This window comes from Nitrosomonas sp. (assembly GCF_021731985.1).
Taxonomy (GTDB): Bacteria; Pseudomonadota; Gammaproteobacteria; order Burkholderiales; family Nitrosomonadaceae; genus Nitrosomonas.
On record NZ_JAKFWH010000060.1, the window covers coordinates 57,672 to 115,342 of the forward strand.

Consider the following 57,671-nt stretch of genomic DNA (forward strand, 5'->3'; position numbering starts at 1 on the left):
GATTTCTTGCCATACAGTTCGCGCCAATACGGTCGCGCGTAAGCATCGATTAACCGGTTGCGGGTAATGATTCCGATTGGAATACCCTGTTCGACCACAGGCAGAGACTCCAGAGCCAGGCGCTCATTAAAACGGCTATACACCTCATCGTTATCCATTTCAGGTGTAACAGGCAGCACTGAAATCAACAATTTCATGGTAGACAAAGTTTTCTGGATAACGATATTCTTCCGGGGAAAAACTAGAATTTCATTTTGATGCACGCTGTTGGCTGCATCCGTCGATATGATGGTCGCTGGGATCGCATTGGGGCGGGCGATGAAATAACCTTGCCCGAGTAAGATGCCTAAATCCTTAACAATCATAAACTCAGCATGGGTTTCGATACCTTCCGCAATAATCTGAGTACTCGAATTTTCCGCGATTTGCTGGATAGATCGCACGAACTGTAGCTTAATCGGGTCTTGATTGATATTCTGGATGAAGTGCTGATCGATTTTGACATATTCAGGTCTGAGTTCGAACCACAGGCGCAGGCTGGAAAATCCCTCACCCAGATCATCGATGGCAATTTCCAATCCCATCGCGCGATAATGCCGCACAGCTTCGAGCAGCAGAGAATAATCATAGGTTGGCTGGTTTTCGGTTAATTCGATGACGACACGATGCGGCTCTAAACCCAGTGAGCGCATGTAATCCAGCGTTTCTCCATTCTTAAAATTTTCATCAAGCAAGCATTCAGGACTCACGTTCAAGAAAAGCTTTCCTATCAATTTTTGTTGAACAAAAGCTTCCAGCGTAACCTGGCGGCACAGCCGTTCCACTTCCAGCAGCAACCCAAATTGCCCAGCCGCTCTGAACAAACTGAGCGGTGAATGCAACGGACTGTTGGATGGTCCGCGAATTAATCCTTCATAGGCGTAGATCTCACCCGTAGCCATGGAAATGATGGGTTGGAAGTTCGGAGTTAGCTGACGCTGCTCGATAATCTGGATAAGCCGCAAGAATATCTCGCTACGGCTGGATTCATGGTTTGCAGAAAAATCAATTGCCCTATCAGGTAAAATTCTTTTTACATTTACATCCATACAATAACCCTGCAAACAAGTTGTCATGATCAACTTTAGCAAAGCAATATGTAATTTTTATTACAAACATGTTATGCAATCAATGAATAGTAGTAGATTGATGAGAAATTGGATTTAAATGATGATTTACGCATAACAACAATAATTGATACATACTGTATAAATAGTTTATACTGTTATTTGTAATCTAAGATGCTCGATTTCCAATTCACTACTTTAAAGGGATTAATCATGACAAAGAAAACCACACCCAATGAAAAAACAAAACCCTCACCAACTGCTGAAAGTTCTGTCGCAAAAGCATCTGTTGCTGCGGTGAAAAAAACGGACATTCCTAGCAATACTGCAAGCGTAGAAGCTAAGACAATGCTTCCTGTAGCCAAGGACGAAGCAAAGAAACAATCAAAAAAAGATAAACCAAAGAAAATTAAAATGATCCGCGATAGCTTTACCCTACCGGAAGGCGATTACGCTAAGCTGGCTGAACTGAAAAAGAAATGCCTGGAAGCAGGAGTGCATGTGAAAAAAAGTGAACTGATGCGCGCAGGAATATTACGCTTATCTAAACTCAATCGGTCAGCATTACTCCAAGCGGTAGCCCAGGTGGAAATAATCAAAACAGGACGACCTGCAAAAGAATAATCTGGAATAGTCGCGTTCCGCCCTGACAGGCACTTCATCCAATCGGATCGCGATTATTCCAATTTAATAGCATATTGTTGCTGTGTCCCGTGTTCTGCAGTTTTTGTCAAAAAATGGACACAAGTTTTGTCATGTGTCCTACTTATAATCAATTTACCAGCGATATAGCTTGCGCTGGTAGTAGGTTAACCTGCCGCTCTGCTCATAGGTGCATAGGCGGCCACTTTTCCTAACAATCTAGAATTTATAAGGGACAACTAACAGTGGAAATGTCTTTTTTGACCTTAAAAAATTTCCTACCGGCCTCGTTCTTGTGCGCCGTCGGCTTAATTTATACAACTTCCGCCTATGCTATCGACAAAAATCATGAAGACGAACACTCTGATCTCCCCATCACCATCGCGGTGATCGGAGATTGGCCATACAATAAGAATCTACTAGATAATGCCCACCTACTGACAGATTCCGTCAATGCGGAGCCACTGTCAGCCACTTAATTCACATGAGTGATATCCATGGCGGGCAGCATGCCTTGTACCAGCGCCACTGGCGTGATCCATCACACCCAGGCTGCGCCAAATCTAACTCGTATTACCGTACAGGGATCAACTACAGCACCTTCCGAATGGTTGCGCCTGACCATTGATCCGAGCAAGTCCCAGCCGTTCAGCTGAACGAGTGTGGCGTACTGCATTGATCCTTTGAATAGTTGCCAATAATCTGAATAGGCGAGCTTTCAGTAGAAAGCTCGCTCCATCGTAGGATCGAATAATTATCAAAGTACTTACTGGCGTTATAGCAACTTGTACGTCCTCCCAAGTGGAAAGCTAAACTGCCAAAAAATCACCCGATAGTTTCTGTCGGTCCCGGTGCTTCCAACCAAAAAGAAACAGTTTGCTTCAGCCATGAAAACCAGTGGTAGCCAGTTGTTTAATGCAGAGCTGGGCCAAGAGGCTTTCAAATCTGCTCACAAGATCAATTCATCCTAAATTCACTTAAACTTCATAGAATAATCATATGCCTGAAATGTTTGCTCAATAACATACAGCATGGATACCGATGCTATATCCAATGCAGAGGGTCTATGAATATACGAATAACTCACAGGAGGCATGTATGAGTAAAATAATATTGATTAGTACAACCATGATTGGCTCAGCTGCAATTGCTTTTTCACTATCCACAGCAAGTTTTGCTGGCAATGGGGATGAATCCGGAATAAGTTACCATCAGGGTAAGAATCTCAGCATTCAGTTAGGTCCACGCCCCTTTTTTTTAATCAATGATATGGACGATGGTCCACTTAAGAAAAAATTGGGAAGTTGTGAAACAGGCCCATTCAAACGAACTGATTTTTCTATTGGACATCGCGGAGCGGCGCTACAATTTCCAGAACACACTCAAGAATCTTATCAAGCAGCAGCGAAAATGGGCGCGGGCATTATAGAGTGTGATGTCACCTTTACCCAGGATAAAGAATTAGTATGCCGCCATTCTCAATGCGATCTGCATACCACAACCAATATTCTTGAAACTGAATTAGCTTCACGTTGTTCCGTACCATTTCAACCTGCAGTTTTTGATAACAACGGCAATCTGGTCAGTGCCGCCACAGCACAGTGCTGTACCAGCGACATCACTTTAGCTGAATTTAAATCTTTGAAAGGCAAAATGGATGGTTCTGATCCATTAGCAACGACGGTGAGTGATTTTATGGAAGGCACACCAAATTGGCGAACCGATCTTTATGCCAGTCGCGGAACTTTGTTAACTCATAAGGAAAGCATTGCGCTATTTCGGAGACTGGGAGTAAAAATGACTCCGGAGCTTAAGTCTCCCAGTGTGCCTATGCCATTCAATGGATTTTCGCAAAAAGATTATGCGCAGAAAATGATTAATGAATATAAAGAAGCTGGCATTCCTGCTTCTAAAGTGTGGGCACAGTCATTTGATATCAATGATATTTTATACTGGATACAAAGCGAGCCTGAATTTGGGAAACAGGCTGTTTATCTGGATGGCCGTTATGAAGATCCTGCCTTCGACCACCGCAACCCTGCAACCTGGTCACCCTCTATGGAGCAGCTGGCGTCTGATGGTGTAAAGATTATCGCACCGCCGATGTGGATGTTACTGGAACTTGAAGAAGGTGAAATTGTTCCTTCACTGTATGCAAACCAAGCTAAAAAAGCAGGATTGAATATCATCGCTTGGACATTTGAACGATCTGGCCCGCTGGCAACAGGGGGGGGGGTTCTACTATCAAACACTTAACGGTGAAAACCCAAATCCAAGCCATATTGAGAACAGCGTGATCAATAATGATGGGGACATGTTTAATGCCTTACATGTATTGGCGAAAGATGTTCGTATATTAGGGATATTTTCTGACTGGCCAGCAACCGTCACTTACTATGCTAATTGTATGAATCTTAAATAATCACAATCTTTTCAAAAGAGCCGGTCAAATTAGCTCAGCTCGTATGAGCCGGCTCTTGCAACTTAAAGACTGTAACCTCTGAATATACCACTCCTCATCTGCAGCGCTTTGGTTTAATCTACACGGGTTATTAGCCGAATGAGATTCCAGCATAAACAAGCCCGCAATCTTAAAGCAATTGGTTAGCCAAGTTAGCCAGATTTGACCGCTCCCCCTTTTCTAATCGCACATGTGCATAGATTTCATGATGCTTGATTTTATCAATAAGATAAGACAATCCATTACTTTGGGAATCGAGATAAGGCGTGTCTATTTGGTAAATATCGCCGGTGAATATGATCTTGGTGTTTTCACCTGCGCGTGTAATGATAGTTTTTACTTCATGGGGGGTCAGATTCTGCGCCTCATCCACAATAAAAAAGACATTTGAAATGCTCCTGCCCCTGATATAGGCCAAAGGGGTAATTTTCAACTTTTCCTGATCGACCGCATCAGTAATCTTTTTATATTCTTTGTCTTTTTCATTAAATTGACTTTTAATGAATTTAAGGTTATCCCACAACGGCTCCATATACGGATTGAGCTTTGATATGATGTCACCCGGTAAAAAACCAATGTCTTTATTACTCAGTGGTACTACCGGTCGCGCCAAATATATCTGCTTGAAATGCCTTTTCTGGTCAAGCGCACCAGCCAGTGCCAGCAACGTTTTCCCCGTCCCTGCTACGCCCTGCAAAGTGACTAGTTTTATATTCGGATTAATGATCGCATGCAAAGCAAAAACTTGTTCGGCATTTCTCGGCGCAATCCGGTAGGCAGATTTCTTCTCAATGCGCTCGATTCTCTGCGACACTGGATTATAAAATACTAAAACAGAAGTTTTGCTGTTCTTCAGAATAAAGTAGTGATTGGGAATAGGAGCTTTAATGCCAACATCCTCAGGCATACAAAAATCATTCGTGTAGATGCTGTCAATAATCCCTTTAGGCAACCCCTCTATAACAGTCTTACCGGTATACAAGGATTCCAAATCTTTGATTTTCCCGGTTTTAAAATCTTCTGCAGCAATATTAAGGGACTTTGCCTTAAGTCGTAAGTTAATATCCTTGGTTACCAAGATTATCTTGTTTTTTGGATATTCTGCATTCAAAGAAATGACCGTGTTCAGAATGCGGTGATCGGCATTGTTTTCTCCAAAGATTTTTGTAGCATCCAGTCCATTTGTCTGTTCCTGCATAATCACTTTAAATTGACCGTGATTCGGTTTGTCAATGGGAATCCAATTTTGCAATGAGTGACTTGCCGACAGTTTGTCCATAATGCGTATGAATTCCCTTGTCTCAAAGTTCTTTGTCTCATTACCCTTCTTAAAATGATCAAGTTCTTCAAGTACGGTGATTGGAATGGCTACATTATTTTCTTCAAAGCTATAGATTGCGTTGTGGTTGTATAAAATAACTGAGGTATCAAGAACATATATCTTCTTTTGCTTTCGCGGCATGAATAGCTAATTTGTTTTATAAAATGACAATACTAGTCATTAATTATTACAGTATCGTGTAAGTCATTTATTGAATACTGCATACTTATCCGATTGTCCCCTATCGACGTACTTAAGTAGGACGATTTGCCTTTCCACGTTTTCTGCCGGAATTTCAGCACTATTTTCTGAATGAGGCGGTTTGCGAATACCAGTCTTACTGCCGCACCGTCATGGGTTTACATAGCCGTCTATGAACTCCAAGACATTCTAATTGGGAGCAATATTGCAGCGTATCGTCAAATCGGCGAACATGAGATGTAGAACTTCGCCCCGGCTACTCAATACTTGTTTGATTAGTACTCAAATTAAACTGAAAGCGGGATAGAGGCATATTCTGTTATGTGTTCGTAAGATTCTGTCGCTACAGAGAATCCCCTGCTTTTTTATACTCTCTTAAATTAGGCAAAGAAACTCCTTGTTACGCTTAGAAAGCAATATACTTAAGTATTTAAACAATAACACTAAATTTAAAAATGAATTCATTGCCAGAAAATACCTGGGAATTAAATGAGGTGGCCAGGAACACCGACATTCTCTCGGAAATATCCTCTGAGTTTGATATTGAGGCTAATCCGGGCACAACCTCTAATCTACAATTTTACGATGACTTTGATTCTCATCTGTGGAAGGCGAATTATCTGCTTTGCCAAGTGAATAAACAGCAATTCCAACTCATTGATCCTTCTGGCTGTATTGGCGAAGTTGGCGCATCAAGTGGAGCCAGATTCTGGTGGGAATTTTCAGGGAATCAAGTTAAAGACAAATTGCAAAGTTTAGTTGGTTTGCGCGCGGTATTACCTATCGCATCCATAAACTTGCTTGAGACGGATTTTTCATTGCGCAATGACGATCAAAAAATAGTGGTGAGAGGTCGTTTAACACAAACGATGGTTGGCAACAAAATTGGCCTTTATCTCACACTACAAGCGCTGCGGGGCTATGCAAAATATTATACCAGGGCTGCACAGCTTCTCAGGCATTTCATTAAGGCGGAAATTAATCATTTCGGATTGAGATTCCTGTTAATGGTTCAAGGTATTCAGGCCCTCGAACCAAAACAAGGTGCTCTACTATCCCTGACGGAGGATATGCGGACAGAGCAAGCGGTACGAGCAATGGCCACTGCTATGCTTGTTCAGACAAAGCTTTATGTTGGTGGTGTAATTGCAGATACAGACACCGAGTTTTTGCATCAATTTCGAGTTAACGTTCGAAAACTAAGATCATTAATCAGTTTGTTAAAACAAGCATTGCCGACATCAATGCTTGACACGCTAAAACCTAGACTATCTTCAATTGCAGGCAAAACGAATAAGCTTCGGGATCTAGACGTATTTATACTGGCTCAAGACAGTTATCGTGCGATGTTGCCAGCAAATTTTGAGAGTGGCTTAAACGAGCTGTATCGCTTAATTGAAAAGCAGCGCAAGCAAGAAAAAAACAAAGTGGCTAAATATTTGTCCTCTACCGAGTATAGGAACGATGTCGCTACCTGCGCAGCAGAATTATCTCAGAGCTCTGCTTTTCAAACACCCATGGCATCAAAACCAGTATTGCAAGCTGTAAAAAAATTATTGTTAAAACGCTATCATAAAATGTTAGCAATGAGCGCGGCTATTAATAGCCAGTCAGCAGATGAAAAAATTCATGAATTACGCATTGAATTTAAAAAGCTACGCTACTTGATCGAATTTTTTGTTGATTTGTTGCCAAAGAAACGTACAGGCAAAATAGTCAGTGAAATTAAAAAGATACAAACAGTATTGGGTAACTACAATGATTATTGTATCCAGATAGAGTTTTTAAACAGTTATATTGATGATACCCGGATTGAAATGTCAAAAGCTTTGAGTGGTTTGATAGCAATTTTGTATCGAAAGAAAACAGAAGAACGTCCGAAAGTTGAAGGCGCATTAGCAGATTTTTTCACAGAAAATATGACCATTGAATTTGATTTGGTATTTGAGGCAGCAGAGACAGGAGATTCAGAATGAAAGTGATTGCTTGCTACAGCATGAAAGGGGGCGTCGGAAAAACGGCTACTGCGGTCAATCTTGCCTACTGGGCTGCCAAATCCGGGTTAAAAACATTACTAATTGACTTGGATCCTCAAGGTGCCTCGTCCTTTTATTTCAGAATCAAGCCATCCTCAAAGAAATGGGCAAAGCGCTTTTTTAATGCGTATGAAAACTTGGTAAAACACATTAAAGCAAGTGATTTTGAGAATCTGGATATTATTCCGGCACATTTGAGTTTTCGTAACTTTGATACACTGTTGGCAGGCTTCAAAAAACGCAAAAATCGGTTGAAGCGCGTATTAAAAGGCTTCAACAAAGAATATGACTTGGTGATACTAGACTGTCCGCCATCCATTAGCTATCTGTCGGAATCTATATTTATCGCATCTAATTTGGTTTTGGTGCCTGTTATTCCTACCCCGCTTTCAGAACGGACTTTTGAGCAGCTGATGGCATTTTTTGAGGAAAATGATTATCCGCAGAATAAGATCGTACCTTTTTTCTCAATGGTTCAAGGACAAAAGTCGCTGCACAAAGCCACGATGGAAGCCATGTCGGCAAGATACAAAATGTTTCTGAATACAATCATCCCTTATTCATCAGATATCGAGAAAATGGGCGTACACAAAGCACCTGTCGATGTTTTTGCTAAGTCTCAGCAGGCTAATTACGCTTATATCAAACTTTGGAAAGAAGTTTCAGAAACCGCGAGAAAGTGTGGATAAGTTAGAGCAATTGAGATGGGATGAAAATTCTATTTAATTGAGAAAAAATCGGACCTGCGCCGGAAAGAGCCTGGATTTTTTATGAGGAAGTATCTAATTTTCTATCATCCATGACCAGGGAAGTGCAGCTGGAAAAATCACGATATAGTTTTATCTGAATAGTCATCGACTTGAGTAGGGTATTTATAATGAATCACACAGACCTCTGATATTATCAGCAGTAGGGTTTTAATCTAAAGTGGAAGCCGTTAGCTTTACACCGCCGGAGTTTGCAGCTTTAGGTATGATTGAAAATAAACGCTATCAGAGTGCCCATCCAGTCAAGGAAGGTAAACGGGATTATGGCTAGCAAGCAACATCATAAGAAAAAGCGCATCGCAGTAGTTCCTGTCGTCATGAGCAAAACTAGGCTCAAGGTATATCTGATAACCAGTCGTGAGGAACGAAAGTGGATTATACCCACAGGAAAATTGGAGAAGAAGCTCAATAACAGACAGGTAGCAGCACTGGAAGCGTTTGAAGAGGCCGGCATTCTCGGTAAGCTTGATAAACACTTCAGAGAGCAAGTGTTACTGCAAAGTCCCAGTGGCAAACACAAGCGCAAAACAACGGTTTTTTTGCTCTACGTCAAGCGTATTTTAAAGTGCTGGCCAGAAATTCATGACCGCAAGCGTAAACTGGTAAGTTTGAAAAAATATTTAAAGTCGGTTTCCAATAGAAAGCTAAAACGAAAGTTAGCAAAAAATATATATGCCTAGAATTTAATACTGATCATCTTCAGTTTGATCCATTTTGAATGGATAGAGGCTTTAAAATTCTATTTTTCGTACAATTTTGATGAATTTTTGGCCTTTACACACCCTACTGAAAATTGTACAGCGGCATATCATAGCTTGTATCAAAGATTTTAAGCCGTCTTTAGATTTGATGGATTCTGCAAGTTAGGAATGATTAGTTTTTTGCTGAAAAACATAACTTCAGCGCCTTTGCAGTGATGTCGTGCGTTGTGATTGATATCACAGATCGTGGTCGGATAACCTTTGTACATCTCAATAATTTCCGGATTGTTGTCGCATAAAACTATCCAGTGCTGAGTGATATGTTCCTTGACCAGTTCTGCAATACTTACGTGATCATTATGCAAATTGTGATTTTCATAAAGCCCGCGCCCTTTGACATAGGATGGGGGGACAATATAAGTAAGTGTTTTGTCGGGAAGTGTCGGTAATACGGTTTTAATAAAATCTGCCGCATTTTGGTTATAGAGATGAATCCGTGAATGGTACAGTGCAATCAACTCAATCCTGCGAATCAAGTCAACCTTATCAAAGCGTGCATCAAGCTTCCAATGACAGTCCTGATTTTCTCCATTGATAGATCCTCCCCAGAGGATTCCTAAGCGATTAACTCGATTTAGAAAAAAAATTGAGAATCCCACTTCAAGTGGACTGTGATTCGCAAGGGAATTTAGAATAGCCTTCTGCCGTTGCCATTCTTTCATTGTTATTTCTACATCGTGAATGGCTCTGCAAAGTGCTTCCGGTTGATTGATAACACTGCACCAGAAAGCGTATATAGCAGGATTCGCATCGTTCAAATGGATGCAGGATACATAGCCGCGAGTTAGTAAATTTATTGCTATCTCCGCACCGCCTGCGTAGGGCTCAACATAATGTCCATCTAACAGATTGTTTTGCTCAAAAATCAACTTAATGAATCTTGATAATTTGTTTCTTCCGCCTGGGTAACGTAAAGGGGTATTGAGTTTCATCGGATACTCCATTGTGAATTTGATGCGATGCTAACAACCAGGTTCTTACGCAGAAATAAAGTCATTTTTTATTATACATTTGATATAAGGCGAATACACGGTTCAAAACCCGCTATCAAGGTTTGTTAAAATTTAACAGAAATTTACTTGATCTCCCTATTTGACATCACATTTCAATCGCACCAAATTCTGTGCCTAAGATTTCTTGTGCTGCAAGACCAAGACCATCGCGATAATAGCATAGTGATTTTTCCAAGCCATCGGCGCCCATCGTAGTCAGCGTAATTTGAGCTAACTTTCAAATAAGTATGTGCAACTGGTGATCTGTCATATTTATGTAATCAAATTTTTTTATAATTTATAAAATTACTTCTCGTATCCCTGAAAATTGTTGGGATTATGATTAAACAGAAACTAGGTTCGCGCAAATCTGAAAAGTTGCATCCTTATGCCAGCTTGCTGAATGAGCTGGAAGGGTTGCGGAGTGAACTGTTGGCGCTTGAATACTCATCCTCGACAACACTGCAGCATGTACATCCTTCCCATCTATTCAGTGCCGTTAATCTGATTCACTACCTGGTCTTGAGGCGACGAGATATACGGTCGCTGCAAGAAAGATTGGCGGCAGTGGGTCTCTCATCGTTAGGTCGCATGGAATCGCATGTCTTCGCCAATCTCAATGCGATCATTGCTCTTTTGAGCTGCGCATTAGGCAAGAAATCGGTTGACAAAATAGTGCCTCCCGCAGAGGCGGTAGGCGCGGCACAGCTTGAAAGCAACACCAATCAGTTATTTGGCAAGCCTCCCTCGCATCGCAGAGTCCGGGTCATGGTCACGATGCCAGGCGGAGTGGCGGACGATTATTCGTTGATCAAAGACATGCTCATCCATGGTATGGATTGCGCCCGCATCAATTGTGCGCATGATACACCTGAAATATGGAACCGCATGATTGCGCATATCAATTTGGCGCGTCGTGAAACCGGCAGGCCTTGCCGTATCCTAATGGATTTGGGTGGTCCTAAGTTGCGCACTGGCGAAATTGCCCCAGGTCCGGCTGTACTTAAATGGAAGCCACAACGAGATCTCTATGGCAACGTGATTGCACCCGCGCGAATATGGTTGCATCCCGAAAGCGATACTTCTCCCAGCCCGGCTCCTGCAGATGCTTGTCTGCCTATACAGGGAGATTGGCTGACAAAATTTACATCGCGCGATATCATTGAGTTTACTGACGCGCGGGGTTCCTCCCGTAGCGTGCAATTGGTTGGTCAAATTGGAACAGGCTTTTGGGGCGAATCCAGTCAAACCACCTATATCACGCCTGGTATAGCACTCAATCGCCTGCGGGTACCTGTGTCCGGACATCCCCGTCGTACGGGTTGTACCGGCATTGTCGGAACGCTATCGCCAGTACCTGAATTGATCCGCTTGCACATTGAAGACAATCTGAATATCACATCTGAACCTTTGCCGGGTACGCCAGCCCAGTTCGATGCGGGAGGACGATTGCTGCATGCGGCCAGTATTGCCTGCTCCTTGCCGGAAGTATTTCTAAACGTCCAGCCAGGTGAACGTATCCTGATTGATGATGGCAGAATCGGTGGCGTAATTCGCAGTGTCTGTAAAAATAAATTAGTCGTTGAAATCACGCAAGCCCGCGAAGGTGGAGAGAAACTGCTCGCGAATAAAGGCATCAACTTACCGGATAGCCGACTTGAGTTGAATGGTCTGACGGAACAAGACATAGAGCACCTGGAATTTGTCGTGAAACATGCAGACATGGTCGGACTTTCATTTGTCAGAAGGCCTGCTGACATTCTGTTATTACAAAAGCATTTGAAACGGTTGAAAGCTGAAAAATTGGGGATCGTGCTGAAAATCGAAACGCGCGCTGCGTTTGAGAATCTACCGGAACTGTTGTTGACTTTGCTGCGATCATCAAATGTCGGTGTAATGATTGCGCGTGGTGATCTGGCGGTGGAATGCGGCTATGAAAGATTGGCGGAATTACAGGAAGAAATTCTTTGGTTGGCTGAGGCGGCGCGTTTACCGGTGATATGGGCTACGCAGGTATTGGAGGGATTATCCAAGAGCGGCAAACCCAGTCGCGCTGAAATAACCGATGCGGCGATGGGTGTGCGTGCCGAATGCGTTATGTTGAATAAAGGATCGCATATTATCGAAGCAATCCAGTCATTGGATGACATCCTGCATCGCATGCAATCCCATCAGAATAAAAAGATATCGCTGTTGCGGCGCCTGCATTGGTAAGCTTTCGCTGGGAGCAAGTAAGTTTTTCTTCTGATTCACAAGGAATTTCTAAGAATTTTGAATTCACCAAAAAAATTTGATAGATCAATTTCCTCAGAGTTTTATGTCCATAATGGCCAAGATTGCGGAAAGTGCAGATTCAAAGCTATCAACACATGTTCTTGGCTCTCCTTTTACTGTTCATGACCATTCGATTAATATTCTTGTCATGATGCTGTCATTCCCCCATGCAAAAATTCAAGACTATCCGGTGTCAGTATTGACTGGCGGGATCTCGTTAAACCTCAAAGGAAATAAACATGATAACTTTTAAACAAAAATCAAAAATAATGCTACCAGTACTTTTGGCAATCTCATTGGCAGTGCCGGTTGCAAATGCAACACCAGTATTGCTTGGTATCGGGAGTCTTCCAGGTACCGGAAGCGATTTGTCAGGTTTGACAGGCACACTCGAAAGTGGAATCTCCGCTAATCTTCTGGGTGGAATGGGTTCTGGCTTTGCCTATGCCGGAAACAATACCTTCCTAGCACTGCCAGATAGAGGTCCGAACGCTCTCGCCTATACCGGAGGAAGTGCCGTGGATAACACCACTTCCTATATCTCCCGTTTTCATACAATCGGCTTAAGCTATTCGGCGGGCACCACACTACCTCTCACAGTTACAACTACCTTAGACGATACCACTTTGCTTTCAAGCGCCACATCTTTGACGTACGCAACCGGTGCCGCACCCGCTTTAAATACTGCGACGATTAACTATTTCAGTGGCCGCTCGGATAATTTTGGAGCCGGCAGCTCGCTCAATCCAAATAACGGACGTCTTGATCCTGAAGGCATTCGTGTTTCAAACGATGGTAAAAGCGTGTTTATCTCAGATGAATACGGTCCTTATGTTTACCAGTTTGATCGCCAGACTGGCGAGCGTATCAATTCATTCGTTTTGCCAGGTAATTTAGCCGCAGCGAACCTGAGTTCAAATGGTGCCGCAGAGATCAGCGGCAATACCGATGGCCGGGTTGCCAACAAAGGCATGGAAGGACTCGCTATTTCCCCGGATGGCACAACTCTCTTCGGTTTTATGCAAAGCCCATTGTTGCAGGATGGTGGCGATGGTGGACGGGCCAATCGCATAGTTTCAATAGACATTGCGACCGGTGCAACGCATGAATTTGCGTATGACAACCAGATTGGCACAAAAAATTACAACAGCAGTGAAATACTCGCCATTAATAATCATGAATTCCTGGTTCTCGAACGGGATGGTAAGGGGCTAGGTGATGGCTCAAATGCGGCGATCAAGCAGTTGTGGAAGGTTGATCTGGATGGTGCTACCGACATAACGAGTATGAGTGGCCAAGCAAATCTGTTAGCTAATCAAGGGCATCCGGATAAAAGTTTGTTCCTTGATATCAGAGCATTGCTTAATGCAAACGGCATTACTGATGCAAACATCCCGGCCAAGCTGGAAGGCGCGGCTTTTGGTGATGACGTAATTGTTGGTACCGAAACTTATCACACACTCATATTAACCAACGACAATGATTTTACAACCGCTGCCGGAGATAATCAGTTCTTTGTAATCGGTTTCAAGGATGCTGATCTTGGAGGCTCGGTTTATCTTCCTCAAGCCGTATCGGCAGTTCCAGAGCCCGAAACCTATGTTATGTTATTAGTCGGATTTAGCTTACTGGGATTCATGGCGCATCGCAGAAAAGAATCAATAGCTTAAATAAACTTGCTCCGCGCGCCCTGCACCTATCCCCGTGGCAAGACCACGGGGAATTGCAAGTTAAAGTCTTTAAATAGAGTCTCCTCAGAAAGTCAGCAGACATTGTGGCTGTAGCCTGATCTTTTCTTGATGCTTTGAAATATATTTAAGCAGCAACCAAACATCAATTGGCAATATTTATAGTTGCGCGCGCAAAGGCAAATAAAAACCTTCAACAACACCATCAGATTCATGACCAGAAAGATGCTATTGATCCATGCTTCGCTGGTACGTGCTGTTTTGGCACGGATGTAATTCAGGTTATAGCCGTTTTTGCCTTGTCCGAACTTACCTTCAATTGGTATACGCTGCCGCTAGTCTTCACGCCGTTGCTTTTGTAGTTGCTTAAATTGTGCTCGATTATCTTCTGTTATCTTGGGAGGACGCTCCAATGGTTTGCCAGCAAAATGAATGCCTTTTTCCTTCAGGTAATGCCTGTTGTCTCGAGTACCGTAAATAGTGTCACCCAACACACTTTGTGGATAATATCCGTAACACTGTTTGTAGGCTTCAACTTGTGTGGGCAAATCGCTTCCTTCATGGAAGGCATCCCAGCGGATGTGGTCAACACTAGCAATACCCGATACTGTCAGGCTAACAAGCTCTCTTTAAGAGCCGTGTTGTTAGTTCGGGTTCGACGGATAAACATTCCCTGCTTTTACAGAAAAAGCAAGAGGAAAAACTATGCGGTCAAAAATATTATGGCACAACAAAACAGTTTCCGGCAGGTTTAAAAGCAATACACAATAATAATCAATTCGTTAAAAAATCAACCAAGCAAAAATTTGCTGTGTGATGTTAAAGATGGGTTAAGAATCTTTAAGCGAGATAAATCTGGGGATACTATAACAGGATCTTTCTTCATTTCTGCAAATTGATCCAAAGCATCTGGAGACCGATATTGAAGGTGCTACTCTCATAAAGAATCGTATCTATTGGATTACAATCATTCTGAAAAGAACTCACGCGCCTTATCCATCCAAGACTTAGCACGAGGGCTGTGACGTGGGCCATCATTCAGACTTATTGTCTCCAGCTCCTCCAGTAATTCTTTCTGACGCGCTGTCAGTTTAACCGGGGTTTCCACAACGACATGACAAAGCAAATCGCCTTTCTCACGACTGCGCACACCTTTGATTCCTTTACTGCGCAAACGAAAAATCTTTCCCGTTTGCGTTTCAGATGGCACTTTAATTTTGGCATGCCCTTCTAGGGTGGGCACTTCGATTTCTCCACCTAACGCGGACACAGTAAAACTAATCGGTATCTCACAGTGCAAATTATCACCATCACGACGAAAAACAGAATGTGCTGATAAGTGAACCACCACATACAAATCGCCGGGCGGTCCACCGTTCACTCCGGTCTCACCTTCACCTGATATACGAATACGATCACCATCATCAACTCCTTCCGGAACTTTTACATTCAGTGTCTTATGTTGCTTTACGCGCCCTATTCCATGACAAGTTAAGCAAGGATTCGCGATAATTTTGCCAGCGCCGTGACACTTGGGACATGCTTGCTGGATAGAAAAGAATCCCTGTTGCATTCTTACCTGCCCATGGCCATTACAAGTAGGACAGGTTTTCGGTGAACTCCCTGGTTTGGAACCACTACCATGACAAGGTTCACATTGCTCCATTGTCGGAATGCGAATCTTTGTTTCGGTTCCATGCGCCGCTTGCTCCAGGGAGATTTCCAGGTTGTAACGTAAATCAGAGCCACGATGCACATTTGATCGTGCACCACCGCGTCCCCCGCCAAAGATATCTCCAAAAATATCACTAAATGCATCGCTGAATCCCTGCGCACCGCCCCCGCCTGCTGCACTGGCATCAACGCCAGCATGGCCGAATTGATCATAAGCAGCGCGTTTATTAGCATCCGTCAATATTTCATAAGCTTCTTTGGCTTCTTTGAACATCTCTTCCGATTTAACATCACCGGCGTTCCGATCGGGATGATATTTCATTGCCAATTTACGATAGGCTTTTTTGATTGTACTTTCATCGGCATCACGGGTGACACCAAGCACTTGATAGTAATCGCGCTTACTCATATTGATTTCCTGCTACCGGGATAAAATTTATACTGCTTTGGTTTTTAAAAGAATTTAAATTCCACATCAAACACCAAAACGCAGAGCACGCAGAAGAATTCGAAAATTCTCTTCCTGCGTCTCTGCGCTTCAGTGGGCAGAATGAAAATTTATTTCTTGTTTTTGACTTCCTCAAACTCTGCATCAACCACTTCACCTTCCACTGGTTTTTCACCCTGATTGGATGAAGCCCCTGATTCAGGTTGAGCTTGCTGGCCTTGTTGATCTTTTTGCTGGTACATCTTTTCAGCCAGTTTGTGCGCCGCTTCGGTCAACGCTTGTGTTTTGGCATCGATGTCGTCTTTATTATCAGTTTTGAGCACTTCTTCTGCATCCTTCAATGCCATCTCAATTCTAGCTTTCTCATCACTACTCAGTTGATCGCCATATTCTTTCAACGATTTTGTAACCGAATGAATGATGGCATCGCACTGATTACGGCTGGAAATCAACTCCAGTGCCTTATGATCTTCCTCGGCATGCGCTTCGGCGTCTTTTACCATGCGTTCGACTTCGTCATCCGACAAACCGGAGCTTGCCTGGATTTTGATCTTGTTTTCCTTGCCAGTGGCCTTGTCTTTGGCCGATACGTGCAAAATCCCATTTGCATCAATATCAAATGTCACTTCGATTTGCGGCATACCGCGCGGTGAAGGCGGAATATCACTCAGATTAAATTGCCCCAAGCTCTTATTACCCGATGCCATCTCACGTTCGCCCTGTAACACATGGATAGTCACAGCTGTCTGATTCTCTTCCGCTGTAGAAAATACTTGCTGTGCCTTGGTTGGAATTGTAGTATTTTTCTGAATCAGTTTGGTCATTACACCACCCAGCGTTTCGATACCTAACGACAGCGGTGTCACGTCTAATAGCAAGACATCCTTCACGTCGCCCTGCAATACGCCACCCTGAATAGCTGCACCAACCGCAACGGCTTCGTCTGGATTAACATCCTTACGGGGTTCTTTGCCAAAAATTTCCTTAACCTTTTCTTGAACTTTCGGCATACGTGTTTGCCCACCGACCAGAATAACATCGTCAATGTCCGAAGCGGATAGACCCGCATCCTTAATTGCTGTGCGGCAAGGTCCGGCGGTGCGTTCTATCAGATCTTCCACCAGACTTTCCAATTTTGCACGGGTTATCTTGACGGCCAAATGTTTGGGTCCCGATGCATCGGCAGTAATATATGGCAAATTAACTTCCGTTTGCTGGCTGGATGATAATTCAATTTTTGTTTTCTCTGCGGCATCCTTCAAACGTTGCAATGCCAACATATCCTTCTTCAAATCAATGCCGGATTCTTTCTTGAATTCATCAACCAGGTATTCAATCACACGCAAATCAAAGTCCTCTCCACCGAGGAAAGTATCACCATTGGTAGCTAACACCTCAAACTGGTGCTCGCCTTCAATTTCAGCAATTTCAATAATGGAAATATCAAAAGTACCGCCGCCTAAGTCATAGACAGCAATTTTCCGATCGCCTTCTTTCTTATCCATACCAAAAGCCAATGCTGCGGCTGTTGGTTCATTGATAATACGCTTCACTTCTAGACCGGCAATCCGTCCGGCGTCTTTAGTTGCTTGGCGTTGTGAATCGTTGAAATAGGCTGGCACTGTGATGACAGCTTCAGTTACTGGCTCACCCAGATAATCTTCGGCTGTTTTCTTCATTTTTATCAATACTTGTGCGGAAACTTCCGGTGGCGCAATTTTTTTACCGCGCACTTCTACCCACGCATCATTGTTATCAGCTTTGATGATGCTGTAAGGCACCATCTTGATGTCTTTTTGCACCATGTCTTCGTCAAAACGGCGTCCAATCAGACGTTTCACCGCAAACAACGTATTTTTAGGATTGGTAATCGCCTGGCGTTTCGCCGAGGCGCCCACCAAAACTTCATTATCTTCCGTATAGGCAACGATAGAAGGCGTTGTCCGCGTACCCTCTAAGTTCTCAATAACTTTAGGTTTTCCGTTTTCCATAACGGATACACAAGAGTTGGTGGTACCCAGATCGATACCGATAATTTTTGCCATGTTAAGATCCTTTTAAAGATTAATTCTGCCTGTCAACTGACCTAAAAGTGGAGATACTTCGGGAAAATTCAAGTATCTTTTGCTTTCGAAACCGACACAAGTGCTGGACGGATAATGCGTTCATGTAACTTGTAGCCTTTTTGCATGACTTGAACCACTGTATTTGGAGCCAATTCAGAATCAACCGTACACATTGCCTGATGTTGATGCGGATCGAACTTCTCCCCTTTGGGATCAATCGCCTTAATGCTGAATTTATCAAACACGTTGGTCAATTGTTTTAGTGTTAATTCCATACCATTTTTATAACTCTCTACACTTGCATTCTCAATTGCCAATGCCGCATCAAGGCTATCCATTACCGTCAGCAACTCAGCAGAAAAATTCTCGATCGCATATTTATGCGCATTAGTCACATCACTTTGAGCACGTTTTCGAATATTCTCTGTTTCAGCTTTGGCACGTATCCAAGCATCATGATGTTCGGCTGCCCTGATCTCAGCTTCTTTCAATAACTGCTCAAGGCTGGGTTGCAGATCTTGGTTTTCTCCGGTTTGAATGGTTGAATCACTGGTTATTCCGGGTATTTTGGTTTCCTCTTTCGCATTGAGTAATTCAGCTAAGTTATCTTCTGGATTATTTGAATTTTCTGGGCTTTGCATCGTACCTCCTAATGACTGTGCAAGCGATATTGGGGCTGCATTTTTAAATTTCAAGCCGATAATTGAAAATTATTCACACGCTATCCAAATTGTATGGATTAGCGCGTCAGTTCCATGCATTACTCTGGCTGTAATTTTCGATCAATTTTTGATTTTTACGGCTAAAGTACATGCTTTGCCAATATAATTTCTGGGAGTTAATGCCAGCAGGCGATCTTTCTCTGCTTCAGGAATACTCAGATCAGCAATAAATTGACGCAGCGTATCTCTGGTAATACCACTCTTGCCGCGCGTTAACGCTTTCAGTTGCTCGTAAGGGTTAGCAATGCCATAGCGTCGCATCACTGTTTGTATCGGTTCAGCCAGAACTTCCCAAGTGTTATCCAAATCAGCCAGTAATTGTGCCGGATTGACATCCAGCTTATTGAGCCCTTTATTGCAGGAATCATAAGCCAGCAGGGTATGCCCTAACGCTACACCCATATTACGCAATACGGTAGAATCGGTTAAATCCCGCTGCCAGCGAGACACTGGTAATTTCTCACTTAAATGACGTAGCAATGCGTTGGCGATACCCAAATTACCTTCTGAGTTTTCAAAATCGATCGGATTGACTTTGTGCGGCATCGTTGAAGAACCCACTTCATCCGCTTTGGTCTTTTGCTTGAAATAACCCAGAGAAATGTATCCCCAGATATCGCGATTCAGATCCAATAAAATGGTATTAATCCTTGCATACGCATCGAACAATTCTGCGATCGTATCGTGGGGTTCAATTTGAGTCGTATAGGGATTAAATTCCAGACCCAGCTTTTCAACAAATAACTGTGCAAATTTTTCCCAATCCAGATCCGGATAGGCGGATAAATGCGCATTGTAATTACCAACCGCACCATTGATCTTGCCCAATATGGAAACTGCTTCGAGTTGTTTCTTCCCGCGTTGTAAACGATAAGCCACATTAGCCATTTCTTTACCTAAGGTCGACGGCGTGGCTGGCTGACCATGCGTACGAGCCAGCATCGGAACATCCGCTAATTGATGGGACAATTCAATCAGTCTATTGGTAATTTTATCGAGCGCAGGCAACATGACTTGTTCCCGGCTGGATTTGAGCATCAGGCCATGCGACAGATTATTGATATCCTCAGAGGTGCAAGCAAAATGAATGAATTCTGCCACCTTCACAACTTCAGCATTATCTGCCAGTTTCTGTTTTAGCCAATACTCAACGGCTTTTACATCATGATTGGTTGTGGCTTCAATGGTTTTAACTGCTTCTCCGTCGGCAACAGAAAAGTTTGCTACCAGATTATCCAGCTGTGTATTGGTTTCAGATGAGAAAGGCGGAATCTCAAAAATCCCTGGTTCGTAACTTAGCGCTTTAAACCATGCCACTTCAACCTGAACGCGATAACGAATCAAGGCAAATTCACTGAAATAAATTCGTAGCGGCTCAACTTTAGTTTGATAACGGCCATCCAGTGGAGATAAAGCGGTAATTGCAGAGAAATTCATAGTTTTTCAATTTTTTTCAATTCGGGATTTTAACATGCCTGCTTTATAGCGGAAGCAGCCAATTCTGAAACATCAATATTAAAACCTTAACCAATGTTTTCTCAAGAGAGATAATGCAGTCATATTTTCCACGATATCTAACTCAATGCGGCATAAAAAATTTATCGTGGATACGTCGCGTAGTGCGCCAAACCACCCAGAGTACGATAGGAATCATCAATCCGACAGCCACTTCCGGGTGAATGGGTAAGCCAGCAGCGTTGCCAGCTTTGGCTATATACAGCAACAAACTAATTACATAATACGTAATGGCTGCAATCGACAAGCCTTCCACTGTACTTTGTAACCGCAATTGTAATTCCTGACCACGAGTCAGTTTTTCCAGTAATTGCTGATTTTGTGTTTCGGTCAGAATATCGACTCGCGTACGTAGCAATGCGCTCGCTCGTGAGACACGCGCAGAGAGATAACTCATTCGCTGTGCAGTCGCTTCAACTGTCGCGATAGCCGGGGAAAGCCGCCGCTGCATAAACTCGCCAATGGTCTGAGTGCCTGGTATGGCTTTTTCTCTGAGTTCGCCGATACGTTGTGTTACCAGCTTATTGTAAGCTTGTGTTGCTGCAAAGCGATAGGCATGCGCAACAGTGGCATGCTCGATACGCGTCGCCAATGAAATGAGTGTATCAAGTAATTCTTGATCAGAAGCGGCTTTATTTTCGAGTTGTGCGGTAATATCAGCCAACTGCTGCTCCGCTCTGGTCAATTCAGGAATAAGCCGCTTAGCTACTGGCAGACCTTTTAACGCCATGAGCCGGTAAGTTTCAATTTCAAGCAAGCGTTGCGAAACACGCCCTGCCCGCGTTTCTGATGCATTAAGCGGCATAATCACCAGCATACGTTCAAAACCACTAGGACGCAGCATAAAATCCGTCACCGCAAGCGAGTGTTCATCTCGACCGATAAGAGATGCCACTATCGGATTCCCTCCAAACCACTTACGTGCCTGAATGAGCAATTCATCGGGTTCGTTCAGATCGCCATGCACCATGGCCAGTTTGACAGCAGCGAAAGTCCGGCCAGGAATTTCAGCCAACCACCCCTGCGGTAAGGTCAAGTAAGAAAGTAACTCAGGATCTGTCGCACCCAATTGAGCAATTTCTGGTAAATGTTGTACAAGCGAGTACCGCGTAAATTCGCTATGACGTTCCCATCTCAAGGTATAGCCCTGCAATCGCAAGCGTAGAAAGTTATTCTGCAATTGTTCAAGCGTCAGCGTCTTTTGGCCGGGAAGACAGCGCAAGTGCTCACACTCTTGCTCGCGTGTTATACCATCATTGATGACCACAACATAAATCACCAGTGCGGGTAATCGAATCCGCTGACTCGGGCGCGCATGCACTTCATTGTGCAATGAAATTCGTTGCGGATCATCGTCAGGCAGCAAGCCGGATGAATGAATGTCAATATTTGGATACATACGCATAGAAGAATAAGCAATTTTTTGGCAGATCTGAATGTACCAAGGATCCAGTGCCAGGTCAAAAACACTGAAAAACTACCACTCATAGTCTACAATGACTGATCGCTATTGTAGCTTACTGTGCTTGAAAGCTATCTTCCGAGATTTTCGTGATACGTTTAAAAAATTACATGTCGAATATCAATCACAACATACCTTTATCAGCATCGCAACTACAGCTTAGAAGCCTTGAATCTGTATGGCATCCTTGCACGCAAATGAAGCAGCACGAAACCTATCCGCTCGTTCCGATTGTGAGCGGCAAAGGGGTATGGCTTTATGATGCTGCTGGCAAGCGCTATCTTGATGCGATTAGTTCCTGGTGGGTCAATCTATTTGGTCACTCCAATCCTTACATCAACGCGGCAATCCACGATCAGCTTGAGAAAATAGAACATGTCATGCTGGCAGGTTTCACCCATGAACCGGTTGTATTACTATCGGAGCGACTCAAGAAAATAGCGCCCGGCACACTCGGGCATTGCTTCTACGCCAGCGACGGAGCCTCGGCGATTGAAATCGCGTTAAAAATGAGTTTTCATTATTGGCTTTTGTGTGGTCAACCACAGAAAAGCAATTTTGTCAGCTTGCAAAATGATTATCATGGCGAAACACTCGGTGCATTATCGGTTACTGATGTGGCAATCTTCCGGGAAACTTATGCGCCATTGCTGCGGCCGTGCACACATGTTCCCACACCCGACTGGCGTTATGCGGAAACCGGCGAATCCCCGAAAGATTATGCCATCCGCGCCGCCGCCGTGCTGGAACGCTATTTAGCAGAAAATCATGCCCAAACCGCCGCATTCATTCTTGAGCCACTGGTTCAAGGCGCTACCGGCATGGGCATGTATCACCCTGTTTATCTGCAACGTGCCAGAGAAATCTGCACTCGATACCAAGTACATTTGATTGCCGATGAGATTGCTGTTGGCTTCGGCCGGACTGGAACGCTATTTGCCTGTAATCAAGCAGACATCACGCCGGATTTTCTATGTCTATCGAAAGGTCTGAGCGGCGGATACTTGCCGCTGTCCGTTGTGATGACTTCTGATACGGTTTTTCAGGCTTTTTATGATGACAAAACAGCGCATGCATTTTTACACTCTCATTCGCATACCGGCAATGCATTAGCTTGCCGGGCAGCACTGGCCACGCTGGATATTTTTGAACACGATCATGTTATTGAGACTAACAAGAACAAAGCGGCCTATTTGAATAAAATAGCAGCACCGCTCGCAGATCATCCAAAAATCAGAAATTTCCGCAATTGTGGAATGATATGGGCTTTTGAAGTAGAAACGAATGATTGTGAGTTTGCAGCGAACTGTTTTCAGGCAGGTTTAAAGCAGCAAATACTACTGCGTCCCCTAGGGAAAACCATTTATTTCATGCCCCCCTATATTATCAACGAGCAGGAAATAGATTTGCTGGTAAATGCCACGCTGCATGTGTTGGACACGTTATAAATCACTGAAAGGAATTTATTGCGATGCAACTTACTTTCTTGGGTGCAGCCGGTGAAGTGACCGGATCCAGTTATCTCATCGAAACCGGAGCAATACGATTCCTGGTCGATTGCGGCATGTTCCAAGGCGGCCGAGAGGCGGACAGAAAAAACCGTACTGCTTTTAAATTCGACCCTAAAACGATCGATTTTGTATTACTAACCCATGCCCATATCGACCATTCCGGTCTACTGCCGCGGTTAAGCGCATGGGGGTTCAGAGGCCCGGTTTATTGCACAGAAGCAACTGCGGATTTACTTCAGGTCATGCTCAAGGACAGCGCATATATTCAAGAAAAAGAAATTGAGTGGCGCAATAAATCACGTCATCGCAGCCGATCAACACAGGAGCTTGCGCCGTTATATACCGTCACTCAAGCGGAAGTGCTTCTCAAGCAATTAATCCGTGTGAATTACGATACAGAAATTAATCCCCACCCATCCGTACGCTGTTGTTTCCGGGATGCCGGGCACATCCTCGGATCATCCATTATTGAGCTATGGATCAAAAAACACGCTGATTTCAAGAAAATTGTATTCTCGGGCGATTTGGGACAACCCGGTCACCCGATTGTACGTGACCCCACTTTCATCCAACAAGCAGATATTCTGCTGATCGAATCAACCTATGGCAATCGCTTGCATCGAAATATGCCCGATACCTTGGATGAATTGGTTCATGCGATCAACCATACACTTATCCATAAGGGCGGCAATGTGATCATACCCGCTTTCACCGTTGGCCGTACCCAGGATCTGCTGTTTCTGCTGATTGACCTCTACCGTCAAGGTAAGCTGGGAGAAATGGATATTTATGTTGATTCACCGATGGCGCGAGCGGCGACAGAAATCACGCTCAAACATATTGCATTGCTCGATAAAGAAACTTCCGACACGCTGCAGTGGATGAATAAGAATGTGAGAAAACCACAAATACATTTCGTGCAGGATATTGAGGAATCCATGCAGCTTAATCACATTAAACATGGGCTCATCATTATTTCAGCCAGTGGTATGTGTGATGCCGGGCGTATCAAACATCATCTCAAATACAATCTTGACAGATCCGAATGCAGTATACTGATTACCGGGTTCCAGGCGGAAGGAACTTTGGGAAGACGATTAGTAGACGGTGCCCGGAAAGTCAGGATCTTTGGTGAGGATGTTCGTGTCAAGGCAATCATATATACCATCGGCGGGCTCTCGGCGCATGCCGATCAGGCAGATTTAATTAACTGGTTGCGACACTTCCAGAAAATGCCCGAAAATATTTTTGTCGTACATGGTGAATTCAGCAATTCTTCTGCTTTGGTTACCGCGATTCAACAGAAACTCAATTGGACGGCACGCATTCCGGAACAATTGTCAGTTGTCACGCTTTAGCCCTGTAAACTGCCGGCTTCAGTGATTCACTGGCAATTGCTTGTATTCATTACTCAGAATCTGACTTCATAAAAAACGTAGCCGCCGGTGCGGGCTTGCCGATGTAATACCCTTGTGCATAATCAATATCCATTTTTTCTATCAAAGCAAGTATTTCCGCGCTCTCGACAAATTCTGCTGTAATTTTCTTACCAAACCCTCTGGCTACGCTACAAAGAGCATTGACCAAAATCAGATCATCACTGCTTTCAGATAAATTGCGTATAAACGAACCATCAATTTTAACCACATCAACCGGCAATTCCCTTAAATAATAAAAAGAAGAAAAGCCAACACCAAAATCATCCAGTACAAAACCACAACCCAGTTCTCTAATTTCAATCATCAGCGCACGTGCACCGGGTAAATCTTCTAACGCTGCAGTTTCCGTAATTTCAAACATGACACATGACGGGTCCATGTCTTGCGTTAACAATTCTTGTTTCAGGATTGGCAATAGTTCGGGGTCATTAAATGCATGAGCGGATAAATTGATTGAAAAGCTAACCTTGAACCCGGCTTGATATATTTTAGCGACCTGAGCAATGGCTTTCCGTAATACCATGTGATCAATCGCGTGAATTAACCCGGTATGTTCTGCAGCAGGAATAAAGTCCGCAGGCGATAGCACTGAGCCATCTTTTTCCTGCATACGCAACAATACCTCGTAGTGAGAAATTTGCTTCGATTTAACATGCATAATCGGTTGTAAATAAAGCACGAAATTATCATGTAAATGGGAATATTCGATCTTCTCTTTCCAGTAAACCAGCGTATGCATCCGCTCCCGGCTACGGTCTTTGTCTGAAAACAGGTACCAGGCATTCCGCCCCATCGCCTTCGCCTGATACATGGCAAGATCTGCAGCAGCCAACAAGTCATGAATATTAGCACCGTGCTCAGGAAATAATGCAATACCGATACTGGCTGAAATTTTATGGGTCCGATTGCTAATGGTTAATTGTGCCAGGCCCAGTTGGTCCAATACTTTTTTGGCAACTTCGATTGCGCCACTGGCATTGATTTCCGGCAGGATAATAGCAAATTCATCCCCTCCCAAACGGCCAGTTATATCATCTGTTCGAATGGTCTGAGCCAACATACCCGCAACCATTTTAAGCAACGAATCCCCAGCCTGATGCCCGCTGGTGTCATTAATATATTTAAAGCGATCCAGATCAAAAAATAGTAAAGCACCTGGGTGCTGATAGCGTTCTGCACGGCTTAATACTTGCTCCAGTTCTTCGCTAAAACGGCGCCGGTTAAACATGTTTGTCAAAGGATCATGATCGGCCAGCCAAGCCAGATGGCCCTCAACTCGCTTATATTCGGTAACATCCAGCCCCACCGATAAAATCGACGGATCATCCGCAGATTGCCAGGACAGATGTGAGTGTAGCCAAGCTACATGACGCGTTGTCCCATCTTTGCAGTGAGTAATGGCTTCATGACGTAATTGCATTCTTTGTCCGGCTTGTATCTCTTTAAAGCGCGAAACCAGATCTTGCGATTCATACTCCGGAATCAAGATATTTAGAAAAGATTTACCCAGCAACTCACCCTCCGTATAGCGAGTCAACATCTCTCCATACGCATTTAACGAAATGATCCCGCCTTCAGAATTCTGTGTCAGAACTATGGCTTGTGCCGTATCCAGCAAATTCTCCACAAAATCTCTTTCTTTACTGAGCGCATTTTTCTGCTCAATCAGCATCATTGTCCGGGTAGATACTTCTTGCTCTAGTTTTTCCAGTTGGAGTGATAAGGACACGGCGGCTTCAGACAATGTATCCACTTCATCCCTGAAACGCTGCGCGCGATCTGTCGAGGTCAGTGACAGACGAAATTTCTCAAATTGTCCGCTGGCAAGAAGCGGGAGCACAAAAGCGACATCTTTTAGTTTTGCAAGTAGCCGGGTGAAAATCAGGAATAATAAAATCTCAGAGAAGATAAGTCCAAGCAAGCCGATTAATGCAATTTTCCAGATGGAATCATGAATATTATTCACCGCAGCCGTCACATCGGTAATCACTACCAAATGGGCCTTTCCGGGTTCATACGAATTGAGGGGGAATAATTTTAATTGTTGATATTGATCATTCCAGCGAGTCTGAACACCCTCATTGAGTGACGACATATCCGGATAGATCTGCGCGGTTTTATTGAGAATTTCCCGATTTCTTTCTTTGTTGGTAAGCGCTGGGATATGCACATTCCAGCGCAAAAAATCGAAATCATTATTAAGCAACAGATTATTCTGTTCCTTAATGAACAAACCAATATCCGCGCCCGCTATCCGTTTAAAGGCCAGAAATACATCGGCTAAAGAAATTCCCATCACCACTACGCCCGCTTTCTTCCCTTCTACCAGTAGCGGCGCAACGATGTACTGTATACAGCTTTCCCTGCAAAGCAACGGATTGATCGGCCGTTCAGACTGATTGACCTGGCTTACCCAAGTCGGCAGCAGGCTATTGCCATCAATATTCGTGTCCAAACTATCCCAGCTTGCATTCAGTTGATTCCCCGGATTATAAAAATGGATAAACTCAACCCCATTATGAAATTGCAGCAATGCCCAGTGTTGATCGAAAGCTCTGCTAATACCCTCGCCATCACTTTTGAGTAAAGCATTTTTCATTCCGTCTAAAAACGGAATCATTTCAGCCAACTGATATAAATTCTGCGAAGTATTCTTGATCAGGCTATTGATTTCTCTGGAATATCGTCTGTATTCGACATCCCGCTGATTGTCAAAATTGGCCATTAAACCCAGATAACTAATAAAGCAAAACATCATCACAACGGCCAACAGTATTAAACTGCTGCCCAAAGAGATTTTCCATCTCAAGCTGCGGAACTTACGCCCCTTAATACTTGGAGTAAGATATGCTTTTTCTAATTGATTCCCGGAATTATTTTCCATCAGAATTTCTGCTTAAAAACGATAAGAACCCTGAATCGCGAAGAGATCCCAATGCTGATGTGTGCTGCCCCTGACATTATCCAATGTTGATAGCCATCCGGTTCCGTTTACATGATGATATTCAGCGCGCAGCATGAATTGTGGCGTAACATTCCAACGTAATCCCACCGTGATATCTTTGGCAAAACGACTATGAGCAACACCTACACCGTTAGTGCGCTTAACAAAATCACTGCCATCCCGATCTGCTCTATCGGTATAGAGAACATCATATCGCAAAATTCCTTCCCATTTCGGAGTAAACCGATACTCACCCTGAAAGTAGTAGCTCTCGCCATAGAAATCCAAACCGTTTACTGGACTTCGAACACCAAAATTCTGATCATATTTAAAGTGGCGTAACGCATATTCAGAGGTCAGGGTCCAGCGTTCTGCGTTATATTGAGCAGAAAGAAAGATGGGGGTGAATTGTAATCCGCCAGGACCTATTGAGTCATTTAATTTGCTATTGGGATCATAAGAGGTATTTAACCATATTCCGCTGATACCCAAGCGAAGGCGTTTGTCATTCGTTTCGAAAATTCCGCGGCCTATGTACGAAACTTCCCGATTTAATTGCCCTCTCTGTAAGCCTGCAAGCAACGAACTTTCCGTATCCTTGTCACTCACGATCGGCAACGTTACACCGAATTGAGTAGAGAACGTACCCAAACTAAATACTGCTGCATCGCTATAGAGCTGCACAGATTCACTCGAAAGCCCCAAATTACGTGTGCGATCAAAATAAATTGATTGCGGTAACATGATACTCGGGCGCGTAAACGCAACATCCCGGGTTTCATTATAGAAACCAAATGGATTCTTCAATCTGCCGACGCGTATACCAAATTGATTCACTTCATGCGAGTATATCCGATAGTCCAGGAATCCAAAATCGAGACGCGGCATACCCGTGTTCCCCTCGCCTGCCCTGCGTGACAACACTTGCGCGGATAGTAACAATCTCGGTAATGGCCGCACAGAGGCGTTAAGCCCGGCTTCTGTAAAACCAAAGCTGCCGCCTTTATCACTATTCCCAAAAACATCGTTATCTGAGGTTGTAATATAAGCCTGACTGGCGAATCCATGGACCTGCAGATCGGCGGGAAGATCTGTTCTTCGAAACCAATTTACCGCTGTCTTCACCAATCCGGGTTTTTTCTTCGCACTGTCCGATTCGGTAGCTTGTGCGGGCAATTCTGATGTTTGCAGCCAAACGGGCGGCTTGCCAGATTCAGATTGTTTCTGTGTCTGATTGGGTTCTTGCGCATGCGCTGAAAAGCACCCGGCAAGAAATAACAAGACCCACCGTCTGGTTATTCTCCGGGTCGCGCTCACAAAAAGGCTACTTAATCTCGAGCACGTTAACATTTTCATTAATATTTGCTCTCCATAAATAACCTATTGCGCCTGGTGTGCTGGCAACCTTGGCAAGCATCTCTTCACTGGAATTGACTTTAATAGGCGCCTGACCTGTGCCTGAGAATACTAATCGATCCCAGGTAGATCTTAATTGGTAAGGAAATACGTTTAACTTTTCCTTTGAAACGCTTTGATGCAATTGATCGTCATCGGATAATACAAAAACTCTAATCTTGGTTCCATCAGGCCAAGTTTTCAAATGCATACTGAAAATAGAGCGCAATGAGTTGACCGAGAGTGTTTTCTCGTGCACTCCTGGGTTTGTCACAATTTCATATTGATCATTTGCCCTGGCTTCAGCTTCTATACCGAAAAGACATACGGCCAGAGCAAAAAACAAATAGGCTCTAATCCTTAACAAACAATGCCTTGGTAATTGGATTTGTTTAGAGAAACGAAATAAATTCAAGAAACAGATTCCAGACTTAGTATTATTCCATGACCTAATGTGAATTGAGGTTATATGCGCCACACTCAGTTACGACTTCCCAGGCATCACGGTGCTCTTTGTACATTTTATCGAGAGCATCCTCGACTTTTACGTAATAAGGCCGACGAATGCCGTGATAATTTACCGGTGGCCCGATTGGATTAAAATTCAAACCATAAAAACCCATCAGTTTATTCAAAGCAGGGTCTGCAACTGACAGCCAATGCCGGATATTGTATTTTACTGACATGCGCATCACACCCGACATAAGCACCAATCCAATACTTAATGCAGAACGGCGATCTGTGGATCTACGATCTTGCACGCTTCTATTATCGCTGTCAATCTCTGTTACCTCTTTCCGACGCCCCTCTCGACGCCGTTCATCTTTACGCCGGTCAAACTGGCTGACAACCAAGAAACGTGAAATTTCAGCAGTTTGCAGACGAGGCAGTGCTTTGATGTCACACAGCATCGGGTCTGTCTGACCATACAATTCAACTGGCAATAGTTTTTCAGGTTTTGACGAATCAGGCAGAATTAGCCGCACTGTGCCGATAAAATCTCCGGTCGGTCGATAGCGCAGAAGCACATGGCATGAATGACTGTCATAACCGTCTTTTTCCTGTTGGTCAGGACAATGCTCAGGTTCAAACCCGGGCAAACGTTTTTCTACGCATAGTACTTGATACCGGATTCTATAAACATTTTCAAGCAACTCGGCTGTATCAGCTACAATAATTTCAAAGAATTTATGAAAATTTTCATACAATTCAGTCATCGAATCACCCAGTTGAGTTATAAGTAGTCGGCTATATTCACATTCAAAAATCATTCAGACTAATTTTTAGTCATTCAACTAAGAATTAGTAATAGCAAATTTGTCTAGTCAATAAAATGAGTAGAAATAGTAAACCGCATTCGCGCAACGTCATAATCGAATAAGCGTGGGAACTATAGTGCATTTTCTATTTCCAATTTCATAAAACAAATACTTTCTCATTCAATAAGTAATATATGTTAATTGCAGCAAGCATTTAAGTATATTTAAAGCGAATATTCAACAGATCTTTTTCATTTAATGGAAGAATTACAATAAAGAAGCGAGCCTGTGCACAATAAACAACAGACCGATGCAATGCGATGAATTTTGATGTGGTTAACGGTATGGATTAATCTTACGCTAAGGCAAATAAAACAATTTGTTTCGCGTTTGATTCGAAGTTAAACCAGCACTTCGATCGGTGCAGGATGACTAAGAAATGCTGTCGGGCTAGCAGTTAAACCATAAGCACCCGATTGTAATACAACGACCAGATCACCAACCGATGCTTTGGCCATTCGCATTTGATCGGCCAACAGATCCAGCGGTGTGCAAAGCGGCCCCACGACAGAAACAACTTCCCTTTCAGTTCCCTGAACTTTATTTCCGATGATGACAGGATAGTTTTTGCGGATTACCTGACCAAAATTACCGGAAGCAGCCAAATGATGATGTAAACCCCCATCCGTCACGAGAAAGATCTGCCCTCGCGACACCTTTCGTTCTAAAACCCGGCAAACGTAAGCCCCTGCTTCCGCCACCATATATCGACCTAATTCGATCGCAATCTGGGTATCGGGAGAATGCTGTTTAACTCGCGGAATCAGGCGCTGCAAATTTTCACCGATGGCAGCAATATTCAGCGCGCGATCCCCGGGGAAATATGGAACACCAAAGCCACCACCGATATTAAACAACTGCATGGGCGATGGTGCATGTTCTGCGAGCCGAATACCCAGATGGAAAGTTTTTGTGTGCATCTCCTGAATTGCTGTTGCATTCAGATTCTGTGAGCCGCTGAATATATGAAAACCAACAAAATTTAATCCGAGTAACCCCAGCCGGTTCAGCATATCAGGTACACGTTCAGCATCTACGCCAAATGGTTTGGAACCGCCGCTCATTTTCATTCCGGAAGATTTGAGTTCAAAATCCGGATTCACTCGAATGGCTACATTTGGAACAATGCCTAAATATTCGCCCAATTGCGCGACCAATTCCATTTCCTGCTCGGATTCCAGATTGAGAACGACACCGGCAGCGATAGCGCTGCGCAGTTCATGCTCTTTTTTTCCCGGTCCGGCAAAGCTGATTTTCTCAGGCGATAGCGTTGTATCCAATGCAGTTTTCATTTCCCCCGCTGAAGCGACATCCATTCCATCAACCAACCCCGCCAAATGTTGTACCACCGCAGGCATAGGATTTGCCTTCATCGCGTAATGCAGCAAAATTTCTTCCGGCAAATGCTGCCGCAACAAAGCAATCCGCTCTGTTATTTTTTGCCGGTCATACGCATAGAATGGAGTCGATCCTACGCGTTGCACCAACCGAGTTAGTGCAATGCCGCCTATTTGCAAGCAATTATCCTGCACGGAAAATTGCACGAGTGGTGCATGTTCTGGAGGTAAATTGTTCACTGATCGATTCTCGCAAATAGATGCTGCATTTCCTGAAAAAGTAATTTACGGTCTATTTTACCGTTTGGATTACGCGGCAAGCTCCCTTCATGCACTTCAATATGACCCGGCAGCATATAGGCAGGCAAACACTGTTTGCACGCTGCCAACAAATTATCGATGTTCAACTGAGTATCTTTTCGTGCCGTCACAATCACCACAATTGCCTGTCCCAGAACCGGATGCGGAACACCGATGGCGGCGGCTTCTGTCACACATTCTGTGGCATAAATGACCTCTTCCACTTCCGTCGGGCTGACCCGGTAACCCGAGGTTTTGATCATCTCATCGCGACGCTCAATGAAGTATAGAAACCCTTCCTCATCCATTTGCACGGTGTCGCCCGACCAAGCCGCAATTTCCGCAAGCGGCAAACCAGATTGACGCGGTTTAACCGGTTTAAAACACAGCGCCGTCTTTTCCACATCATTCCAGTAACCCATCGCGACCAAGACACCGCGATGCACCAATTCCCCGGGTTCACCCGGAACACAGTGCGATCCATCTTCACGCAACACCAGCACTTCAGCATTCGGTATCGCTTTGCCGATTGAATCTGGACGCCGATCTAATTCCTCTGGAGCTAGATAAGTTGAACGAAAGGCTTCGGTAAAGCCATACATCAAGAAAATTTTTGTTTCCGGCAAGGCATTGCGCAATTGGTCCAGTGCCGCGCGCGGTATGGTGCCACCTGAATTGGTGATATAGCGCAACGGGGACACCCGCCCCCAACTCAACTGAGCCAGTTGAATCCACAATGGTGGAACCGCCGCAAGGCCAGTTATCTGATGTTCCTTGATGATATGAATAATGTCACGCGGCAACAGATAATTCATTAAAACATTTGCCGCACCCGCATAAAAAGCAGTAGTGAGTTGACTCAACCCATAATCGAAACTCAGCGGCAATACGGTCAGAATCCGGTCATCGCGCCGATTTCCTATATACTGCGTTACACTTTTTGCGCCAGCCACCAGATTGCGGTGTGAAAGCACAACTCCCTTAGGTTTCCCGGTACTGCCTGAAGTATAGAGAATCGCCGCCATATCACTATCGATCGTGGGCAATATCGCGCGAGACTGGTTTGCGGCCTGTAACGCTCCCCAACTGACAACAAGAAGACCGGCAATAACCGGTAGCTGATCTTTAGCATCTACCACAACAACCGTATGCAGATCGTGACAAGATGGCAAAACGGCTCGTAGTAATTTCAAGCGCTCCAGTGAAGTAACCAGTATCCGTACATTACAATCAGTCAGAATGTAAGCCACCTGCTCAGGTTTTAATACTGGATTCACTGGAACAAATACACCACTCGCCGCAGAGGCAGCAAATAATGCTATCACTGCCTCTAAGCGCTTCTCAAGATAGACGGCGACACGTTCACCACGGCTTAAACCCAGCGCACGCAAACCACTGGATTTTGCCTCAATTTCTTCAGCCAGAATGGCATAACCCATTATTTGATCTTGGTACAACAATGCCTCAGCATCGGGTGCTCGATCAGCAGATTTAAGAATCAGATCATGAATTAAGTCAGTCATTTATCAAACGCATTATTACTATCCAGGTAGGAAAAATCAATTGGATTAGATTGTTAACATTATAATCGGCTTTAGCTTACAAGCTGTAATCAACATGCATCATACCGGCAAAAGTCCCGAGCAAAAGAAACACCGTCTTTGTGGAATCGCGTAAACTATCGATTTCTCATACTTAGCATAACAGTAGACACAACAATTATGATGGTACGCACACGTTTTGCACCCAGTCCGACCGGTTATCTCCACATCGGTGGCGCGCGCACCGCTCTTTTTTCCTGGGCCTATGCACGCAAACATGGCGGTAAATTTATTCTGCGAATTGAAGACACCGATCTGGAACGTTCAACCCAGCAATCGATGCAGGCAATTCTGGATGGCATGGCATGGCTAGGATTGGATTATGACGAAGGACCGTTCTATCAGATGCAGCGCTTAGCACGTTACCATGAAATTGCCGAGCAATTATTACAGAATAATCAAGCCTATCATTGCTACGCGAGCAAAGAAGAATTGGAAGAAATGCGTGAGCAGCAATTGGCCGCCGGCCTGAAACCACGCTACGACGGTCGCTGGCGTGACTCAAAGAAAACACCGCCCGCTGGTGTCAAACCGGTGCTTCGATTCAAAAATCCATTGGAAGGTCATGTTGCATTTAATGATCAAATAAAGGGGCGCATCACTGTCGCAAATAATGAATTGGATGATTTGGTGTTGTTACGCGGTGACGGCGTACCGACTTATAATTTCAGTGTGGTGATTGACGATCTGGATATGAATATCAGCCATGTCATCCGTGGCGATGATCACGTTAACAACACGCCGCGTCAAATTAACATTCTCAAAGCACTGAATGCACCGCTGCCGGAATATGCGCATGTCCCCATGATACTGGGCGCCAATGGCGAGCGATTATCCAAACGGCACGGCGCTGTCTCTGTTATTCAATACCGTGAAGACGGTTATTTGCCGGAAGCCCTGTTGAACTATCTGGCAAGACTCGGGTGGTCGCATGGCGATGAAGAAATATTCAGCCGCGAACAACTGGTTGAGTGGTTTGACTTATCAGCAATCAGCCGCTCCCCGGCCAAATTCAATCCGGAGAAACTGCATTGGATCAACCAGCAATATCTCAAAAAAACTGATAACGCGCGCTTGGCTGAATTGGTCGTTCCTTTTCTGGAAAAAGATGAATGCCATATTACCGATGGTCCAGATTTAGCGCTTATTGTGGATTTGTTGAAGGAAAGAGTAAATACCATCGAAGAACTGGCGGATGCGGCAGTTTATTTTTATCGTCCGCTGGAACCCACCGCTGAACTGAAAGCACAACATCTGACTGCAGAAGCAAAACCCATTTTAGTCGGTCTGATAGAAAAATTCAGCCATATAAATTGGACACGCGAATCAATTCACCATGAAATTAAAACAGCAGCCAAGAACCACGATGTCAAATTGCCTAAAATTGCAATGCCACTGCGGGTTATGGTGACCGGTGAAGTGCATACGCCTTCCATTGATGCGGTATTGGAATTGCTTGGTCGTGAAGAAACACTCACCCGCATGAATAGCCGTCTGAGCAGTTTTTCTGATTGATCTTTTCTTTACAATGAATCAAGGCATCAGTATAATCCCCCTTCCTTTGATCAGGGGGTATAGCTCAGCTGGGAGAGCGCTTGCATGGCATGCAAGAGGTCAGCGGTTCGATCCCGCTTATCTCCACCAGTTCATCATTGATAGAACGACGCTATAGCGACATAAAACTTTGTCCCCATCGTCTAGAGGCCTAGGACATCGCCCTTTCACGGCGGTAACACGAGTTCGAATCTCGTTGGGGACGCCAAATAAAACAGATACTTGTAGAAATTCAGAAAATTTTTTCTTATCTGTGCTTAGTACATGGGGTTGGAGTATTTCGGCATTTTAGAGAAGTTGTGTCTATCGAATTCCCGTCACAAGGATGGTCACATCAAATATTCAACAAGTCCTGATTAGAAAGATTCTTCAGCTTGCCGAAGCTAACGTGCCGGGCGAGGCCCGGCAGTGGCTGCAACGACGAGTAGACGCAGAGGAAGCGCTTCAACGGAAGCGCCGGTTGAAACGGTAAACAAACGCACCGAGGTAACGGGTTCCGTATTTGGCGAAATCGAATGCATGATAAGCGTCACCCAGGCTGGTTTTGAGGTTGCCAAAAACCGTATTGATCCAGTTGAATTCTGGCAAATCCTTAGGCTTGCGACCGTCCGCGATGATTGCCCGGTGCTGGCAGCCTGCATCAGTAACCCCGGCAAAACAGCTCAATCCATCGGAAGTGACTATACAATCTGGCGCGAGATTAGCGTTAGCCCAGTCGGAAACCGCTTTGCGCGCAAAACCAGGAACCGGTGCCATTTTAATATACAGGGGACGGCCTTCGGCACTGAGCGAGATGGCTGCCACAAAAGGCACCTTGTATCGGAACCCCGGCCTGCCTTGTGCCGCCACAGTCAATTCTCCGCCAAGGTAAGCATCATCCGCCTGGACATTACCACATAGCGTGTACTTGTCATCCCGTTCGACCATCGCCTGCATCAGCTTCTGCTGAATCAGCCAGGCCGTGGGGTAACTCACGCCCAGCTACCGCTTAAGGTCGAGTGCCGACAAGCCGGTCTTGGCTGATCAGATAAATTGCTAAAAACGCTGATTACGCTTTGCTTTGCTTTGCTTTGCTTACAACGCAAGAAATAAAAAATCAGAAGCGTAAAACGAGGAATAAGAAGTGGATCAAATCATATCCCCGCCACAAACAGCGGCGGGGATAACCTTTTTCTCTTCGGGACCAACTGTTTTTCTAGGCCCTTAGTTCCCTGAATAGACTCACACTGTACGAACAAGTTGAGAAACAATCTTAATGTAATGTCGCCGCTGTTTTTTGCTCATCACATATCAGATTTGCACAGTAGGTTTCATGGATGCCGTCCAAGAAACTCCACAGTGCGTCACAGGCTTCTTTGGTAGCAGCCAGTACTTCGGCTTGTTTTTCCGGGGTATCGGCAAAGCGCTCAATGATTGCCCATTCAGCTTGTGAATGATAAATATCGGCTTTTTGATGTACCGAGAAGAACTCATAATCTTCAGGATTTTTCATGCCATAGAATTTAGCCAATCCATCAATTTTCACTGCGGCAATATCAGGCACTTGCGATTCAAATGCATGGAGTGCAGCAAGTCCTGCATAAAATGGACGATTTAAACAAATATCGCGGAATGTGGAAACAAGATTTTCGGTATTAGGTAATGCGGCTGCATTAGCTAAGCTCTTATCATTTGCACCCAATGCAAAAGCAAAGTTTTTCCATAATGCTGGGTGATTCTTTTCGCCGTGTTCTTCGTCGATTAAATTTTTTAATACTTCCTGACGCACACTGATATCACCGCTGTTTGACTCGGAGTGAATATGCGGTGTATTAAAGTGCACAGCACTTAAATAGGTTGGCTCAGCTAAAACATTATAAAAATATTGTTCTGCATAATGCCGCAACTGTTCTTTCGTCAGTTTGCCTTCTGTCCAGGCGATATAGAAAGGATGTTTGAGCAGGTGCTTTTCACCGATAATGGCTGTAATTTTTTGTTTGAGCAGGGTATTGGTCGTCATGATTACTCCTTTTAAACCGAGGTGGATAAAGATGCTGCATATCATCGCTTAAATAACATCAGCAAGTCAAATTTAGCTAACCTGAGTTGCGCTAAGACGGCTGGATAAATACCGGCTCGCAGCAATCATATTGCGTAGTGCCGGTTTAACTTCTTCCCAATCGCGTGTTTTCAATCCACAATCAGGATTCACCCACAAACGCTCAGCCGGTATACGTTGCGCTGCTTTCTCCATCAAATGAATGATTGATTCGACAGAAGGTATATTGGGTGAATGGATATCATACACGCCCGGGCCAATCTCGTTGGGGTAATGAAATTGATCAAATGCATCGAGCAATTCCATATCGGATCGCGAAGTCTCAATCGTAATCACATCCGCATCCATTTGAGCAATGGCTTCCATAATGTCATTGAATTCCGAGTAGCACATATGCGTATGAATCTGCGTTTCATCTTTAACGCCATTCGCAGTAATACGGAATGCGCGGATGGCCCAGTCAAGATAAGTATTCCATTGTGATTTTCTCAACGGCAGCCCTTCTCTTAATGCGGCTTCGTCAATCTGAATTATCCGGATACCCGCTTTCTCCAAGGCAAGTACCTCATCACGTATCGCCAACGCCAATTGCACGCAGGTTTCTTCACGCGATTGATCATCACGCACAAACGACCAATTCAACATGGTTACCGGTCCGGTTAACATGCCTTTCATCGGCTTTTTGGTTAATGATTGGGCGTATTGAATCCATTCGGTAGTAATCGCCTGAGATTGTGAGATATCACCGAAAATAATCGGCGGTTTGACACAGCGTGAACCGTACGATTGCACCCAGCCAAACTGAGTAAAAGCATAGCCTGATAACTGTTCACCAAAATACTCCACCATATCATTACGTTCGGGTTCGCCATGCACCAGAACATCCAATCCTAGCGCTTCTTGCTCTTGTACGCAGTGCGCAATTTCATTTTGCATCGCCTGACGATATTCTGATTCTGTTAACTTGCTTTCGCGGTAATCATGGCGAGTTTGCCTAATCCCCTGTGTTTGCGGGAAAGATCCAATGGTTGTAGTGGGGAAAAGCGGCAGTTGAAATTTTTCCCGCTGCACAACTGTGCGTTGATGATAGGGTGATTGACGCGCACCCATTGCCTCATTGATTTCAAGCGCACGCGTTTTTACGGCTGCCTGATGTACGCGTTTGGATTGCTTGCGGCTCGTAATCGCCGCATAATTTTCCTGCAAGATCTCAGCAACACTTTCTCTGCCATGATTCAGTGCTTTTGCCAGCACTTCAACTTCATTTAACTTCTGCACAGCAAACGCCAGCCAAGACTGAATATCCACATCCAATCTCTGCTCATTATCCAGATCAACGGGCACATGCAACAACGAACAGGATGGCGCAAGCCAGAGCCTCTTCTGCAAGCGCGCAGAGATAGGTTCCAACCAATCCAGTATTGCCGATAAATCGGCTTTCCAGATATTACGCCCGTTGATAACACCTAAAGATAGGATTTTGTGGGCCGGCAACCAATCAATCACCTTGGCAATTTCATCTTTGGCCGTGATGGCATCCAGGTGCAATCCATCAACCGGCAATTCGCAGGCCAATTGCAAGTTATCTTGTAATTGCCCAAAGTACGTCGTTAATAACAGATTGATGGGCGTAGCCTGCAACTGATAATAAGTTTTTCTCAAGGCGTGTTTCCATTCCGCAGCCAGTTCCATTACCAATATGGGTTCATCAATCTGCACCCACTCGATGCCTGAATTCTCTAACTCTTGCAGTAATTGTGCGTAGGTATTTAACAGATCATCCAACAAATCAAGCTTATCGGTACCATCCTTGGATTTTCCCAACCATAAATAAGTAACCGGACCGAGAATGACTGGTTTGACTTGATGATGGGTTTGCCTGGCTTGCTGAATCTGTTCAAGCAAATGACTGGAATTCAGTGAGAAACGCGTATTTTTCTCAAATTCGGGTACGATGTAATGGTAGTTCGTGTCAAACCACTTTGTCATTTCACCGGCATTCACACAGGAACTGGCAGAATCGTCACTGACCGAACGTCCCCTGGCTATCCGAAAATAGTTGTCTATCGCACTACCCGGCAATCCACTGACGCGCGCTGGAATATTGCCCAGCATAAAACTAGTATCCAGAACATGATCGTATAACGAAAAATCACCAGCCGGAATCCAGTCAAGCGCAGCTTGATTTTGCCAGTGCTGCGTTCTAAGATCGGTTGCGATTTCTAATAAGGCTTGTTCAGAAATTGTACCTTTCCAATATTTTTCTAAAGCAAATTTTAACTCTCGCTTTCTACCGATACGCGGAAACCCCAGACTGTGCGTTGTTGCCATGATTCAATCACCACTCATAGAATAATAAAAGTTCGGCTATTGTATGAACAATGAATAATGAATAATAATGATAAGATTTAATATTCCAATAAGGTTTCCTCATAGATGATCGAACACAGCCACCTGAAAATCATTCAAGCACTACATGCAAACGGCACACTCACTGAAGCTGCCAATGCGCTATGCCTTAGCCAACCGGCCTTATCGCATCAAATCAGCTATCTGGAAAAGAAGTTAGGGGTAGCGCTATGGGAACGCGAAGGCCGCAGCTTGCGCCTGACCCAAGCGGGCACTCTGCTATTGGATGTAGCCAATCAAGTATTACCGGTATTATCACAGGCGGAAAAAACACTCGAAGCCTACAGCGAAGGCCGGCAAGGCATTTTGCGCATCGGCGTGGAATGCTATCCCTGTTTTGAATGGCTCACCGGCGTCATTGGCCAATACATGCAACAAATGCCCGGCATCGATATTGATATCGTGCAAAAATTCCAGTTTTCCGGATTGGAAGGATTACTGAACCATCACATTGATGTTTTGATCACACCCGATCTGGTCAAAAAAGAAAAGATCGGCTATGAAATCCTGGCGGAGTATCAACTGGTTTTGCTGGCTGCAGCCAGCCATCCTCTGGCAGAAAGTAAACAACTCACACCCGAGCTTTTGAGTAAAGAAACCTTATTAACTTTTCCAGTACCATTGGAAAGATTGGATATTCTGACGCATTTTATGACGCCCGTTCACCTGGAACCGGCAAAACTAAAACAGATAGAATCATTGGAAATCATGCTACAAATGACCGCACTTCAGCGCGGCGTTTGCGTACTGCCTGAATGGCTGGCCGATATTAAAAATAAAGATCTCAGGTTCAGTAAAATCCGTATAGGCAAGAAAGGGCTATATCAGAAACTCTATTTAGCAATGCGGGAACCGGATAAAACGATTCCTTATATCCGGCAGTTTATTGCCGTTGGCCAAGAAACTGCTGAAAATTCATAAGTATAAACTCATAATTTTCTCGACAATCAACCACCGTAACGTCTAGCATGCTCTATTAATCTCTGATATCGATGATCTCTCTTCAATTTAGGTAATGCCTGAGAAATCTCTTCCAAGCATTGCCGCAGATCTCGAGATACCCAGGGTTGATCATAAATTATCTTATCCAGTAATTGCAGTGCTTGATTGGGAAATCGGCTGCATAAGCCTGACTCGCGCAAAGAATGTAAAACATGATGTGGATGTTCAAACGGTTTTAACCAGTTCAGAATTAGTGATAAGGCTGCAGGAAATTCTTCGCGTGCAGCAATGCTAAGACGTACAAGGGATTTAGAAATTTCATTTGAACCAAGTTCATGCGATTTGGGCCACACTTGTATCAAAAATGGTTGAATCCGATTTTTCCAATAATCCTCTCGTTGTTCTCCAGCTCCTTCTAAAGCTTGTGAGAGCGCTTTCACTATCTCCTGCAGACCATCATTCGGCAGATTATCTACAGCTAACCGAAAATCCTGCAGCGTATATCCTTCCACCTGGTGCAATGCCGCATAAGTCAGGAATACTGCAAATTGGCGACTATGCTCACCCAACTCTGCGTAATAGTGTGCAGTTTTAAGAAGCTGGGATTTAAATGCTAGTAGTAAAGGTTGATATAGACGTGGAGACCAAAGAAATCCTTCCCATGCTGCTCTTGCTTCGACTGAATCAGTGATCCAATCGAACAGTGGCAACAAGTGTTGCTCCGTCCATAGGCGATCCACACGAAAAAATGTAATTAATTGTGAGGCAAGTAGTACCCGGCCATGACGAAACTGTCCAATAGTCGTATCGCAAAGTCGGGTGAAAAACGGTTTGAGATCCGCCGGTAGTGTGTCGTTGTCATTTGGCTTACGCTTTAACCACAGATTCAACAGTACTTGCGTAACGTGACCAACCGAGTGATTGATCGCTTCAAAAACAGGTCGATTGATCGATTTACCATCCATCATAATATTGGAATCAGATTCAAGCGGTAGTTCCATTACCCGACGACACATATCCAGTAAAATATCTTCATGACAGTCAACACATCTAGACGTTTTTTCCAACCACCAGGCAACGCTGGGCACGATTTCTAGCAGTACGTCGTCAGGCATGGTCTGTACCAACGGTGCAGCGTAGCGCCACGACCGGAGAATCACCTTATCCTCGCTCCAAGCATATAACGCTTCTCGCCATCGTCCAGGCAGCCATATCTTTTCTTGGGCAAGTTCGCAGAGCGCAACTAGGCTGAGGGATAATCTATCACGACAGGTTTCTTGCCAGGTATCTTCGTAAGATGGACGGTGCTCTGCCGGTGGTCGTTTGAGCCATTTAACAAGTTCTCGACGATTTTGGGGTGCAATGTCAATATCGCGACTCTCCTCGTAGTCCGGATCGCCGGTGCCACTCATCCAATGAAGAAAATCATCGCGCTCATGTGATTGCAATTTCCAACCAGGATAAGTTGACGATAAAGTATTTAAATGCTGTGCAGCTTGTTCGCCCAGAACAGATCCACCCTCGCGCAATTTAGCAAGACACAACCAAATCCACCAATCAATTCGCAACTGTAAAGTCGCTGGCTCGATATCTTCTGGAAACATTGAATGAGGTGGGCCTATGAGAATGACGGATTCCAGCTGAGAACGATGGTTTGAAGCAAGATTCACCCCCTGCATGACAAGCAAACGCCTGACCTCACGATGTGTATCCGCTGCCCACAACCATTTAGCTCTATCCGCTACCAGCCACTCAACCCACTGTTCGGAAGCAATACAGCCATCTTGGCTAGCTGCAAATAGGGCAAGACGTTTGAAGGTTGGGTACGGAAGATTAAACCAAGCTTGCGCAACCCAAGTCGCCTTACTTGGATCAATCTCTCTTGTAGCCCGCCAAGCATCCCGAAGCAATTCAATAAGTGCCACCCAATCATGATATCCTCGATTTTGCCAATGCGGTTTAATAGAGGGTAGTTGCCAATAAGAAGGATCATTGAAATCATCCGCCTCACCAAGTTCCCGCAACAGATCTAATGCATCGGACAGCAGTTGTTGAAAGTCTCCGAGTAACTTTGGTAATACCTCACCCCAGTGTTTTAATTGAGCCAGATCTTCTAACATCGAATGAACGTGATCTGTAGTGAGCACTAGTTTCCAATCTACGAGTTGTTTGAGTCGCTGAGGGGGCTCTGCATCATTGTCATTTTCCCCGTCTTCGCCCCAGCGGAAAGGTCTCTTTAGCACCACTTTAGGTGACAGTAATTCACGCAATTCCAAACGTAACATTGCAGTTAACCCGTCACGCTGTAATCGTCCTTTCCAGCTGAAAAACTCCCAATCGCGTCCCCATGATTTCACTCGACCTGTTAGTAATAAACGCCACAGAATTCGCATCGGTGGTTGAGGAATTGCATTTGGAGCATTTGTACGAATCTCATCAAGCTCAGCGGTTTTACCTTCACGCTCCAAACGCGCAAAGAAATCCAATTTGCCTTCGATCAATCTACGCCATTCGTTGTGTAACTGACTGCCTCTTTGTGCCAGCCAAATAATTAATTCCGGATCGTTAAGATGCCGAACCAGCCAGCCTGCAAGCTGTGACATCACGTCATCCCAACGGGTAACTGCTATCTCCGGTGCCAGCGACATATATGATGCGTGCGTGTAAGGTGCAGGTCGACGAATAAAACTGAAATGCAAGCTTTCATCTATCCTAGGGTGCGGCAATATACCGAAGCGATCAAGATCACTATGCCGATAGCGATCCTCGGAAAATACTTTCAGCCATTCTATAGGTGGAACGGGATTGAATTCCGCAAAGCATTTGGCAGGCAATCCTGATTTGTGAGACAAAGCCCAGAGCATCCGACCTACAAAATCATCTTGCTGAGTGCTAGCTGAGGGGTGTGCAATACCATATTCCATAACAATGCGTTCTTTTCCAAGAATGCCATCTCGGTAGGTATCAGACCATTTTTTCAATGTGCTATGCAGTATCGAATGATCATAATTATCTTTAGATACTTCATAAAGGATGGGGATAACGCCTTTGGCCTTCCACTCGATAGTTTTGTAATGTTCTTGCCCAGGCTCACAATCCCCCAATGCATATGCTTGAGGAGTAGATTCTCCCAGCATTCTGTCAGCAGCCAATGCATCCATCATGTAGCGTAATACCGGATCATTGATACTGTAGCCGACGAAACATACCACATAATTTCGAAACAACTCACTGACAAATCGCGCCGCCCAGCGCTCTGTAAGGTAGGCTAAACCGAAATCACCACTAGTCAATACCAGTCTCTGCAAAGCAGTTTCATCTTGTTCTTCGGGTAATTGTCCATGTAAATATACCAATCCATTCCAACGGCTATTTTTTGGGATTGGTAACATTGGCGCTACGAAAGAATTGATTGGTTGCTTTATACGCTTCGCCACTTTCTCGAAAATTCTATCGAAATTGGTAGTTACAAGCCGAAATATTCCTTCACGATTACGAGCTAAATGCAACAACGCAGCATGAGTGTCGATCGCTTTCTTGCGTTTTAAATTTGGTTGCAGGGCATCCGCCAACACTTTACGTACTTCGATTCTCTGCCCTGGTATACGCCGTTCTAGCAAATCCAATGTAGCATCGAACTGATTACGCTTATAGGCATCCTGTTCAATTTCAGTGGGCTCTGTACCAATACGATGATAGATCTCATCTACCAGCCCTTTAAAACCTGGAAGTCCTGCAGGGTATGAAATTCCCGCACCACAAAAAAATACCACACGACCATCTTCGTGTGCTTGCAATAATGCTTCGGGAATATCCGGACCGTTGGTTACGAATTGCATGATAATACCGGATTACTGAGAACTGTAGTTACATTCAAGAAGCTATATAGCAATGAATTTATGTGGATTATTCTTAGTTTGTTTAGTATAACACTCAATGATAATTTCATTTTCAATGGCAAATCCGAGTGAGTGAAATCTAAGTGGCAAGATAAGAGATTTTTCCTCATTTTCCCACGTTATTTGAACTACCTATTCGACGGTGCTACATGTTCCGGTGTACAACCCCTGATGCAAATGCGAAACAGTCAAGGCAGCATTGACTGAGTTGTACCATAATTCCCTGCACTATATCCTCATAACTTTACAAAATATCCAGTTAAACTATCGTCTTTTCTAAATTCAATTAGCTTTATGGACGAACAATCAAGCCTATTAGCTTTATTTACCAGCAGTTTTCTCGCAGCCACGCTGCTTCCTGGCGGATCTGAAGCTGTACTCGTGGGTGTTTTGCTAACATACCCCGAACTGCATTGGCAGGCGCTGATTCTAGCCACTGTGGGCAATACGTTGGGCGGCATGAGCTCTTATTTAATTGGTCGGTTTCTGCCGGATGAAAAAACATTATTGAAAAAATCGGGAGGTAGTACACGAGGATTGGAATGGGTGCGCCAGCATGGCACCCCTATTCTGCTGTTATCCTGGGCACCGCTGATTGGGGATCTATTGTGCGTGGCTGCCGGTTGGTTACGGGCTAACTGGCTATGGGCTTTAGTATTTATTGCTGCGGGGAAGTTTGCCCGCTATTGGGTGATTGCTACAGCGATCAATTAATTGGATGCACGATTCAGTTTATTCGTCAGTGTGAATAAACTGAATCGTTAAATTCTTTAACCGAGATTAGTTTTCAAACAACTTCTGTAGTTCTCCGGACTGATACATTTCAGTCACGATATCCGAACCGCCAATAAACTCGCCATTCACATACAACTGGGGAATCGTCGGCCAGTTTGAGTAATCTTTGATACCCTGCCTGATTTCCGGATCTGCCAGCACATCGACAGAAAAAATATTATCAACACCACAAGATTTCAGAATATTCACAGCGTTAGCCGAAAAACCACATTGCGGCTGATCAAGCGTACCTTTCATATAGAGCACAACCGGATGTGCGGTAATTTGTTGTTCGATTAAATCTTCAACATTCATAGTGTTAATTTCTCCAAAAGATCATTCCAAAAGTTTTTATACAGAAACAAAAACAGCGTCATTAATTACTACATTACTTCTTTATATAGCTTACGTAATAAAATTCAATTGACCGCCGCTTACGCGCATTATGCCAGCCAAATCCGGGTAGGAACAAATATTACTAAAATCCCTATCCCCAAACAATCGCCTGCACGCAGCCGCTTGATCATAGCCATGCTCTAATAGCAACCATCCATTATTAACAAGATAATCCGGTGCCGTAGCGATAATGTGGCGAATACATGCCAATCCGTTGTCACCCGTAGACAGCGCCATTTGCGGTTCAAAACGCAAATCACCTTGTTGCAGATGCGGATCATTTTCTGCCACATACGGCGGATTTGATACAATCAGATCAAATCTTTCCCCGGAAAGTTCATCAAACCAGTTCCCGGTTTTGAGATAAATATTATTTACTTCCAGATTCTCGGCATTCCATCGGGATACCGCGATAGCTTCCGATGACAAATCAATTGCAGTTACTTGTGATTGCGGGCGATGCTTTGCGAGGGTAATAGCGATCGCACCGCTACCCGTTCCCAAATCCAGTATCTTACAAAACTGACTGTCCGGTATTAGTTTCAATACCAACTCAACCAGCAATTCAGTCTCCGGACGGGGGATTAAAACCGCTTCAGTGACTTTAAAAGTCAGGTCGTAAAAGTCTCGTCGCCCAATCAGATAGGCAACCGGTATGCCATCAATACGCTGCCTGACCAAACGGGAAAATTCATCAGTCTGTTGCGAAGTTAGTACTTGATCTGGATGAGTCAGTAAAAAGGCATGCTCTACATCTAACACATGCTGTAACAGCAATCGCGCGTCCACTCTATCAATCTCTCGATAGGCCGATGTTAATGCCTGAGCAATGGTTTCCGGTTGCATAGCCTCACATTAAAGAATACTTAACTGCAAGGCAAACTACTCTTGAACCGAAGCTGCCAGTAATTCCGCCTGATGTTCAGCCATTAATGCTGAACAAAGTTCATCGATATCACCATCCATAATCTGATCCATTTTATAGAGTGTCAGATTAATTCGATGATCAGTCACACGTCCCTGAGGAAAATTATAAGTACGGATCCGTTCCGATCGCTCGCCAGTACCTACCAGCGACTTTCTCGTAGCGGCTTGTTCGGCATGTTGTGCTCGCATTTGTTTGTCATGAATACGGGCAGCCAGGACACTCAGCGCTTGCGCTTTGTTTTTATGTTGCGAACGCCCATCCTGACATTCCACGACAATACCGGTTGGCAGATGCGTTATGCGTACAGCCGAATCGGTTTTATTAATATGCTGACCGCCTGCACCAGAGGCACGATAAGTATCAATTCGCAACTCAGAAGGATTTAGCACCACTTCGCTGACTTCATCCGCCTCCGGCATAACGGCCACAGTACACGTTGAGGTATGCACACGTCCTTGCGTTTCGGTAACAGGCACACGTTGAACACGGTGGCCGCCGGATTCAAATTTTAGCCGGGAATACGCACCCTGCCCAATGATTTTGGCGATAATTTCCTTATACCCGCCGATCTCAGACAAGCTTTGTGAAATAATCTCAACCTGCCAGCTGCGTCTTTCCGCAAAACGGGAATACATACGAAACAAGTTACCGGCAAATAGCGCAGATTCATCTCCCCCAGTTCCTGCACGAATTTCCAGGAAAATATTGCGCTCATCATTGGGATCTTTCGGGAGTAGTTGCTTCTGAATTTCAGATTCAAGCTTAACAAGCTTTTCTTTGCCAGCTTGTATTTCTGCTTCCGCAAAAGAACGCATTTCCAAATCGGCGTGCATTTCCCGTGCGGTTTGTATATCTCGCTCACTGAGCTGGTAAGCACGGTAGAGTTCAACAATCGGAACAATTTCAGAATGTTCTCGCGTGAGCTTGCGATAGTTATCCAGATTGGCTGTCACGGATTCGCTGCTCAGCAAATGATTTAATTCTTCCAAACGCACACTCAAGCGAGTGAGCCTGTCTGCGATATTCCTGTTCATTGCGGGCGATGCAATTGGTAGAGTCGATTAATCAACTCGACTAATTCCTCGCGTTCATCAGCCGTTGCATGATTCAATACACTGGAAGGCACATGTAAGAATTTATTAGTTAGACTATTACTCAGTGATTCAATAACTTTCTTGGGATCTTCGCCCTTTTCCAGTAACTTGCTTGCACGCGCCAGTTCATGACGGCGATAACGTTCGCCCTGGTCACGTAATGCACGAATGGTCGGAACCATTTCTCGTGTCGCCAGCCAGCGCATAAAATCCACCACATTGGAATCGATAATGGTTTCAGCCTGGGCAACTGCACTTTGACGCGAATCCAAACCTTCTTTTACGATTTCGGATAAATCATCGACATAGTAGAGAAATACGTCATCCAGTTCCGCCACTTCAGACTCAACATCGCGCGGCACGGCCAAGTCCACGATAAAAATCGGCCGATGCTTACGTATCTTAATAGCACGCTCCACCATGCCTTTACCCAGTATCGGTAATGGACTTGCGGTACAAGTTACAACGATATCATGGAGCGCCAATTGTTCCGGCAAATCGCTCAGGGTAATAGCTTGTGCATTAAAACGATTGGCCAATGCTTCAGCACGTTCCGTTGTACGATTAGCAACAGTAATTTTTTTTGGATTACGTGCGGCAAAGTGATTGGCGCATAATTCAATCATCTCCCCGGCACCGATAAACAGAACACGTTGATCGCTGATATCGCCAAAAATCCGTTCGGCCAAACGCGCAGCCGCAGCAGCCATTGATACCGAATTGGTGCCAATCTCAGTCGATGTACGAACTTCCTTGGCGACATAAAATGTTCGTTGAAACAGTTTATGCAACATTAATCCCAGGGTACCCGCATGTTCTGCTGATTTCACAGCACTTTTTAACTGCCCCAGTATCTGCGGCTCACCTAGAACCATAGAATCCAATCCGCTGGCAACCCGGAATGCATGTTTCACAGCTTGTTCGCGCGGAAACTTATATAAGTAGGGATCCAGCTCACGGGTCTGGAGGTGATGAAAATCCGCCAGCCAAAACATGGCGTCTTCCGGCTTATCGGTACAGCAATAAACTTCGGTACGATTACAGGTGGATACAATAGCCGCTTCTTTGATGGGGTTTCGCCCAACCAAATCACGTAATGCATGCTCCATTGTATTTTCAGGAAAAGTAACCTGCTCACGCACATCCAGCGGCGCAGTATTGTGATTAATACCAAAGGCGAATAACTGCATGAAATATAATGTTAGTCTATGAAAGCAAATGGTAAGAAATAACTAAGCATTATAATATTAGGATCCCTTAAATACCATCAATGAAAAACATTTATTTTTATATTCCTTGTCTACCACACAGCAATTCTATTAGTGCCATGGTGTAATCGGAATAATTGAAATACTATTTTTAGGCGAACCCTCAATAATCCGGTCGCTATAAGTCAAATACACCAGAACATTTCTTTTTGCATCATAAAAACGAACAACTTGTAATGACTTGAACAATAACGATGTGCTTTTTTTAAACACTTCTTTACCATCTTCCTGACCATTCTTAATTTTCTCTGGCAAAGAAATCGGTCCAATCTGACGGCAGGCGATAGAGGCATCGGAAGTATCCTCAGCAATGCCCACTACGCCACTGACCCCTCCGGTTTTAGCTCGGCTTAAATAACAGGTCGCTCCAGCAATCTCAGGATCGTCAAAAGCTTCAATAACAATCTTATCGTTGGCCCCCAACATCTTGAATTTGGTTGAAACACTACCAATTTGATCAGCCACAACGATGCTGGATGTGAATAGAATTAAGATCAGAATCAACAAGACATTTAATGTCTTCTGTTTTCTAGTATTTACCTGACACAGCATAGATTCTCTCCTAATGACTTGAAATATTTAATTTTCAATATTTACATCAAGCGCGGTTTCTTTAAACACGCATTGCATAACAATCGCCTAATCTGTCACTGATCATTGAGTCTTAGGAAGCCAGTTAGTTTCATTATCACATTAATGATCATCGGAAATCACAGAATAGTAATCTTGACACACCATCTTCAATCCGATCAGTTCGTGCGAACAATGCATTGGTTTAGTTGTGCATCTACTGATGATTCTTAACCGGATTAAATTGAAGTAGCAGAATGGTAATAACCAGATAGCTGGTAGGCGCGATTGGATTCGAACCAACGACCCCCACCATGTCAAGGTGGTGCTCTAACCAACTGAGCTACGCGCCTGGGAAGAGCGGATTCTAACCGAAACAGCTAGCTGCTACAAATGATATGTGCATATGAAGCCAAAATAGTATTGGCAATTACTCGATTAAAGAATCAAGCAATGAGTTCCACTTTACCGCTATCCAAATGGTATATTCCACCCACGATGCGAATTCTCTTGTGGTCGTGATAGAAATCCAAAATAGGCGTTTTTCTTCTCAGTCTTTCGACTGTCATGATGACATTCATCTTAGTCACATTAATTAATCGACTGCTTGATGTATCATTTACCGCTCTGACAGCAGGCGCAATCGCACTGGCCAATAATTGGATATGACCCGGAAAATCTTTGTGATGATCAACCGCATCCATAGCTGCTTTCACAGCACCGCAACTTTCATGGCCAAGAACCATAATTAATGGCGTGTTCAGGACAGCAACTGAATATTCAATAGTAGCGATGTTATCGTTAGTCAAATAATTACCGGCTCCACGCGCAACAAAAAGATCACCCTGTGCTTCGTCAAAACAATGCTCCGGACTGGCTCTGGAATCGGAGCAACCCAGTATTGTGGCATACGGATTTTGACCTCCAGTCAAAGCGGATTGTATATCATGAAAATCCAATGGCTTGGATTTCCCGGAAACATAGCGTTCGTTGCCTTGCATCAGTCTTTCCAATGCTTGATCGGGTGTTAAAACATTTTCCGGTTTCGGTGAAAGTGCGCCAGAAGTATTAGCCGGTTTGCTCTCACGGGCATTTGCGATCCCCGCACGAATCATTCCAAGGCTTAAAGCAGTTGCTGCAGATAGCTTGAGAAACGATCGCTTACTGACATTTAAGTTGCAGTCTTCGGCTTGGTTATTATTTTTTTCACATCGATGACACATACTGAAAATCCCATGTTTAAAATTAACCAAAGTAACCAATCTTATACTTTCTGATACGATCAATCGTGAGGTAAGATGATTAGACTTGCGCTAGCATTTCAGAAAAATTATCTGCTATTTCAATTTAAGTAGAAAAGTCGCCTTGCTCCGTTTTTCCACCTGGTTTATTACTTTTATTTATTCTCACGTAGAACAAAATTGTCAATAATGTCCAAAAGCCGAATTTCGAGTATACTGCCCCGCTGCAAGAATTTTCCAGAAAAATAAAAAATGATCTGGAAGCAATGTGTTAACACAGAATAAAAATTCTACATTTATAAATAATGAATTGGCATTTGCCAGGGAGAACTTATGTACAAGCTATTACCAAGCGTTTTACTATTTTTGATACTTACCATGCCGTATAGTGTCATTGCCCATGAAGGGGAAGATCACGCGCACGATGAACCCGCTGCGGGGTCGTCATCACAATTGGAGAGCGGTAATGGGTGGCGAGTTATTCGTTCGCTTGAAATAGGCACTTCAGGAAAATTCGTTCATATGGTACATATTGACCATAGTGTCTATACAGATAAAACCATTTATAGCGCTGCTATCAATAGAATTTGCCCTTCCGATACCGAATTTTGCAGAATCAGATTCTGGAGTCAAGAGCGTTTTATACCGGAAAAAGTTTCTCTAACAACCGAACAAAATAAACAATTAAAAGCTGAATATTTAGTGAATAAGACTGCTGGAACTCATCAATTACGTTGGTCTTGCAGCGTTGATCCCGATAAGAAACATTGCTTCTAGAATTAAAACGCCGCAGTAGCACGCAATAAACTTGGATAAGTAGTGCAAAAATAAAAGAAATTACGCTATTGTAATTTTAGATATGTAAAGCACGCTTATCCACGCCAAGAGCAGCTTCATGAAACACTTCCGATAGAGACGGATGAGCATGAACAATACAAGCAATGTCTTCACTGCTGGCTGAAAATTTCATCGCCATTACCGCTTCTGAAATAAGTTCTGAAACATGCGGTCCGATCATATGAACACCCAATACACGATCAGTTTTTTCATCTGCTAATATTTTAATAAATCCGCTGGTCTCACCCATGGCACGCGCACGTCCGTTAGCAATAAAGGGAAACTGCCCGGCTTTATAGGCGATGCCGGCAGCTTTCAATTCCTGTTCATTTTTCCCCACCCAGGCAATTTCGGGTGCAGTATAAATAACCCAGGGTACGATATTAAAATCGACCGGCTCATTTTCACTCACTTGCCCTTTCTCAAGGTGCATGATCATTTCAGCTACGGCCACGCCTTCTTCAGATGCTTTATGCGCCAGCATTGGACCGCGCACCACGTCTCCCACCGCATAAACGTTAGTCAGATTGGTGCGGCAGTATTGATCAACCGTAATAAATCCACGCTCATCCAATAGCAAACCATTATCTTTAACACCCAATCCTGTGGTATTTGGGATACGGCCAATGGCAATAATTAATTTATCAACTTCTAAGATCTGCTCCTGATTGCTGGAATCGCTGTAATTAACAACCACACTATTCTTGGATGTTTTGATCGACTTGATGTTAATTCCGGTATTGATTTGCAAACCGGCTTCTTTGGCAAATATGCTCTTAGCTTCTTTGGCTATCTGTTCATCAGCCGCCATTAGGAATCCAGGCATCGCTTCCAGAATGGTAACTTCTGCCCCTAGCCGGCGCCATACACTGCCCATTTCAAGGCCGATAACACCTGCACCAATAACACCCAGCCGTTTGGGCACCTCCGTTAACGCTAATGCGCCGGCATTATCCAGGATCCGATCGTTATCAATCGGTGCAATCGATAACGATCGCGGTATCGAACCGGTTGCTATGATGACGTGCTTTGCCTGAATAGTTTCCGTATTGCCACTATCATCAACATTTATTTGCCAAATATTTGCGGACGCTTCCCGCTTTAATAATGTTCCTTTGCCATGCATCGATTTAACTTTATTCTTCTTAAATAACGAGGCAATACCGGTAGTAAACGTAGTAACAATTTTGTCTTTGCGCGCAATCATGACAGGAACATCCACAGATACATTTTCTGTTGTAATGCCGTGAGCGGATAATTTGTGTTTTATCTGATAATAATTTTCCGAAGATTCCAGCAAGGCTTTCGATGGAATACAGCCTACATTTAAACAGGTACCGCCGAGGCTTGCCTTTCCTTTTGAATTTTTCCATTCATCGATACATATCGTATTCAAGCCAAGCTGTGCACAGCGGATCGCAGCAACATACCCCCCCGGACCCGCACCAATTACTGCTACATCAAATGTTTCTGACATGATTAAAGCCTTATGAAAAAATCTTATTAATGACGAAGTGATTTTAAATTAAAATGATGCTGTTGTTTATGATTCGATTCGATTTGATTTGATCAATACATCACAAGTCTACTGAAATGGCAGTTCTTGACTTTCGCATCCAATCGCGCCGATCTCACGAACTGCTTGGACATAATCGCCACTTTCGTGCAATTTTGTCAGTGAGCCAAAATTATTCCTGGCGTGCATACGGGCAAGACGAGAAAGGCTAGTCGCCGACATCTCCCAATGCAGTCCGGTTAAAATTTCATCTGCACCCGAGGAATTATTACAAACCAGTATCATGTCACAGCCTGCGGTGAGCGCAGCTTGTGCGCGCAAGAGCATTGATTCCAGGTAATCCCCGGCACCACGCATACTCAAATCATCACTAAAAATACAACCTTCGAACTGTAATTCCGTACGTAAAATTTTTTGTAACCAGATCGTTGAAAAACCAGCCGGTTTTTGCTCGATTTCTGGATAGATCACATGTGCCGGCATGATTCCAGCCAATCCTGAGTCAATCATGTGTTGGAATGGAATGAGATCATTCATTTCGATATCGATGTACCGGCGCTGATCAATTGATTTTTCCAGATGCGAATCGGTTTGGATATAGCCGTGACCTGGAAAATGTTTGCCTATCGCCAGCATGCCGCCTTTTCTAAGGCCCAGCATCAAATTATGTGCGAGATCTGAAACCGTGTTGGGATCATGATGGAAAGCACGATCCCCGATAACGCAGCTTTGTCCATGATCCAGATCCAGCACCGGTGTGAAACTGAAATCCACGCCGCAAGCGTTTAACTCCGCTGCCAGAACAAAGCCAACCTGTATTGCAAGATGGCGGGCGCGAGCAGGTTGCTTATCCCATATTTTCCCCAATTCACGCATGGCGGGCAATTTTGTGAAATCTTTCTGAAAACGCTGAACACGGCCACCTTCGTGGTCAACCGCGATTAGTAAGTGGGGATTTCGTAACGCATGAATCTGCTGCGTTAATTCCGTCAGCTGACGATTGTTGGAATAATTTCGCGTAAAGAGTATGACGCCACCCGTGAGCGGGTGTAAAAGCCTTTTTATATCATCTTCGGTCAGTTGTGTACCGGCGATATCGAGCATCACTGGACCAAGTGACACGATTACTTCTCCAGCACGACAAAAGCGCAAGCCATATTTATTTCATCACTGATGGAAAGATGATGTTGCGTAATACCTTTGTCGCTGATTAATTGATTGAGTTCAGGATGAAACTCAAAAAACGGTTTTCCCAGGCTATCATGAGTAATCGTAATATACGTCAAATTAACTGGATGGCGCAAACCGGTTCCCATCGCCTTCGACAGAGCCTCTTTCGCAGCAAAGCGGCTGGCTAGAAACAGAACGGGCTTACTGCTTGAGTGGTACTCCGGCCATTCGCTATCGGTTAATATGCGTCGCGCAAACCGTTCTCCAAAACGATCCAGTGATTGTGCAATCCGAGACGATTCTACAATATCGGTTCCAATACCATAGATCATTCGCGCGCCTCAAGCATGAGTTGTTTCATCTCTTGTACTGCTTGCTTAAAACCAACAAAAATAGCTCTGGCAACTATAGCATGACCGATATTCAATTCGGATATTTCAGGTAAGGCAGCAATCGGTTGAACATTTTCATAATGCAGGCCATGCCCGGCATTTACTTTTAAACCAAGATCAATGCCCATTGCAACCGCTTTTTTTACTTCGACGAATTGCTTTTCCTGCGCCTCCGGAGTAACTGCGTCGGCATAACTACCCGTATGGATCTCGATAACCGGTGCACCGGCGCGAGCTGCTGCATCGATTTGCAGCGGATCGGCATTGATGAAAAGCGAAACATGTATTCCCGCTTCCCCCAACTTCTGGCAAACACGTTTTATTTGATCAAAATATTTCACCACATCCAGTCCGCCTTCTGTCGTCAACTCCTCGCGTCTCTCAGGCACTAGGCAAATATCATGGGGCTTTATTTTAAGTGCAATAGCGATCATTTCTTCAGTCACGGCACTTTCAAGATTCATTCTTGTCGTTAACCGATCGCGTAGAATCTCCACATCGCGATCCTGAATATGGCGGCGATCCTCACGCAAATGCAATGTGATGGCATCAGCACCAGCAGATTCAGCGATCAGTGCCGCTTCAATTGGATCCGGATAGCTTGTTCCACGTGCCTGTCTTAATGTGGCCACATGATCAATATTGACGCCTAATTCAATCATAATTTATGTTTCCAAAAATGCCAGCAAGTAAGAATAGCTGATATCTGATTATTCATAACCTAGATTTCTTAATACACTTTCACTATCAGCCCACCCACTTTTAACTTTAACCCAGACCTCCAGATATACTTTACCCCCCACTAACAGCTCCATATCCTTACGTGCCTGGCTGGCTATTTGCTTTAACTTCTCGCCTTTTTTTCCAATAATAATTGCTTTCTGATTCGGTTTCTCAACAAGAATTGTTGCATAAATTCTGTGCAAATCGCCTTCTAGGTTAAACTGATCCACCACGACACTGGTTGAATAGGGAATTTCATCACCAACTAAACGGAACAGTTTCTCACGAATAAATTCTCCCGCAATAAACCGCTGACTGCGATCTGTTATTTCATCCTTATCAAATAAGGGTTGGTTAACTGGCAGATAGGTGCGGATTGTAGTAAGAAGCTCCGGTAATTGCATTTTATGTATGGCGCTAACCGGTATAATAGCTGCAAATTCAAATGTTTTTGCCATACTACCTAAGAAAGGCAGCAATTGATTCTTGTCAGCCAGCTTATCGATCTTATTCATCACTAAAATAACTGGAACATTCTTCGGAAGAATTTTTAGAGCAGTAAGATCGCGTTGATCAAAATGCATCGCTTCGATCACAAACAAAATAACATCCACATCTTGCATACTTTGCGTTACCACCCGGTTCATTGCAGTATTTAAACGGTTAGTATATTGCGTTTGAAATCCGGGTGTATCAACAAAAACAAATTGTGTTTGTTCATCCGTTAAAATGCCGTTAATCCGGAAACGGGTCGTTTGAGCTTTCTTGGATGTGATACTGATTTTTTGCTGCAGCAACTTATTCAGTAATGTTGATTTACCAACATTTGGACGGCCAATAATGGCAATGTAGCCAGTACGAAAATTGGCTTCAGTGGTCATTCTGACAAATCATAGCTATTAATGTAGTAACATTCATGTTATGAGTAATTTTGATGCGGGCATGCTTCTTCATAAGCTAACTTTGCCGCTGCTTGTTCTGCACTCCGGCGGCTTGCGCCTTCACCGAATGTACGAATATTAAACATGGGTATTACACATTCCACTTTAAATTTCTGTTTATGTGCTTTGCCGCTGGTTGTAACCACCACGTATTCCGGTAGTGCCAATTTCTGACTTTGCAAGAATTCCTGTAATAAGGTTTTTGGATCTTTACCTTGTGTTTTAAAATCAATACTCTGCATCAAAGGTAAGTAAAGTGTCCTAATCACATCTTCAGCCCGGGCATAATTACTATCCAGATAAATGGCACCTAATACCGCTTCCAAGGCATCAGCAAGAATGGAAGGACGATGACAACCACCGCTCTTTAGCTCGCCTTCCCCTAGTCGGATCAGCCTATCCATCTGCAGATTCAGCGCCATATCAGATAATGCCTGCTGATTAACAAAATTGGCGCGAAGCCGTGATAAATGTCCTTCCGGCAAGTCCGGAAAACATTTATAAATTAATCCAGCAATCGCACAATTCAATACGGCATCACCTAAGAATTCGAGACGTTCGTTGTGAAATGCACTATGACTTCGATGCGTCAGTGCTTCTTGCAGTAATTTGAACTGCGTGAAAGAATAATCTATGCGCTTACAGTATGTATCCAGTAAAAATTGATAATTACTTTGTATCGCGTCATTTGGCATCGTATTGCCTAGCATCAATCGCTGATGGCTTCAAAATCAATATTTAAGGACAGATTGGCGATGAGTGGAATTTTTGTTGTATATTCTGCGCTCAGGACAATGCGACCATTCTCTTTATTGATTTTAATATCTTGCCCATTAATGGATTTAATATTATCAATCTGGGCACGCCTATTAAACGATAGTCTTATTTGATTCAGATCCATATTCTGCGAATTAGTATCCTTGATTATTGCTGTTAAGTTTTTTTGGATTGTGGAATATTCAATATAAGCCGGGGCAATTCTCAAGCCGGAAATGGC

44 protein-coding genes, 3 tRNA genes and 2 pseudogenes (2 of these 49 cut by a window edge) are annotated in these 57,671 nt (G+C 44.1%); 16 read left to right on the forward strand and 33 right to left on the reverse strand.

Annotated elements, in window-relative coordinates:
- On the reverse strand, positions 1-1,088 hold the 5' portion of the coding sequence (locus tag QZ942_RS08055; protein ID WP_292994440.1) for a GGDEF domain-containing protein. Its footprint begins 775 nt before the window's first position; 1,088 of the gene's 1,863 nt are visible here — the first part of the coding sequence; its start codon is at positions 1,086-1,088; its stop codon lies beyond the left edge, outside the window.
- A gap of 231 nt (positions 1,089-1,319) precedes the next feature.
- Between QZ942_RS08055 and QZ942_RS08060 the strand changes: the two genes are divergently transcribed.
- The 3 genes from QZ942_RS08060 to QZ942_RS08070 all read left to right on the forward strand — a co-directional run bounded on the left by QZ942_RS08060 (position 1,320) and on the right by QZ942_RS08070 (position 4,004).
- A complete protein-coding gene (locus QZ942_RS08060; RefSeq protein ID WP_292994442.1) occupies positions 1,320-1,730 on the forward strand; it encodes a hypothetical protein in 411 nt (136 codons plus the stop codon).
- 527 nt (positions 1,731-2,257) lie between these two features.
- Complete coding sequence (locus QZ942_RS08065; protein ID WP_292994444.1) at positions 2,258-2,404, forward strand: hypothetical protein; 147 nt, start codon at positions 2,258-2,260, stop codon at positions 2,402-2,404.
- A gap of 442 nt (positions 2,405-2,846) precedes the next feature.
- Positions 2,847-4,004: a glycerophosphodiester phosphodiesterase family protein gene (locus QZ942_RS08070; protein WP_292994446.1), complete on the forward strand. Its 1,158-nt coding sequence runs from the start codon at positions 2,847-2,849 to the stop codon at positions 4,002-4,004.
- 335 nt (positions 4,005-4,339) lie between these two features.
- Here the strand turns inward: QZ942_RS08070 and QZ942_RS08075 are convergent, their stop codons facing one another.
- Complete coding sequence (locus QZ942_RS08075) at positions 4,340-5,671, reverse strand: PhoH family protein (protein WP_292994448.1); 1,332 nt, start codon at positions 5,669-5,671, stop codon at positions 4,340-4,342.
- Positions 5,672-6,186: 515 nt separating this feature from the next.
- Between QZ942_RS08075 and QZ942_RS08080 the strand changes: the two genes are divergently transcribed.
- From QZ942_RS08080 to QZ942_RS08090, 3 genes are all read left to right on the forward strand, one after another.
- Positions 6,187-7,707 carry a CHAD domain-containing protein gene (locus QZ942_RS08080; protein WP_292994450.1) on the forward strand — a complete coding sequence of 507 codons (1,521 nt, stop codon included), beginning with the start codon at positions 6,187-6,189 and terminating at the stop codon, positions 7,705-7,707.
- Positions 7,704-8,456 (forward strand): AAA family ATPase, encoded by a 753-nt coding sequence (locus QZ942_RS08085; RefSeq protein ID WP_292994452.1) that lies wholly within the window; start codon positions 7,704-7,706, stop codon positions 8,454-8,456. The genes QZ942_RS08080 and QZ942_RS08085 overlap by 4 nt, the downstream gene beginning before the upstream one ends.
- A gap of 341 nt (positions 8,457-8,797) precedes the next feature.
- The gene (locus QZ942_RS08090; RefSeq protein WP_292994454.1) at positions 8,798-9,214 is read left to right on the forward strand and encodes an NUDIX domain-containing protein; all 417 of its coding nucleotides are present in this window, start codon (positions 8,798-8,800) and stop codon (positions 9,212-9,214) included.
- Positions 9,215-9,363: 149 nt separating this feature from the next.
- Here the strand turns inward: QZ942_RS08090 and QZ942_RS08095 are convergent, their stop codons facing one another.
- Positions 9,364-10,227, reverse strand: coding sequence for a DNA adenine methylase (locus QZ942_RS08095; protein ID WP_292994456.1), 864 nt, complete (start codon positions 10,225-10,227; stop codon positions 9,364-9,366).
- 399 nt (positions 10,228-10,626) lie between these two features.
- Here QZ942_RS08095 and QZ942_RS08100 point away from each other — a divergent pair, with 399 nt between their 5' ends.
- Positions 10,627-12,501 carry a pyruvate kinase gene (locus tag QZ942_RS08100; RefSeq protein WP_292994458.1) on the forward strand — a complete coding sequence of 625 codons (1,875 nt, stop codon included), beginning with the start codon at positions 10,627-10,629 and terminating at the stop codon, positions 12,499-12,501.
- A gap of 299 nt (positions 12,502-12,800) precedes the next feature.
- Positions 12,801-14,231 carry an esterase-like activity of phytase family protein gene (locus tag QZ942_RS08105; protein WP_292994460.1) on the forward strand — a complete coding sequence of 477 codons (1,431 nt, stop codon included), beginning with the start codon at positions 12,801-12,803 and terminating at the stop codon, positions 14,229-14,231.
- A 209-nt stretch (positions 14,232-14,440) separates the two neighbouring features.
- On the opposite strand, the pseudogene QZ942_RS08110 reads toward QZ942_RS08105, so the two are convergent.
- From QZ942_RS08110 to QZ942_RS08135, 6 genes and pseudogenes are all read right to left on the reverse strand, one after another.
- Positions 14,441-14,869 (reverse strand): annotated as a pseudogene (locus QZ942_RS08110) (transposase); the annotation flags it as partial.
- Between the two features lie 347 nt (positions 14,870-15,216).
- On the reverse strand, positions 15,217-16,332 hold the full coding sequence (gene dnaJ / locus QZ942_RS08115; protein WP_292994462.1) for a molecular chaperone DnaJ: 1,116 nt from the start codon (positions 16,330-16,332) through the stop codon (positions 15,217-15,219).
- 149 nt (positions 16,333-16,481) lie between these two features.
- Positions 16,482-18,416: a molecular chaperone DnaK gene (gene dnaK / locus QZ942_RS08120; RefSeq protein WP_292994464.1), complete on the reverse strand. Its 1,935-nt coding sequence runs from the start codon at positions 18,414-18,416 to the stop codon at positions 16,482-16,484.
- A 68-nt stretch (positions 18,417-18,484) separates the two neighbouring features.
- Positions 18,485-19,078: a nucleotide exchange factor GrpE gene (grpE, locus tag QZ942_RS08125; RefSeq protein WP_292994466.1), complete on the reverse strand. Its 594-nt coding sequence runs from the start codon at positions 19,076-19,078 to the stop codon at positions 18,485-18,487.
- A 141-nt stretch (positions 19,079-19,219) separates the two neighbouring features.
- Positions 19,220-20,596 (reverse strand): adenylosuccinate lyase, encoded by a 1,377-nt coding sequence (gene purB, locus QZ942_RS08130; protein ID WP_292994468.1) that lies wholly within the window; start codon positions 20,594-20,596, stop codon positions 19,220-19,222.
- Positions 20,597-20,738: 142 nt separating this feature from the next.
- On the reverse strand, positions 20,739-22,073 hold the full coding sequence (locus tag QZ942_RS08135) for a DUF3422 domain-containing protein (RefSeq protein WP_292994470.1): 1,335 nt from the start codon (positions 22,071-22,073) through the stop codon (positions 20,739-20,741).
- A 173-nt stretch (positions 22,074-22,246) separates the two neighbouring features.
- On the opposite strand from QZ942_RS08135, the gene bioA reads away from it, so the two are divergent.
- Together bioA and QZ942_RS08145 are read left to right on the forward strand one after the other, a co-directional pair.
- Positions 22,247-23,584: an adenosylmethionine--8-amino-7-oxononanoate transaminase gene (gene bioA, locus QZ942_RS08140; protein ID WP_292994540.1), complete on the forward strand. Its 1,338-nt coding sequence runs from the start codon at positions 22,247-22,249 to the stop codon at positions 23,582-23,584.
- Between the two features lie 23 nt (positions 23,585-23,607).
- On the forward strand, positions 23,608-25,005 hold the full coding sequence (locus tag QZ942_RS08145; RefSeq protein ID WP_292994472.1) for an MBL fold metallo-hydrolase: 1,398 nt from the start codon (positions 23,608-23,610) through the stop codon (positions 25,003-25,005).
- 49 nt (positions 25,006-25,054) lie between these two features.
- Here QZ942_RS08145 and QZ942_RS08150 read toward each other — a convergent pair whose 3' ends face one another.
- The 6 genes from QZ942_RS08150 to QZ942_RS08175 form a co-directional block, all read right to left on the reverse strand.
- Positions 25,055-27,970 (reverse strand): EAL domain-containing protein, encoded by a 2,916-nt coding sequence (locus QZ942_RS08150; protein ID WP_292994474.1) that lies wholly within the window; start codon positions 27,968-27,970, stop codon positions 25,055-25,057.
- 12 nt (positions 27,971-27,982) lie between these two features.
- Positions 27,983-29,347, reverse strand: coding sequence for a porin (locus QZ942_RS08155; RefSeq protein WP_292994476.1), 1,365 nt, complete (start codon positions 29,345-29,347; stop codon positions 27,983-27,985).
- Positions 29,348-29,354: 7 nt separating this feature from the next.
- The gene (locus QZ942_RS08160) at positions 29,355-29,792 is read right to left on the reverse strand and encodes a hypothetical protein (protein ID WP_292994478.1); all 438 of its coding nucleotides are present in this window, start codon (positions 29,790-29,792) and stop codon (positions 29,355-29,357) included.
- An 82-nt stretch (positions 29,793-29,874) separates the two neighbouring features.
- Positions 29,875-30,642 carry a PEP-CTERM/exosortase system-associated acyltransferase gene (locus QZ942_RS08165; protein ID WP_292994480.1) on the reverse strand — a complete coding sequence of 256 codons (768 nt, stop codon included), beginning with the start codon at positions 30,640-30,642 and terminating at the stop codon, positions 29,875-29,877.
- Positions 30,643-31,085: 443 nt separating this feature from the next.
- Entirely contained in the window at positions 31,086-32,321 is a 1,236-nt protein-coding gene (locus tag QZ942_RS08170) for a pyridoxal-dependent decarboxylase, exosortase A system-associated (protein WP_292994482.1), read from the reverse strand.
- Positions 32,318-33,904, reverse strand: coding sequence for an acyl-CoA ligase (AMP-forming), exosortase A system-associated (locus QZ942_RS08175; RefSeq protein WP_292994484.1), 1,587 nt, complete (start codon positions 33,902-33,904; stop codon positions 32,318-32,320). The genes QZ942_RS08170 and QZ942_RS08175 overlap by 4 nt, the downstream gene beginning before the upstream one ends.
- A gap of 201 nt (positions 33,905-34,105) precedes the next feature.
- On the opposite strand from QZ942_RS08175, the gene gltX reads away from it, so the two are divergent.
- From gltX to QZ942_RS08190, 3 genes are all read left to right on the forward strand, one after another.
- Entirely contained in the window at positions 34,106-35,497 is a 1,392-nt protein-coding gene (gene gltX, locus QZ942_RS08180; protein ID WP_292994542.1) for a glutamate--tRNA ligase, read from the forward strand.
- A 53-nt stretch (positions 35,498-35,550) separates the two neighbouring features.
- Positions 35,551-35,626, forward strand: a tRNA-Ala gene (locus QZ942_RS08185).
- Between the two features lie 42 nt (positions 35,627-35,668).
- Positions 35,669-35,744, forward strand: a tRNA-Glu gene (locus QZ942_RS08190).
- 175 nt (positions 35,745-35,919) lie between these two features.
- Here the strand turns inward: QZ942_RS08190 and QZ942_RS08195 are convergent.
- The 3 genes and pseudogenes from QZ942_RS08195 to metE all read right to left on the reverse strand — a co-directional run.
- Positions 35,920-36,556: pseudogene (locus QZ942_RS08195) on the reverse strand (IS1595 family transposase); the annotation flags it as partial.
- A gap of 232 nt (positions 36,557-36,788) precedes the next feature.
- Positions 36,789-37,535, reverse strand: a complete 747-nt coding sequence (locus QZ942_RS08200; protein ID WP_292994486.1) for a CADD family putative folate metabolism protein — start codon at positions 37,533-37,535, stop codon at positions 36,789-36,791.
- A 72-nt stretch (positions 37,536-37,607) separates the two neighbouring features.
- Positions 37,608-39,905: a 5-methyltetrahydropteroyltriglutamate--homocysteine S-methyltransferase gene (gene metE, locus QZ942_RS08205; protein WP_292994488.1), complete on the reverse strand. Its 2,298-nt coding sequence runs from the start codon at positions 39,903-39,905 to the stop codon at positions 37,608-37,610.
- 105 nt (positions 39,906-40,010) lie between these two features.
- Between metE and QZ942_RS08210 the strand changes: the two genes are divergently transcribed.
- Entirely contained in the window at positions 40,011-40,904 is an 894-nt protein-coding gene (locus QZ942_RS08210) for a LysR family transcriptional regulator (protein ID WP_292994490.1), read from the forward strand.
- A gap of 26 nt (positions 40,905-40,930) precedes the next feature.
- On the opposite strand, the gene dsr1 is transcribed toward QZ942_RS08210, so the two are convergent.
- A complete protein-coding gene (gene dsr1 / locus QZ942_RS08215; protein ID WP_292994492.1) occupies positions 40,931-44,764 on the reverse strand; it encodes an anti-phage defense-associated sirtuin Dsr1 in 3,834 nt (1,277 codons plus the stop codon).
- Positions 44,765-45,118: 354 nt separating this feature from the next.
- On the opposite strand from dsr1, the gene QZ942_RS08220 reads away from it, so the two are divergent.
- On the forward strand, positions 45,119-45,538 hold the full coding sequence (locus tag QZ942_RS08220) for a YqaA family protein (RefSeq protein WP_292994494.1): 420 nt from the start codon (positions 45,119-45,121) through the stop codon (positions 45,536-45,538).
- A 66-nt stretch (positions 45,539-45,604) separates the two neighbouring features.
- Here the strand turns inward: QZ942_RS08220 and grxD are convergent, their stop codons facing one another.
- The 7 genes from grxD to QZ942_RS08255 form a co-directional block, all read right to left on the reverse strand.
- Complete coding sequence (grxD, locus tag QZ942_RS08225) at positions 45,605-45,913, reverse strand: Grx4 family monothiol glutaredoxin (RefSeq protein ID WP_292994496.1); 309 nt, start codon at positions 45,911-45,913, stop codon at positions 45,605-45,607.
- Positions 45,914-46,003: 90 nt separating this feature from the next.
- On the reverse strand, positions 46,004-46,840 hold the full coding sequence (gene prmC, locus QZ942_RS08230) for a peptide chain release factor N(5)-glutamine methyltransferase (RefSeq protein WP_292994498.1): 837 nt from the start codon (positions 46,838-46,840) through the stop codon (positions 46,004-46,006).
- 36 nt (positions 46,841-46,876) lie between these two features.
- The gene (gene prfA, locus QZ942_RS08235; RefSeq protein WP_292994500.1) at positions 46,877-47,956 is read right to left on the reverse strand and encodes a peptide chain release factor 1; all 1,080 of its coding nucleotides are present in this window, start codon (positions 47,954-47,956) and stop codon (positions 46,877-46,879) included.
- Positions 47,953-49,206: a glutamyl-tRNA reductase gene (gene hemA / locus QZ942_RS08240; protein ID WP_292994502.1), complete on the reverse strand. Its 1,254-nt coding sequence runs from the start codon at positions 49,204-49,206 to the stop codon at positions 47,953-47,955. The genes prfA and hemA overlap by 4 nt, the downstream gene beginning before the upstream one ends.
- Positions 49,207-49,335: 129 nt before the next feature.
- Positions 49,336-49,836, reverse strand: a complete 501-nt coding sequence (locus QZ942_RS08245) for a CreA family protein (RefSeq protein ID WP_366836276.1) — start codon at positions 49,834-49,836, stop codon at positions 49,336-49,338.
- A gap of 294 nt (positions 49,837-50,130) precedes the next feature.
- A tRNA-Val gene (locus QZ942_RS08250) sits at positions 50,131-50,207 on the reverse strand.
- A gap of 93 nt (positions 50,208-50,300) precedes the next feature.
- Positions 50,301-51,077: a carbonic anhydrase gene (locus QZ942_RS08255; RefSeq protein WP_292994506.1), complete on the reverse strand. Its 777-nt coding sequence runs from the start codon at positions 51,075-51,077 to the stop codon at positions 50,301-50,303.
- A 351-nt stretch (positions 51,078-51,428) separates the two neighbouring features.
- Here QZ942_RS08255 and QZ942_RS08260 point away from each other — a divergent pair, with 351 nt between their 5' ends.
- On the forward strand, positions 51,429-51,872 hold the full coding sequence (locus QZ942_RS08260) for a hypothetical protein (RefSeq protein ID WP_292994508.1): 444 nt from the start codon (positions 51,429-51,431) through the stop codon (positions 51,870-51,872).
- Between the two features lie 76 nt (positions 51,873-51,948).
- Here QZ942_RS08260 and lpdA read toward each other — a convergent pair whose 3' ends face one another.
- From lpdA to QZ942_RS08295, 7 genes are all read right to left on the reverse strand, one after another.
- Positions 51,949-53,409 (reverse strand): dihydrolipoyl dehydrogenase, encoded by a 1,461-nt coding sequence (lpdA, locus tag QZ942_RS08265; RefSeq protein ID WP_292994510.1) that lies wholly within the window; start codon positions 53,407-53,409, stop codon positions 51,949-51,951.
- Positions 53,410-53,517: 108 nt separating this feature from the next.
- Positions 53,518-54,570, reverse strand: a complete 1,053-nt coding sequence (gene nagZ, locus QZ942_RS08270) for a beta-N-acetylhexosaminidase (RefSeq protein ID WP_292994512.1) — start codon at positions 54,568-54,570, stop codon at positions 53,518-53,520.
- A 2-nt stretch (positions 54,571-54,572) separates the two neighbouring features.
- Positions 54,573-54,950: a holo-ACP synthase gene (gene acpS, locus QZ942_RS08275; RefSeq protein ID WP_292994514.1), complete on the reverse strand. Its 378-nt coding sequence runs from the start codon at positions 54,948-54,950 to the stop codon at positions 54,573-54,575.
- Positions 54,947-55,672: a pyridoxine 5'-phosphate synthase gene (gene pdxJ, locus QZ942_RS08280; RefSeq protein ID WP_292994516.1), complete on the reverse strand. Its 726-nt coding sequence runs from the start codon at positions 55,670-55,672 to the stop codon at positions 54,947-54,949. The genes acpS and pdxJ overlap by 4 nt, the downstream gene beginning before the upstream one ends.
- A gap of 48 nt (positions 55,673-55,720) precedes the next feature.
- On the reverse strand, positions 55,721-56,614 hold the full coding sequence (era, locus tag QZ942_RS08285) for a GTPase Era (RefSeq protein ID WP_292994518.1): 894 nt from the start codon (positions 56,612-56,614) through the stop codon (positions 55,721-55,723).
- A gap of 38 nt (positions 56,615-56,652) precedes the next feature.
- Positions 56,653-57,369: a ribonuclease III gene (gene rnc / locus QZ942_RS08290; protein ID WP_292994544.1), complete on the reverse strand. Its 717-nt coding sequence runs from the start codon at positions 57,367-57,369 to the stop codon at positions 56,653-56,655.
- Positions 57,370-57,383: 14 nt separating this feature from the next.
- Positions 57,384-57,671 carry the 3' portion of a DUF4845 domain-containing protein gene (locus QZ942_RS08295; RefSeq protein ID WP_292994520.1) on the reverse strand. The gene runs 84 nt beyond the window's last position, so the window shows 288 of its 372 coding nt (coding positions 85-372); its start codon lies off the right edge, out of view; it ends in the stop codon at positions 57,384-57,386.

Bases quoted from the DNA above. Each gene is read 5' to 3' on its own strand.
- QZ942_RS08100 (WP_292994458.1), top strand. From the start codon at position 10,627: ATGATTAAACAGAAACTAGGTTCGCGCAAATCTGAAAAGTTGCATCCT.
- QZ942_RS08075 (WP_292994448.1), bottom strand. From the start codon at position 5,671: ATGCCGCGAAAGCAAAAGAAGATATATGTTCTTGATACCTCAGTTATT.
- grpE (WP_292994466.1), bottom strand. From the start codon at position 19,078: ATGCAAAGCCCAGAAAATTCAAATAATCCAGAAGATAACTTAGCTGAA.
- QZ942_RS08105 (WP_292994460.1), top strand. From the start codon at position 12,801: ATGATAACTTTTAAACAAAAATCAAAAATAATGCTACCAGTACTTTTG.
- QZ942_RS08245 (WP_366836276.1), bottom strand. From the start codon at position 49,836: ATGCTGTGTCAGGTAAATACTAGAAAACAGAAGACATTAAATGTCTTG.
- QZ942_RS08255 (WP_292994506.1), bottom strand. From the start codon at position 51,077: ATGTGTCATCGATGTGAAAAAAATAATAACCAAGCCGAAGACTGCAAC.
- QZ942_RS08260 (WP_292994508.1), top strand. From the start codon at position 51,429: ATGTACAAGCTATTACCAAGCGTTTTACTATTTTTGATACTTACCATG.
- QZ942_RS08145 (WP_292994472.1), top strand. From the start codon at position 23,608: ATGCAACTTACTTTCTTGGGTGCAGCCGGTGAAGTGACCGGATCCAGT.
- QZ942_RS08095 (WP_292994456.1), bottom strand. From the start codon at position 10,227: ATGAAACTCAATACCCCTTTACGTTACCCAGGCGGAAGAAACAAATTA.
- gltX (WP_292994542.1), top strand. From the start codon at position 34,106: ATGGTACGCACACGTTTTGCACCCAGTCCGACCGGTTATCTCCACATC.
- lpdA (WP_292994510.1), bottom strand. From the start codon at position 53,409: ATGTCAGAAACATTTGATGTAGCAGTAATTGGTGCGGGTCCGGGGGGG.
- QZ942_RS08150 (WP_292994474.1), bottom strand. From the start codon at position 27,970: ATGGAAAATAATTCCGGGAATCAATTAGAAAAAGCATATCTTACTCCA.
- QZ942_RS08135 (WP_292994470.1), bottom strand. From the start codon at position 22,073: ATGTATCCAAATATTGACATTCATTCATCCGGCTTGCTGCCTGACGAT.
- QZ942_RS08210 (WP_292994490.1), top strand. From the start codon at position 40,011: ATGATCGAACACAGCCACCTGAAAATCATTCAAGCACTACATGCAAAC.
- prfA (WP_292994500.1), bottom strand. From the start codon at position 47,956: ATGAACAGGAATATCGCAGACAGGCTCACTCGCTTGAGTGTGCGTTTG.
- QZ942_RS08085 (WP_292994452.1), top strand. From the start codon at position 7,704: ATGAAAGTGATTGCTTGCTACAGCATGAAAGGGGGCGTCGGAAAAACG.
- QZ942_RS08165 (WP_292994480.1), bottom strand. From the start codon at position 30,642: ATGACTGAATTGTATGAAAATTTTCATAAATTCTTTGAAATTATTGTA.
- dnaJ (WP_292994462.1), bottom strand. From the start codon at position 16,332: ATGAGTAAGCGCGATTACTATCAAGTGCTTGGTGTCACCCGTGATGCC.
- QZ942_RS08175 (WP_292994484.1), bottom strand. From the start codon at position 33,904: ATGACTGACTTAATTCATGATCTGATTCTTAAATCTGCTGATCGAGCA.
- QZ942_RS08220 (WP_292994494.1), top strand. From the start codon at position 45,119: ATGGACGAACAATCAAGCCTATTAGCTTTATTTACCAGCAGTTTTCTC.
- QZ942_RS08070 (WP_292994446.1), top strand. From the start codon at position 2,847: ATGAGTAAAATAATATTGATTAGTACAACCATGATTGGCTCAGCTGCA.
- pdxJ (WP_292994516.1), bottom strand. From the start codon at position 55,672: ATGATTGAATTAGGCGTCAATATTGATCATGTGGCCACATTAAGACAG.
- QZ942_RS08080 (WP_292994450.1), top strand. From the start codon at position 6,187: ATGAATTCATTGCCAGAAAATACCTGGGAATTAAATGAGGTGGCCAGG.
- grxD (WP_292994496.1), bottom strand. From the start codon at position 45,913: ATGAATGTTGAAGATTTAATCGAACAACAAATTACCGCACATCCGGTT.
- QZ942_RS08060 (WP_292994442.1), top strand. From the start codon at position 1,320: ATGACAAAGAAAACCACACCCAATGAAAAAACAAAACCCTCACCAACT.
- metE (WP_292994488.1), bottom strand. From the start codon at position 39,905: ATGGCAACAACGCACAGTCTGGGGTTTCCGCGTATCGGTAGAAAGCGA.
- acpS (WP_292994514.1), bottom strand. From the start codon at position 54,950: ATGATCTATGGTATTGGAACCGATATTGTAGAATCGTCTCGGATTGCA.
- prmC (WP_292994498.1), bottom strand. From the start codon at position 46,840: ATGCAACCGGAAACCATTGCTCAGGCATTAACATCGGCCTATCGAGAG.
- QZ942_RS08200 (WP_292994486.1), bottom strand. From the start codon at position 37,535: ATGACGACCAATACCCTGCTCAAACAAAAAATTACAGCCATTATCGGT.
- dnaK (WP_292994464.1), bottom strand. From the start codon at position 18,416: ATGGCAAAAATTATCGGTATCGATCTGGGTACCACCAACTCTTGTGTA.
- QZ942_RS08065 (WP_292994444.1), top strand. From the start codon at position 2,258: ATGCCTTGTACCAGCGCCACTGGCGTGATCCATCACACCCAGGCTGCG.
- rnc (WP_292994544.1), bottom strand. From the start codon at position 57,369: ATGCCAAATGACGCGATACAAAGTAATTATCAATTTTTACTGGATACA.
- QZ942_RS08090 (WP_292994454.1), top strand. From the start codon at position 8,798: ATGGCTAGCAAGCAACATCATAAGAAAAAGCGCATCGCAGTAGTTCCT.
- bioA (WP_292994540.1), top strand. From the start codon at position 22,247: ATGTCGAATATCAATCACAACATACCTTTATCAGCATCGCAACTACAG.
- purB (WP_292994468.1), bottom strand. From the start codon at position 20,596: ATGAATTTCTCTGCAATTACCGCTTTATCTCCACTGGATGGCCGTTAT.
- era (WP_292994518.1), bottom strand. From the start codon at position 56,614: ATGACCACTGAAGCCAATTTTCGTACTGGCTACATTGCCATTATTGGC.
- dsr1 (WP_292994492.1), bottom strand. From the start codon at position 44,764: ATGCAATTCGTAACCAACGGTCCGGATATTCCCGAAGCATTATTGCAA.
- hemA (WP_292994502.1), bottom strand. From the start codon at position 49,206: ATGCAGTTATTCGCCTTTGGTATTAATCACAATACTGCGCCGCTGGAT.